Source organism: Paenibacillus segetis (genome assembly GCF_014639155.1).
Classification (GTDB): Bacteria; Bacillota; Bacilli; order Paenibacillales; family Paenibacillaceae; genus Fontibacillus; species Fontibacillus segetis.
Map to the genome: position 1 here is coordinate 3,087,045 of NZ_BMFT01000001.1, position 57,671 is coordinate 3,144,715.

Annotated in this window: 54 protein-coding genes and 1 pseudogene (1 of these 55 only partly in view); 8 read left to right on the top strand and 47 right to left on the bottom strand. The window is 42.5% G+C overall.

Annotated elements, in window-relative coordinates; all coding sequences use genetic code 11:
* The 19 genes and pseudogenes from IEW05_RS25790 to IEW05_RS14725 form a co-directional block, all read right to left on the bottom strand.
* On the bottom strand, nt 1–294 hold a 294-nt coding region (locus tag IEW05_RS25790), incomplete at its 3' end, for a P-loop NTPase family protein (RefSeq protein WP_229753443.1).
* Nucleotides 295–534: 240 nt separating this feature from the next.
* Nucleotides 535–1,023, bottom strand: a complete 489-nt coding sequence (locus IEW05_RS14650; protein ID WP_188539983.1) for a DUF2199 domain-containing protein — start codon at nt 1,021–1,023, stop codon at nt 535–537.
* A 182-nt stretch (nt 1,024–1,205) separates the two neighbouring features.
* The gene (locus tag IEW05_RS14655; RefSeq protein ID WP_188539985.1) at nt 1,206–1,973 is read right to left on the bottom strand and encodes a nucleotidyltransferase domain-containing protein; all 768 of its coding nucleotides are present in this window, start codon (nt 1,971–1,973) and stop codon (nt 1,206–1,208) included.
* A gap of 16 nt (nt 1,974–1,989) precedes the next feature.
* On the bottom strand, nt 1,990–2,121 hold the full coding sequence (locus IEW05_RS25950; protein ID WP_268238736.1) for a hypothetical protein: 132 nt from the start codon (nt 2,119–2,121) through the stop codon (nt 1,990–1,992).
* A gap of 107 nt (nt 2,122–2,228) precedes the next feature.
* A complete protein-coding gene (locus IEW05_RS14660) occupies nt 2,229–2,735 on the bottom strand; it encodes a hypothetical protein (protein ID WP_188539987.1) in 507 nt (168 codons plus the stop codon).
* A 212-nt stretch (nt 2,736–2,947) separates the two neighbouring features.
* Nucleotides 2,948–3,451, bottom strand: coding sequence for a GNAT family N-acetyltransferase (locus tag IEW05_RS14665; RefSeq protein ID WP_188539989.1), 504 nt, complete (start codon nt 3,449–3,451; stop codon nt 2,948–2,950).
* 4 nt (nt 3,452–3,455) lie between these two features.
* Nucleotides 3,456–3,632 carry a hypothetical protein gene (locus IEW05_RS25630; RefSeq protein WP_194434127.1) on the bottom strand — a complete coding sequence of 59 codons (177 nt, stop codon included), beginning with the start codon at nt 3,630–3,632 and terminating at the stop codon, nt 3,456–3,458.
* A gap of 28 nt (nt 3,633–3,660) precedes the next feature.
* A complete protein-coding gene (locus IEW05_RS14670; protein WP_188539991.1) occupies nt 3,661–4,362 on the bottom strand; it encodes a DUF2711 family protein in 702 nt (233 codons plus the stop codon).
* Between the two features lie 907 nt (nt 4,363–5,269).
* Complete coding sequence (locus tag IEW05_RS14675) at nt 5,270–5,776, bottom strand: SRPBCC domain-containing protein (RefSeq protein ID WP_188539993.1); 507 nt, start codon at nt 5,774–5,776, stop codon at nt 5,270–5,272.
* Nucleotides 5,777–6,084: 308 nt separating this feature from the next.
* The gene (locus tag IEW05_RS14680) at nt 6,085–6,906 is read right to left on the bottom strand and encodes a VOC family protein (protein WP_188539995.1); all 822 of its coding nucleotides are present in this window, start codon (nt 6,904–6,906) and stop codon (nt 6,085–6,087) included.
* A 285-nt stretch (nt 6,907–7,191) separates the two neighbouring features.
* A complete protein-coding gene (locus IEW05_RS14685) occupies nt 7,192–7,644 on the bottom strand; it encodes a GNAT family N-acetyltransferase (RefSeq protein WP_188539997.1) in 453 nt (150 codons plus the stop codon).
* Nucleotides 7,645–7,783: 139 nt separating this feature from the next.
* Nucleotides 7,784–8,299 carry a hypothetical protein gene (locus IEW05_RS14690; protein ID WP_229753383.1) on the bottom strand — a complete coding sequence of 172 codons (516 nt, stop codon included), beginning with the start codon at nt 8,297–8,299 and terminating at the stop codon, nt 7,784–7,786.
* A 236-nt stretch (nt 8,300–8,535) separates the two neighbouring features.
* Entirely contained in the window at nt 8,536–9,264 is a 729-nt protein-coding gene (locus IEW05_RS14695) for a hypothetical protein (RefSeq protein ID WP_188539998.1), read from the bottom strand.
* A 151-nt stretch (nt 9,265–9,415) separates the two neighbouring features.
* Nucleotides 9,416–10,546: pseudogene (locus IEW05_RS14700) on the bottom strand (tyrosine-type recombinase/integrase).
* 197 nt (nt 10,547–10,743) lie between these two features.
* Complete coding sequence (locus IEW05_RS14705; protein ID WP_188540000.1) at nt 10,744–11,160, bottom strand: GNAT family N-acetyltransferase; 417 nt, start codon at nt 11,158–11,160, stop codon at nt 10,744–10,746.
* 9 nt (nt 11,161–11,169) lie between these two features.
* Nucleotides 11,170–11,967 (bottom strand): ABC transporter permease, encoded by a 798-nt coding sequence (locus IEW05_RS14710; RefSeq protein ID WP_188540002.1) that lies wholly within the window; start codon nt 11,965–11,967, stop codon nt 11,170–11,172.
* 69 nt (nt 11,968–12,036) lie between these two features.
* On the bottom strand, nt 12,037–12,837 hold the full coding sequence (locus tag IEW05_RS14715; RefSeq protein WP_188540004.1) for an ABC transporter permease: 801 nt from the start codon (nt 12,835–12,837) through the stop codon (nt 12,037–12,039).
* Nucleotides 12,838–12,858: 21 nt separating this feature from the next.
* A complete protein-coding gene (locus IEW05_RS14720) occupies nt 12,859–13,872 on the bottom strand; it encodes an ABC transporter ATP-binding protein (RefSeq protein WP_188540007.1) in 1,014 nt (337 codons plus the stop codon).
* A gap of 191 nt (nt 13,873–14,063) precedes the next feature.
* The gene (locus IEW05_RS14725) at nt 14,064–15,434 is read right to left on the bottom strand and encodes a class I SAM-dependent rRNA methyltransferase (protein WP_188540009.1); all 1,371 of its coding nucleotides are present in this window, start codon (nt 15,432–15,434) and stop codon (nt 14,064–14,066) included.
* A 164-nt stretch (nt 15,435–15,598) separates the two neighbouring features.
* Between IEW05_RS14725 and IEW05_RS14730 the strand changes: the two genes are divergently transcribed.
* A complete protein-coding gene (locus IEW05_RS14730) occupies nt 15,599–16,609 on the top strand; it encodes a Na/Pi cotransporter family protein (RefSeq protein WP_188540011.1) in 1,011 nt (336 codons plus the stop codon).
* A gap of 17 nt (nt 16,610–16,626) precedes the next feature.
* Here the strand turns inward: IEW05_RS14730 and IEW05_RS14735 are convergent, their stop codons facing one another.
* Nucleotides 16,627–17,061 (bottom strand): NUDIX hydrolase, encoded by a 435-nt coding sequence (locus IEW05_RS14735; protein WP_188540013.1) that lies wholly within the window; start codon nt 17,059–17,061, stop codon nt 16,627–16,629.
* Nucleotides 17,062–17,220: 159 nt separating this feature from the next.
* Here IEW05_RS14735 and IEW05_RS25635 point away from each other — a divergent pair, with 159 nt between their 5' ends.
* Nucleotides 17,221–17,394: a hypothetical protein gene (locus IEW05_RS25635; protein ID WP_194434128.1), complete on the top strand. Its 174-nt coding sequence runs from the start codon at nt 17,221–17,223 to the stop codon at nt 17,392–17,394.
* Between the two features lie 326 nt (nt 17,395–17,720).
* On the opposite strand, the gene mtaB is transcribed toward IEW05_RS25635, so the two are convergent.
* The 5 genes from mtaB to IEW05_RS14760 all read right to left on the bottom strand — a co-directional run bounded on the left by mtaB (nt 17,721) and on the right by IEW05_RS14760 (nt 22,065).
* Entirely contained in the window at nt 17,721–19,064 is a 1,344-nt protein-coding gene (mtaB, locus tag IEW05_RS14740; RefSeq protein WP_188540015.1) for a tRNA (N(6)-L-threonylcarbamoyladenosine(37)-C(2))-methylthiotransferase MtaB, read from the bottom strand.
* Nucleotide 19,065: 1 nt separating this feature from the next.
* The gene (locus tag IEW05_RS14745; protein ID WP_188540017.1) at nt 19,066–19,830 is read right to left on the bottom strand and encodes an RsmE family RNA methyltransferase; all 765 of its coding nucleotides are present in this window, start codon (nt 19,828–19,830) and stop codon (nt 19,066–19,068) included.
* Between the two features lie 93 nt (nt 19,831–19,923).
* Nucleotides 19,924–20,607 (bottom strand): site-2 protease family protein, encoded by a 684-nt coding sequence (locus IEW05_RS14750; RefSeq protein WP_188540019.1) that lies wholly within the window; start codon nt 20,605–20,607, stop codon nt 19,924–19,926.
* 6 nt (nt 20,608–20,613) lie between these two features.
* Nucleotides 20,614–21,582 (bottom strand): 50S ribosomal protein L11 methyltransferase, encoded by a 969-nt coding sequence (gene prmA, locus IEW05_RS14755; RefSeq protein WP_188540021.1) that lies wholly within the window; start codon nt 21,580–21,582, stop codon nt 20,614–20,616.
* A 114-nt stretch (nt 21,583–21,696) separates the two neighbouring features.
* Nucleotides 21,697–22,065 (bottom strand): hypothetical protein, encoded by a 369-nt coding sequence (locus IEW05_RS14760; RefSeq protein ID WP_188540023.1) that lies wholly within the window; start codon nt 22,063–22,065, stop codon nt 21,697–21,699.
* A 205-nt stretch (nt 22,066–22,270) separates the two neighbouring features.
* Here IEW05_RS14760 and IEW05_RS14765 point away from each other — a divergent pair, with 205 nt between their 5' ends.
* The gene (locus tag IEW05_RS14765) at nt 22,271–22,705 is read left to right on the top strand and encodes a hypothetical protein (protein ID WP_188540025.1); all 435 of its coding nucleotides are present in this window, start codon (nt 22,271–22,273) and stop codon (nt 22,703–22,705) included.
* A gap of 85 nt (nt 22,706–22,790) precedes the next feature.
* Here IEW05_RS14765 and dnaJ read toward each other — a convergent pair whose 3' ends face one another.
* The 14 genes from dnaJ to IEW05_RS14835 all read right to left on the bottom strand — a co-directional run bounded on the left by dnaJ (nt 22,791) and on the right by IEW05_RS14835 (nt 44,213).
* Nucleotides 22,791–23,918 (bottom strand): molecular chaperone DnaJ, encoded by a 1,128-nt coding sequence (gene dnaJ / locus IEW05_RS14770; protein WP_188540027.1) that lies wholly within the window; start codon nt 23,916–23,918, stop codon nt 22,791–22,793.
* A gap of 133 nt (nt 23,919–24,051) precedes the next feature.
* The gene (dnaK, locus tag IEW05_RS14775; protein ID WP_188540035.1) at nt 24,052–25,899 is read right to left on the bottom strand and encodes a molecular chaperone DnaK; all 1,848 of its coding nucleotides are present in this window, start codon (nt 25,897–25,899) and stop codon (nt 24,052–24,054) included.
* Nucleotides 25,900–25,965: 66 nt separating this feature from the next.
* Nucleotides 25,966–26,553 carry a nucleotide exchange factor GrpE gene (grpE, locus tag IEW05_RS14780; protein WP_188540038.1) on the bottom strand — a complete coding sequence of 196 codons (588 nt, stop codon included), beginning with the start codon at nt 26,551–26,553 and terminating at the stop codon, nt 25,966–25,968.
* A gap of 46 nt (nt 26,554–26,599) precedes the next feature.
* Nucleotides 26,600–27,634, bottom strand: coding sequence for a heat-inducible transcriptional repressor HrcA (hrcA, locus tag IEW05_RS14785; protein WP_188540890.1), 1,035 nt, complete (start codon nt 27,632–27,634; stop codon nt 26,600–26,602).
* 102 nt (nt 27,635–27,736) lie between these two features.
* Nucleotides 27,737–28,204 carry an N-acetyltransferase gene (locus IEW05_RS14790; RefSeq protein WP_188540040.1) on the bottom strand — a complete coding sequence of 156 codons (468 nt, stop codon included), beginning with the start codon at nt 28,202–28,204 and terminating at the stop codon, nt 27,737–27,739.
* 210 nt (nt 28,205–28,414) lie between these two features.
* Nucleotides 28,415–29,599 carry a radical SAM family heme chaperone HemW gene (hemW, locus tag IEW05_RS14795; protein WP_229753445.1) on the bottom strand — a complete coding sequence of 395 codons (1,185 nt, stop codon included), beginning with the start codon at nt 29,597–29,599 and terminating at the stop codon, nt 28,415–28,417.
* Between the two features lie 154 nt (nt 29,600–29,753).
* On the bottom strand, nt 29,754–31,568 hold the full coding sequence (lepA, locus tag IEW05_RS14800; RefSeq protein ID WP_188540044.1) for a translation elongation factor 4: 1,815 nt from the start codon (nt 31,566–31,568) through the stop codon (nt 29,754–29,756).
* Between the two features lie 213 nt (nt 31,569–31,781).
* Nucleotides 31,782–36,590 (bottom strand): glycosyl hydrolase, encoded by a 4,809-nt coding sequence (locus tag IEW05_RS14805; RefSeq protein WP_188540046.1) that lies wholly within the window; start codon nt 36,588–36,590, stop codon nt 31,782–31,784.
* A gap of 143 nt (nt 36,591–36,733) precedes the next feature.
* The gene (locus tag IEW05_RS14810) at nt 36,734–38,818 is read right to left on the bottom strand and encodes a methyl-accepting chemotaxis protein (RefSeq protein ID WP_188540048.1); all 2,085 of its coding nucleotides are present in this window, start codon (nt 38,816–38,818) and stop codon (nt 36,734–36,736) included.
* 78 nt (nt 38,819–38,896) lie between these two features.
* Nucleotides 38,897–39,856 carry an alpha/beta fold hydrolase gene (locus tag IEW05_RS14815; protein ID WP_188540050.1) on the bottom strand — a complete coding sequence of 320 codons (960 nt, stop codon included), beginning with the start codon at nt 39,854–39,856 and terminating at the stop codon, nt 38,897–38,899.
* Nucleotides 39,857–39,962: 106 nt separating this feature from the next.
* Entirely contained in the window at nt 39,963–40,985 is a 1,023-nt protein-coding gene (locus tag IEW05_RS14820) for a glycoside hydrolase family 130 protein (RefSeq protein WP_188540052.1), read from the bottom strand.
* A 36-nt stretch (nt 40,986–41,021) separates the two neighbouring features.
* Nucleotides 41,022–41,855, bottom strand: a complete 834-nt coding sequence (locus tag IEW05_RS14825; protein WP_188540054.1) for a carbohydrate ABC transporter permease — start codon at nt 41,853–41,855, stop codon at nt 41,022–41,024.
* Nucleotide 41,856: 1 nt separating this feature from the next.
* A complete protein-coding gene (locus tag IEW05_RS14830) occupies nt 41,857–42,732 on the bottom strand; it encodes a carbohydrate ABC transporter permease (RefSeq protein ID WP_188540056.1) in 876 nt (291 codons plus the stop codon).
* Between the two features lie 125 nt (nt 42,733–42,857).
* Complete coding sequence (locus tag IEW05_RS14835; protein ID WP_188540058.1) at nt 42,858–44,213, bottom strand: ABC transporter substrate-binding protein; 1,356 nt, start codon at nt 44,211–44,213, stop codon at nt 42,858–42,860.
* 256 nt (nt 44,214–44,469) lie between these two features.
* Here IEW05_RS14835 and IEW05_RS14840 point away from each other — a divergent pair, with 256 nt between their 5' ends.
* The 4 genes from IEW05_RS14840 to IEW05_RS14855 all read left to right on the top strand — a co-directional run bounded on the left by IEW05_RS14840 (nt 44,470) and on the right by IEW05_RS14855 (nt 49,135).
* Nucleotides 44,470–45,501, top strand: coding sequence for a LacI family DNA-binding transcriptional regulator (locus IEW05_RS14840; protein ID WP_188540060.1), 1,032 nt, complete (start codon nt 44,470–44,472; stop codon nt 45,499–45,501).
* A gap of 243 nt (nt 45,502–45,744) precedes the next feature.
* Entirely contained in the window at nt 45,745–46,722 is a 978-nt protein-coding gene (locus IEW05_RS14845) for a glycoside hydrolase family 113 (protein WP_188540062.1), read from the top strand.
* Nucleotides 46,719–47,933 (top strand): AGE family epimerase/isomerase, encoded by a 1,215-nt coding sequence (locus IEW05_RS14850; RefSeq protein ID WP_373285806.1) that lies wholly within the window; start codon nt 46,719–46,721, stop codon nt 47,931–47,933. Before IEW05_RS14845 ends, IEW05_RS14850 begins: the two co-directional genes overlap by 4 nt.
* A gap of 23 nt (nt 47,934–47,956) precedes the next feature.
* Nucleotides 47,957–49,135 (top strand): glycoside hydrolase family 130 protein, encoded by a 1,179-nt coding sequence (locus tag IEW05_RS14855; RefSeq protein WP_188540064.1) that lies wholly within the window; start codon nt 47,957–47,959, stop codon nt 49,133–49,135.
* A gap of 75 nt (nt 49,136–49,210) precedes the next feature.
* Here IEW05_RS14855 and IEW05_RS14860 read toward each other — a convergent pair whose 3' ends face one another.
* The 4 genes from IEW05_RS14860 to gpr form a co-directional block, all read right to left on the bottom strand.
* Nucleotides 49,211–50,272 (bottom strand): LacI family DNA-binding transcriptional regulator, encoded by a 1,062-nt coding sequence (locus tag IEW05_RS14860; RefSeq protein WP_229753384.1) that lies wholly within the window; start codon nt 50,270–50,272, stop codon nt 49,211–49,213.
* 144 nt (nt 50,273–50,416) lie between these two features.
* The gene (locus IEW05_RS14865; RefSeq protein WP_194434129.1) at nt 50,417–50,779 is read right to left on the bottom strand and encodes a hypothetical protein; all 363 of its coding nucleotides are present in this window, start codon (nt 50,777–50,779) and stop codon (nt 50,417–50,419) included.
* A 36-nt stretch (nt 50,780–50,815) separates the two neighbouring features.
* A complete protein-coding gene (locus IEW05_RS14870) occupies nt 50,816–52,150 on the bottom strand; it encodes a stage II sporulation protein P (RefSeq protein WP_188540068.1) in 1,335 nt (444 codons plus the stop codon).
* A gap of 196 nt (nt 52,151–52,346) precedes the next feature.
* The gene (gene gpr, locus IEW05_RS14875) at nt 52,347–53,360 is read right to left on the bottom strand and encodes a GPR endopeptidase (RefSeq protein WP_188540070.1); all 1,014 of its coding nucleotides are present in this window, start codon (nt 53,358–53,360) and stop codon (nt 52,347–52,349) included.
* Nucleotides 53,361–53,530: 170 nt separating this feature from the next.
* Here gpr and rpsT point away from each other — a divergent pair, with 170 nt between their 5' ends.
* The gene (rpsT, locus tag IEW05_RS14880) at nt 53,531–53,803 is read left to right on the top strand and encodes a 30S ribosomal protein S20 (protein WP_188540072.1); all 273 of its coding nucleotides are present in this window, start codon (nt 53,531–53,533) and stop codon (nt 53,801–53,803) included.
* Nucleotides 53,804–53,912: 109 nt separating this feature from the next.
* Here rpsT and holA read toward each other — a convergent pair whose 3' ends face one another.
* The 4 genes from holA to IEW05_RS14900 all read right to left on the bottom strand — a co-directional run.
* Entirely contained in the window at nt 53,913–54,932 is a 1,020-nt protein-coding gene (gene holA / locus IEW05_RS14885; protein ID WP_188540074.1) for a DNA polymerase III subunit delta, read from the bottom strand.
* Between the two features lie 330 nt (nt 54,933–55,262).
* Complete coding sequence (locus tag IEW05_RS14890; protein ID WP_188540076.1) at nt 55,263–56,438, bottom strand: zf-HC2 domain-containing protein; 1,176 nt, start codon at nt 56,436–56,438, stop codon at nt 55,263–55,265.
* Nucleotides 56,435–56,983, bottom strand: coding sequence for an RNA polymerase sigma factor (locus IEW05_RS14895; RefSeq protein ID WP_188540077.1), 549 nt, complete (start codon nt 56,981–56,983; stop codon nt 56,435–56,437). The genes IEW05_RS14890 and IEW05_RS14895 overlap by 4 nt, the downstream gene beginning before the upstream one ends.
* Before the next feature lie 236 nt (nt 56,984–57,219).
* Nucleotides 57,220–57,671, bottom strand: partial view of a DNA internalization-related competence protein ComEC/Rec2 gene (locus tag IEW05_RS14900; protein ID WP_188540079.1) — the final stretch only. 2,167 nt of this gene lie beyond the right edge of the window; 452 of the gene's 2,619 nt are visible here — the last part of the coding sequence; its start codon lies beyond the right edge, outside the window; it ends in the stop codon at nt 57,220–57,222.

Below are 57,671 nucleotides of genomic sequence, written 5' to 3' on the forward strand. Positions count from 1 at the left end.
GGATTCAAAAATATCACATGTTTGCTTAACGAATTCCCAGTCTGCCTGAAGATCAAATCCCCATACGTAAGTAAAAATAAGTCCATACTGGTTGCTGTTTGCGAACGATTCAAAAAGCTCTCTTCTTACGATACTAGATAATCTCCATGTTTCACTACTAAAACCAAAGAAGGGATGAAACAGTTCGATCGACATGTGATTGTGAAACAATTTTAATTCGGTCATTTTCGTTAATTCATGACCAACCGTCATCTTGCCGACGGCCTGAGGGCCAAATAACAATATGAACTTAATAGAAATCACTCCTGTTCTTAAGATCTTGCGCCAATTTCTTATAACGTTGTTGTGTTCCCGAACCCTCACCGCCCTAAGGCGCTTGCGCCGGGTCCGACGGACTTGGGCGGTGAAGGGGTGTCTGCCTGATTCTTCTTCGCGAATTGCCTCGGGCAGACCAAGGAGCGTAAGCTCCGCAGCGGGAACACGATGTTATAAGATGTCGACGGCTTCTTCGACTATACTTTCAAATTCTTCTTATTACTGACTATGATTTATTAAATGAGCAATTTCTTTAACTCTCTCCATTGTAATTCCTTCTCTTTGTTCAACCGCAAGTGGATGATTCGTTTGTTCTAATTTTATTAACGGAACAGCACCAACTTCTTGCGTATGTACCATTGTCTTTAACGATAATGTAGTTAATGGATATATTGAAAGTTCAGTCGATAGCCATCCAAAATAAGGTTTTTCATTTTCCCTTCCATCAACGTGCAATAATTCATTAGATTTCAAAAAGTTTTCTTCACTAAGAGTAACCCAAACACTCCATATAAATTTCTCTTTATTATCAATTATTGGTATTTCAATATGTCCTCTAATAAAAAAATGTTGTTCATCAATTACACAAAAATCTCTAATTAATTCTGTTCTTTTCTCCTCTGGTACAGTATAAAAATAATATGGTGCTTCAATTCCATAACATAAAGGAAGTTCATTTAATTCGTTGTTACAGTGAGGGCATTTCATGTTTTCTGCTCCTTATCATTTTCGCCGATTTCTTATAACGTTTTGTATTCACGAACCCTCACTGGCTTAAGCGGGAAGCGCGGGTCCGACGGACTTAGCCAGTGCAGGGTTGTCGCCAGATTCTACTTCTTCGAAATCCCTCCTGGCGACCGAGGGCGGCATCCCGATGCGTGAATATGGTGTTAGCCGAAGGAAGTTCTGGAAGCAGCCATTGTATTTAAGGCGTTCTCAAAATAGCTATATACTTCATCTGCAATTCCCAGAAACTCTTCAACAAGTACATTACTATCCAAGTAACAAGCATACAGATAATCAACTAAAGCGGAGTCAATCTCGCAATAGTTTAATATGGCATTCTTCATCTTAATAATGTCATCTTGCCATACACCTGTATCTTCTAACACCAAAGAGTATAATGCACGAATTAATCTCTTAGAGTAACCTTTAATATATCTAGTTTTCATTGTGTTATCACTAGCATTAGAAAGTAAACTATGTATACGATCGACTTCCTCCTTGGTCTCTGTATTTAAGTCTGAAATGAACTCTGGAGAAATAATTATCGGTGGTACTTTTTCACCAACGTCATGACCATATATGCAAACACAAATTATCTTAACCCAAAAACCCCACTCATTCGGTTTACTTATTACATCGTCAATCGAGCAAATTATCGTATCAATCTTAGTTACTACTGGATATTCTTCCAAAAGCCTGTCTTTAATATTTGACAATCTTTCGTAATCAATATCTTTGGGATTTACACATACAATAGTAAAGTCTGCATCTGACTTAAAAGGTTTAGCAGTTCCTTTTGGAATCGAGCCACACATATAAATGCTATGAATCTTACCTTTAAATTCGGTAAGTATATTATCTATATACTTATCAACAAAATCCTTATATTCACTTTGTATTACAATTTTATTTATAACTTTTTCTAATATCATATAGACTCCTCCTAAACTAAGAACTTCTTTCGGCTAACGTTGTTGTATTCACGACGTCCCACCGACTTAAGCGACCAACGGGAGCGGCCGCGATGCGGTTAGTCGGTGCGGATGTGTCCGGCTGAATCATCTTCTTCGCTACTGCCAATTGCTTCTCCGAAACCTCTTCTAACTCCGGCCGGACCGAGGGGCGACGGAGTCGACCCGACTCGTGAATATGGTGTTATAGGAAGTCAGTGCCATCCATGAAACATCTCACGATTCAGTTCGTTTCCAATCGTCAGGCACAAGTAACCAAAGTGCTGGCACAACACATTTATTCTCTTCGATGTATTCTGTTGGTGTATACCTAAAAGGTTCTTTAAGTATCTCTCGGATCCTAATAGTAGTAAGTTCATTAATTCTCGCAATTAGTTGCTTGTCGTATGCATCCAAGATAGGTTCTTCAATTTCTTTATCTACATCATACATATCATTCTGTAATTCGCTAAACCAACCATCATAATAATCTGAGGTAGGGCCTCCCATTCCATGCGGACACCCAAGATTCTGATTTGGATCTACATAACACCACCAAGACACATCTGAAATTAGAATACCAATAGAAGAAAGATCAGATACGAATTGATCTAAATTATTAATCATTAGAATACAGTCAATATATCCATATCCTACAGGCTGAACTCTATGTTTTTGTAATAAATGTTCAATCTGATTCTGAAATTCATCCTTATTTGAATTTAGAAGATCATAATACTTCATCGATATCACTACCTCACTAATGATTTTCGCTGATTTCCTATAACGTTGTTGTATTCACGACGCCCATTCCCCTTAGATAGCTCTTATCTTAGGGGAATGGGTGTGTCCGGCTGATCCACTTCCCCGAAGATTCATCTGCCGGACCGAGGGCCGAATGGCCCGATGCGTGAATATGGTGTTAGGCGATGCCGCGTTGAATTGCTTACAACCTGTTAATTCGTGATTTTCAATTCATATTTAATTTGTGTTTTACTTTGCCCTTCTATTGTTTCGTTCTTTTCTTCTGCTGCTTTAAATCCACTCTTCTCATAAAAAGTTCTTCCTATATGATTCTCTTTCGCTACCCAAGCAAACAGTTTCTTTATTGGCTTTAAAACTTGAATATATTCATCAACGAAGGCTTTCCCTATTCCCATCTTGTGGTATTCAGGTCGGACATAGATTCTCAGTAATTCATATTCTTCATCATTCACTCGACTAGTTTGAGCATATCCAACGACTTCATTATTAAATTCAGCAATCAGAAAATTCCGTTTGGGACTTTTAAGATCTCTCTCTACAGATCGACTTAAATTCTCAGTAGAATAGGCTCTACTGAGAAAATTATGAATGAAATCTTTAGTATAAATGCCTTCATAAGTGAAAATCCATGTTTCATGAGCTATTGATTGAATGTGTGGGATATCCTCACCTGAAACAAATCTAATTGTAATCATTTGGTTATCCTTCTTTCGTTAATAGTATTTGCTCTTCAGCAGTTTCGCCTAACGTTGTTGTATTCACGAATCCGAGAACCTTAAGCCCAAAAGGGGCGGCCGCGACGCGGTTAGGTTCGCAGGGTTGTCCGCCTGATACACTTCTCGAAATGCTTCGGGCGGACCAAGGGCCATAAGGCACGTAGCGTGAATACGGTGTTAGGCGAAGTTCAATTCTTCTTTGAAACGCTCCAATATATTTCGGTATCTTCTTGGCAATAAAATCCTTCAAGATTTGCCATACCAATAATCTTTTCAATTGTTTCTTTAGTTGAACAAAGTAAAGAAAAGTGGCTATCCCAATGTGTAGTAATTAGAATTGATTTATCAGGAGTAAACAAATTATGTCTAAAAAGATTATCGTTATAAATTATGTCATCTATGTACTCCAGTCTTCTTTCAGTACAAAATTCATCTCCTACCCATAACCAGTTATATCCAATCGATTGTATTGCTTTTAGAATTCTATCAATTATAATTTGAGGTAACATACCCTCAGTTGGTTCAATTAATTTGAATTTATCACACGTAGCATCTATTAAATTAGCAATATTGTTATTTGATAAATGCTGTTTTAACCCTAAAATTCTAGTCCTCAACCCAATATCTAATTCGTCGAAACTACTGATAGAAGAAAGTTCAAGAAACTCTGACCAACTCACTGGTTCACAGTGTTTTACAATTCTAATTTTGTCTGGATAAGTAGATGGTTTAAACACTGAAATGTCTATAGAAATCGGTTTAATAAAAGGATGAAAAAAAATAAATACTTCATCAAAATATCCACGATAATATTCTTTAATAGAAGCATCATCTATTGCACAGACCGCGTACATTTCAGGTTCAGGTAATACTCGTGCTTCTTCGCTCATTGATTTCTCACATTCTTTCAATTAATTGAATTTCGCCTAACGTTTGTGCATTCACGAAATGACCCAGCTTAGATAGCTCTTATCTTAGGCTGGGTCATTTGTTGTCTGTGCTTCTTCCATGATTATACATCCTGACAACCAAAGGGCGATAGCCCTGAAGCTTGAATGCTATGTTATACGCAGTTACTGACCTCTTCGACATTCTTACAAATTCCTTTAATCCCGCAGGCGCATCATAGAAGTAGCATCGTAAACAGTTTTTTTTGCGCCGCATGCATCTTTGTATATTCACCGGGTTCCTGAACTAATCGTCCAAGTTAATTCATTTCAAAACCAATCCCAGTAATTGCGTATAACGTTGTTGTGTTCACGACGTCCCACCGACTTAAGGCACCGAAGGTGCCGGGCGCGATGCGCTTAGTCGGTGCGGTTGTGTCCGGCCAATGCTTCCCTGAAACCCCTATGCCGGACCGAGGGGGCTTGTCCACCAATGCGTGAATACGTTGTTAGACGAAGTTCTCTCTCCTTGATCTACTTCCAAATCTCTGATCTTGAACCTCGTCATATTCTTGTTTTATTCTTCTAATCTCACAATAATAGTTTTTCCAAAGAAAGTTTATTTGTTCCCTCTCCTTATATTGGAATTATAATCCAAAGCGATCTGTCCCCGCAGTTTAAATATTCGCAAAGAAAAAGTCGCGACTCCGAAGTGAATTCATACCTCCGACTAACTCGCGACTACTTTGTTTATAATTTATTAAATTAGGATCTTGATTACTATCAATAGAAAGTCGCCTCATTCTAAAGTCGGCATCCTTATTCTATCGTTTCTCGTTAGCTCAATGACCTTAGTCATTTAGAATTAATCTATTGGATCAATTTTTACAGAATGAGAATTTTACATATTCTAACTCAGGAAGACAAGATAGTCGGCAAGTTTATCGAAAGTCCCCTCAAGATCTTGTTGGAGCTTTGGAGCCATAACGGTGTATGATTCTTGTTCCTCAGCGGAAGCATTCATAGGGTAACCTTTCAGTTTTAAAACCGTTTTACCTTTGCTATCTTCAAACGTTATGATATTTAAAATTTCAAGAGGCCAGCTCGTGCTAAATGGCGCTCGGATCGTATTGCCTTGCTCATCGGAAAAGGATTGGATATAAGTAACTTTCTCAGGGTCGACAACCTCTTGGTACTCAAATTTTCTCCACATAACCAGATTTCCGTCAGGAGACGTCTGAAAACCTAACAATGCACCACCTGATTGAGCGTCCATTTTAACGACTTCGAGGGTGAACCCCTTTGGTCCCCACCATTTCGCGAAATGCTCAAGCTCTGTCCATGCTTTAAATACGAGTTCGCGAGGGGCATTGAATACACGCGTAATTTCAAACGATTGATTCAGATTATTTCCCATGAAAATCCTCCTCCTTTATTTCACAGTTCAAAGATACTAGTATCTGTTTAATATCTTTGCCTTTAGAACTTATAGATGCACTAACAGAGAATTTCGTCTAACGAAAATGTGTTCACGACGTCCAACTCCCTTAAGCCCGAAGGGCGGCCGCGATGCGGTTAGGGAGTTGGATGTGTCCGGCTGATTCCGCTTCTCTGCTTCTGCCAATTACTTCTCCGAACTCACATCTAACTCCTGCCGGACCGAGGGCCGAATGGTCCAAAGCGTGAACATGGTGTTATCTGATGCACCACGCATCCTCGAATTACTTACATGCTACTGATGTTGAAACGATTTCCATCTAAATCATAGAAATGAAAGCTAACCATTCCTCTTATCAAAAATCCTCCGACCTCTGATGTTTCTATGCCACAATCCAATAAATACTGATGGTACTTAAAAAAATCTTCTCTATTCTTAATCCAACATATTGGCTGTACCTGGCCATCCACTTTTCCTTTATAAGCTTCATCTGACAATTGTTCTACAATCCAGAGTGAATCTTCTTCTTGATGATTCAACCTTAACTTCATTAGTACATAACCATGATTTATTTCATCCCTAACTAATGACATTCCCATATATTGTTTGTACCACTCAATTGAATCTTGAAGATTACTTACTCCTACTCTTACCCAAGAAGGTAATAATCCATCATTCCTGAGTGACAAGTCCTCTTGTAGAGTAATCCTAATGCCCTCAGTTGTAGCCCAAAAATCAAAATATCTAGTTCTTCCAGGCCCGTCGTATATTGGAGATACCCTTATTCCATCTTCCATCAATTTACTATGTTGCTTTTGTAATTCACTTACTCGAAAGCATAAACGAATATTTGATTCAACTGTACCTCTTTCAGCAAAATGATGGGGCAATCGCGAATTAGTTATGTATGAAACTAACCATGTACCCCAATTTGTATTTGTCATTCTTCCTTGCAAACATCTGGGATCAACTTTCCAGCCTTCTTGTCGTTGAATATTCCATGCAAAATATTTCTCAAACCATTTCATAACATTGTCATGGTTATCCCACAGAACATCAATAAACTGACCATCAAAATATAAAGTCGGTACTGAGAATTGGTTTGACATAGTTTTCCTCCTGGATTTACTTTCAAATTGTATTTCTTTCGTGGTGTTTCAGATAACGTTTGGGTATCTACGAATCCTTTCCACCTTAAAGGAGCAAAGCGACTGGCCGCAACGCGGTTAGGTGGTGCAGGGTTGTCTGCTGAATCCGCATCCTAGAAATCCCTCTTGTAGACCAAGGCCGATAGGCCGTAGCGTAGATACGATGTTATCTGATGGAGTCGGCTTCTTCGATTTATCTAGAATATCTATTCGACCTCATGATAAGCATGCAGAGGATTTCTACTTTTATATTTTGTAGCTAAATATTGGGTCACCACAATCCTCTACTTCTCCGGTTTCTTGAAAACCACAACTCTTATAAATTGAGTTCGCTACAATATTATGTGAGACATGAGATACTCTAATTTCTTTGCAATCGTTTCTATTCTTAAGTTTAGTAATGACTTGCTGTATAGTTGATTTCCCATAGCCCTTACCTTGAAATCTCTCATCAATCATAAATCTAAGTATCCAATAATACCCATCAGAATATATTTCATTATCAAACAGGATGAAGCCTACCATTGAATCTTCTGCGTATATTCCATATGGCTTTGAAGTAATTTCTTTGGTTGCATGTATTAGTGAATCTGCATTAGATGCTACTAAACTTAATTGGTCTTCTCGTGGTTTAAGACTAATACATTCTATTTCGTTTTCTTTGCTAATTGGTATTAGAGCTACACTAGTTTGAGACATGTTCTTCCTCCGTTTTTCAATTTACTTACCGATTCTTTCAGCTAACGTTCCCGTATCCACGACGTCCCACCGACTTAAGGCTGCGCAAGCAGCCGGCCGCGATGCGGTTAGTCGGTGCGGATGTGTCCTTCCCTGCCAATCACCTTCGGGCGGACCGAGGGCCGTCAGGCCCGAAGCGTGGATATGATGTTATCTGATGCCGATGTCTTCTTGAGAAACATTCAATATTCTTATTTATTCGTTGAACTTCTTTAATTATTGGTTCTGAAACTGATACAACATCCACGACATGGTTAAGACATGTGATGCCATAATGCTTAAATGGCCCTGGGTAATCCTCCGAAGCAAATGTACTTACTTTGATAAAGTCTAAATATCTTGAATTAATGTATATTCTAAAAATTTTCCCTTCAAATTCTTCATATTCATCCCATGAAGTGAAACTTTCATTACGATTTGAATATCCAACGTAAGTTTCAAAGTCAATTTGTATTAGCGGTAATGATTCATCTATGTTAATTGAATAACTATCTTTAATTTCAGTTTCTCCAATGGTTATCGTTTCAGGAGTTTGACTAGTGACACTTCGACTGAAGAGTAATCTAAGAGAGTTCTCCTTAGGTTCGTAAATCTGTTCAAAGTAAATATCCTTCAAATTAAACAAATCCGAAAAATTCAATTGGTTCACTTCCTATATTATTCTATAACGTGCTTACATCGGTTTCAGATAACGTGCTTGTATTCACGAACCCGAGAGGCTTAAGGCCCGTAAGGGCCGGGTGGCTCTGCCACTTAGCCTATCAGGGTTGTCAGCTGATTCCACTTCCTCGAAATGCCTCTTGCAGACCAAGGGCCGAATGGCCCGCCGCGCGAATACGGTGTTAGGCGGAGTTATTCCACTTCTTCGAAAAATTCCTCATAATCTATCTCAATGAATCCCAGTAAATTACCATTATCAATAATATCAATTTGTAAATCATGCAATTTACTTGACAGTACTCTAAGTAATATATCAATTGTATTAGAGTAGACCTTTAATATTTCATACGTTATTTCATGCTGTTTTCCTTCATGCACTATTTCATTCCTTAAATTAGTAATTTCTATTAAAACCTTTATCAAACTTTCTTCAATAACCAATCCAGTAACATCCTTTATCCTTCTAATAACATTCATAATTCTACCTGAATTACAATAAGACGATGCCCTTGTTGCAATTTCATTAATATATTCTTCCTTAGAATTGTACTTAAGAAAATCACTAAATGAAAATCCAAGACACTCTTGATCTCTTAATGAAAGCATTCGGTTCGGTTCCTTAATGAAAATGCAGCAGAAAAAATCATCAATAGCAGATTCAACAATTGTTGTCATATAAACGATTAATTGATTGTTCATTATATCAATTGCATTAAAGATGTCACTTTTTGTGTTATGATACCAAACATTTTTTCTCTCACCTTGTAGTTCTACAACCTGCCCTTTTTCATTCACAAATTCAAAACTATCAATATGTAATTTTAAGGCATTTTGATCATTTATGTAATCAATTAGTGTTTTGTAATTAAATACCGAAAAGAAATTCATTGAAAAGTACTGTTCATAATTAAATGATTTCATTTTGTATTTTCCTTTCTGGAATAATTTCGCCTAACTTCTAATCTACGAACTCATCTATCAACCCTATTGGGATAGATAAACGAGTTCGTCTTAATCACTTCTGTAGAGTGATAGGCGAAGCTATTTGTCTCCATCATATTATTTTGCACTATTAATCCCTATCACTTTCCATGCCCAGCCGATCCAAAGGACTCTGTATTCGACGGATGTCTTTGACGCTGATGTGGGTGTAGATCTCAGTTGTTTTGGAGCTTGCGTGTCCTAGTAGATCTTGAATGTAGCGTAAATCTGTACCGTTCTCTAACAAGTGAGTGGCAAAGGAATGCCGTAATGTGTGAACTGTGGCTGGCTTAGATATACCCGCTCTACGAACAGCTCTCTCAAAGACTTGTTGGAGAGAACGTTCTGTGAGGTGATGATCCAGGCCTTAGCCTCCAGGGAACAGATATTTCACTATCGGCTGAGTTTCCATATAGTTTTGCAGCATTGAATAGGCTGCGGTGGAGAGGACCGTGAATCGATCTTTGCCTCCTTTACCCTGCCGAATATGAATGGTTTTACGATCAGGGTCAATGTCCTGCTTGGTTAGGCGAACGGCTTCACCGATTCGAAGTCCAGAGGAATAGATCAGAGCAATCAATGTTCGATGTTTTACATGTTGTACAGCACTTAGCAATCTAGCTACCTCATCTGCTGATAGGACTACGGGTAGCTTCTTTTGTCGCTTGGGTCTAATCCATTGCTTCACATCACATCGTCCAAGCACCGTAACATGCCAGAAACGCAAGGCACTCACCGCTTGATTCACATAAGGGGAGGATCGTGACTCCTCATACAAATTCAACAAATACGCGCGAGTATGTTGGAATCCAGCATCTTTTAACGGAATCGGTAGTGTCCTCAAATATCGTTCAGCATGGCCAATATATGCCTGTTGCGTCTTGATGCTATAGCCCTTTAACTTCATACTTTCCTTCAACTTATGCAATGCTGCTTGCTCATCCCCAGATTGAAGTTGCATCAACTCTGGATAACGTTCAATCAATTGAGTGCTTTTCACCTCTACAGGTATATCCTTTAACACATGGCACAACTGTTGAATTACTGATTTCTTCCCTGGTATGGTCCAGCATCTTGCTGAAGCATCCCATTTCCGTCCTGGAACACTTCTAATGACTTCTATCCATTTTTCAATATATGGCGTCTCGACAATTACATCACCATTCTCTTCACAATCCAATGTGACATTTTGATTTGATGAATATACATTCGCTACCATCATTCCAATCCCCTTCCAAAATATAGAATACACTCCTACAATTTGCGTCAAAAAAGACAGACTGCCCTTTGAGCAATCTGTCTTCCGGTGCTTCCGCAAGATCCTACATCCCTTGTTTTTGAATTCTGACGCTTTTGCTACTTCATCATCACTTAGATCTGATACTCATCTCTTCAATCTAACCTCTCAAATTAATATCCTTATCTTTCAAGAATGCACCTAAATCGTTCTCGCCCAGGGTATTTCTCACCCAAACTACAGATTTCAAAGCCTATTTGTCTATAAAAATCTACAGCGTCTTGATCCGTCTCTGCTTCCATTCTCTTGATTTCATTCGCTGCGATATACTCATGGATCATTTCTTTGCCAATTCCTTTACCCCAATAAGCTTCATTAACAGCTATATGTAACAAAATAACCTCTATCTCTTCTTCACTTCGCTGAACTCCAATTAATCCAACCAACTCGTTATTTTCTAGCTTACCAAGCAGATTCTTAGAGCTATCTGTACGATAACGCTCAAGCTCTCTTCGTACTCGTTCCTCATCTGGCCACATGCACGTTGCTAACAAATGCCTAACTTCATCTCGGTTCGGATATGTATTAAGATCTATCATCGTTTCCTTCTAATTCCCCGTACTTTCATAGCTTCGAAGTCCCACACGAAATATGCCATACGCACCAAGAGCACTTGCTATTGCTGCCACGGGAGCTAGTATCCACCAGCCATGCCACTCACTTTTATTAAAAATGTAGGTTGCGGGATAAAAGCTGATGAATGCATAGGGAAGGACAGTCGATATGAAAATACGAATTCCTTGATTGAAGAGCGTGATCGGGTACTTCGCCAGATCGGCTAAGCTATGAACCATGAGTGGGAATGCATTTCCCGCATTTTTGACCCAAAATGCTGCAGAATTCCCTGCTAGATTAATGGATACGCGGATAATAATCGCCGTTATCAAGAGTAAAATGATGACTCCTACTTTAGCTAAAGACCATTGCAAATGTCCATGGGCAAGCGATTGCCACACAATAACACCACCGATAAGTAAATTCCCCAGCCCATTCACACCAATTCCGGTACAGAAAACCTGCAGAATAACGGGAACGGGACGAAGTAAATATCGATCCAACTCGCCTTGATTCACCAGTCTTCCCAGTCTCCAGGTACCTTCAAAGAACAAGGATCCGATGCCCTCGGTAAGGAAAATCATCGCATACATAAACGCCACTTCCCAAAAATGCCAGCCATTAATATCTGGAATTCGATTATAGATCACCCATAAGAATATGAAGCCAAGTACCTGAGTTAACGCCGCTGAGCCCATTAATATGTAAAAGTCCTTGTTATATTCTAAAATGGCCTTGAGTTGCTGTGCATACATTCTTTTATACAAATAAAACATCCGTGAAAGCTTCATCTCTTCTTCCCCCCATCTCACCAGACTCACTAAGCTTAAGTATGACAGCTCTGCAATCTGCCGTTCTCATTACCCGCCATGGATGGTCACTTGACGAACTGCCCACTTCCACATCAGTTTGCCCGCGATCCATAAAGCGCCTCCCCAGAAACACTGAACACCGATCATTGTCACGATCTCCAGAGTATCTACCTGCTCTAAAAAAATCACGGTCGGCGTATGAATGATACTTTGGAATGGGAGCACCATAGCTAATTTCTCTAACCACCCAGGGAAGAATACTAGCGGAACTAATGCACCTGATAGCAAATTCGTAATCGCAATTCGAGCCCATACAATACCTAGTGAGCCTGTTGACCAGAAACACAATAATGCTGCCAAATAAACGATACCGAACTTGACCACCATCGCAGCAAATAAACTTAGTACAAACAGCAGCCAGATCAGTGGGGAATGCGGAAGACTTATGCCTGGAATCATCAACATAAAGACAGCGATGATTGTCGCACTCATACCGCCCTCTAACAGACTTGATCCTAGGGTTTCTGCAAACCGTGCACTTTGAAAATCAATGGGCTTTAACAAATCCGCCGCAACACTTCCATCTAGAATCTTGCCGGATATCGCCGTTTCCGAGTACCAGGATAGGACGGAGTTGGCTAGAAAGGTAATGAGCAAATAGGTCTTCATCTGATCCCATGTATATCCCCCAAGTTCAGTTCTCCCACCATAAATCCCTTGCCACAGGAAATAAATAGCCAATAGATTTACAAAGTTGGAAGCCAAGTTAATGATATAAGAGGTGCGATAAGCTAATACTTTTTGTAGCGATCGGTTAGAAATGCTTCTATATTTTTTGAGACTTGCCATAAATGCCGCATCCTCCTACTCTTACATAGTCTGATTCAAGTCTAGGTTCCCTTCATACACAGCTTTGATGACTTGTTCAATATTGGATTCTTCCATGCGAAAATCCTGTACTTCTCCATGTTTCATCACACGACTAACGACTTCACTTGCCGTAAATTGATAGCGATCAAAGGAGATGGAGAACTCCATTTCACTAAGAATATCAAGCCTTAATCCAGAAACAGCAGAAATTTCAGTAAATAATCGAGGATCTGGAGATGTCATTTGGAAAAAAATCCTTCTTTCTTTGGCAAAATGGCGCTTCACTTCCGCAAGACTACCATCGTATATGATACTTCCGTGATCGATAATGATCAGCCGTTGACATAAGTCCTCTATATCGCCGAGATCATGTGTTGTCAGCATCACTGTTGTTCTTTGCTGTTGATTAATTTCTTTAATAAATTCACGGATCTTTTGCTTAACAGAAATATCTAAACCAATCGTTGGCTCATCCAAATATAGAATCGGTGGATTATGTAATAATGAAGCCGCGAGATCTGCACGCATGCGTTGTCCCAAAGAGAGCTTTCTGGCAGATAAATGAATGAATTCATTCATACCAAGGATCTCAACAAATTGATCCAGATTAGCTTTATAGGTGGCTTCGGGTATTTGATAAATATCTTTGAGCAGCGAAAAAGATTCAACAATCGGGATATCCCACCATAGCTGAGTGCGTTGGCCAAAGACAGCTCCAATTTGCTGCGCGTTCTCCATTCTTTTCTTATGTGGATTTATCCCATTCACAGCAATCGTACCGGATGAAGGGACTAGAATTCCCGTTAACATCTTGATTGTCGTCGATTTTCCTGCCCCGTTTGGTCCTACATAAGCTACGGATTCTCCCGCTTCGATCGTGAGGTCAAGTGGCTTCACAGCGACTTTATCTATGTATTTAGGTGCAACTAAATGTTTGACTGCTCCCTTCAGACCAGGCTCTTTCACTGCCTGCCGGAATGACTTAGATAATTGCCGAACTTCAATAATGCTCATGTAAGTTCCCCCTGATTCCATTCAATTGTGAAGAGAAGTATCGCTTAATATAACACATTCATATTGTCGAATTCTCACGCACTTTGTCGAACAAGCACAAAAAAAGCAACAGACGCAGTAGTTCTCTACCACATCTGTTGCTCTCAATAATCGAATCATCATTACACTGATGTTCTATTCAATTGCTTAGCTTAAAACGTTCTACTACGAACCTCGAAGATCGCGAATTTTAAATAATGACCTTCATCGACGCCAAGGATTTGCGGATGGTCTTTACCAGCTGCGCGCCATTCGATGAGACGTAGTATTTTTCCAGCATCAGCAGCAGCTTCTTGAATGCTTTGCAGGAACAACTCAGGTCGCATATGGTAAGAACAGCTCGCTGTAACCAGATATCCACCCTCGTTCACAAGCTTCATCCCATGCAGGTTGATGTCTTTGTATCCTCTACTAGCACCTTTAACCGCACCTTTGGTTTTGGCAAAAGCCGGAGGATCCAGAATAACAACATCCCATGTACGTCCGCCACCCGCAGTTAACGCCACGGAAGTGTCTACTTTACCACTCTGAGCTGCGCGTGCTTGTCGCTCATTTAAACCTTTGACATTATTGCGGAGATATTCAAAAGCATCGGCGACAACAAATTCCACACGATCTTCAAAACCATTCAGCTCCACATTTTGCTTGGCATTCTCGATGGCATGCTCTGAAATATCTAGGCAAGTCACTTTTTTGGCGCCATATTTGCATGCATGGAGTGTGAAGCTACCTGTATGGGAGAAGCATTCCAGCACGGTTGCCCCATCCCAATAAGGGAAAGTAACTTCTTTACCCTTCTGATTCACTGGAACCAACTTTGTTCCTTCACCCTCTACGGATAACTCTTGCATCGTAATCCCGCTACGTTCGCCCCAACCAGTCATCAACGGCTTAATCGAAGCCCGATTCTCCCGTTGATCGAAGAAATATCCTGTCTTCTGGCCTTGCTCAATATCGACCTTAATTTTAAGGCCGTTCTCGGAAATCGTGACAAAACGTGGAGGATTCCCATAAAGAGGTCCCTTTACTGGCTCCAGCCCTTCCATTTCCCGCACAGATACGTCACTTCGCTCATAGATCCCTACAGGTCCAAGTACCTGAACAAGCGCTTCTACAATAACATCTCGACATTGATCCATAGCCAGTGTTAACAATTGAACGACTAATACATCGCCAAAACGATCCACTGTAAGTCCAGGTAGGAAGTCAGCTTCTCCATATACAAATCGGTAGGATTCCTCTTTCACAAACCGTTCACGATGCTTCAGGCAGTCACGGAATCTAGCTACAAAAAATTCAACATCCATTTGGTTTAGCGGAGCATACGATACCACGCGAACCGTAATTTGCGATGCAGGATTGTAATAACCAGTCGCCAGATATCTCCGTCGATGATCCATCACCTCAACCAAACTGCCGGGAGTTGGTTCTCCCTCCACATGTTCTATTTCATTACGGAATATCCACGGATGTCCCTGTTCTAGCCGTTTTCTGCGGCTACGTTGTAATATAATTGATCCCACGAATCGTTCACTCCTAAAAGTTTTGTTTAGCATAGCAACAATGAATACGGATCGTACAAAACTAACTTCGTAAGCATACGCTTAGTTTTGTTTAGCATTGAAGCCTTTTGATAGGCATACATATATATAACTTGTACATTTTTTCATTAAAGGGGGATACCCTAGTGTTCCGTGAAATTATAGTCCCCGTAACATTTGGACTTGCCCTGTTTCTGTTCGGCATGAAAATCATGGAGACCGCCCTGCAAGCATGGGCCGGACCCAGATTAATCAAGCTACTGCATGCGTCCACGCGGACGCCATGGACTGGACTTCTGTCCAGTACGGGGGTGACTGCGATTCTCCAGAGCAGCACGGCCATGACTGTAATGACCATTGGCCTTGTCAACGCGGGTCTGCTATCTTATGCCCAGAGTCTCGGCATCATCCTTGGTGGTAATATTGGTACTTGCCTTACCACTGAATTAATCGCTCTAGACATTTCAAGGATTGGCATTCCTTTGTTCCTTCTGTCCTTGCTGCTATGGGCAACCGCGGTCATGGGCGAAGAAATGGTGTTTATACAGAATCGCAATCTATTTCGTCTACTAAAACCCATTCAATACGGATCTTTAGCCGCTGGCGGCTTTAGCCTGATTATGATTGCTATTACCTGGATGCAATCGATTGGTCCCGCATTGGAGGCCCGTGGCATTATTGGCTGGCTGTTGGACCATGCGGCAAATAGTCTTCTCTGGGGAGCTGCTGCTGGCGCGATTCTAACCGCAATTATTCACAGCAGTGCTGCGGTCATTGCTATGACAATGGGACTTGTCGGCACCGGTGTACTCCCTATTGAACTTGGGATTGCTATGGTTATCGGTTCCAATGTAGGTACCTGCGTTACTGCGTGGATTGCGTCCATTGGTGGAACTCCGTCCGGCAGGTTTGTCGCCTGGTCACATATCATACTCAATGTACTAGGAGCGATATTGTTCCTACCGCTCATTCCAGTGCTAGAAACCGTCGCTAGCTGGATCTCCTCTGACCCTTCAGCTCAAATCGCCCATACGCAGACCATATTCAATTTGACTTGTTCATTGCTGGCGCTCCCGTTCTGTTATTTACCCGTATGGTCCAGAATGGGAGGCTCGCCAATGGATCCTTCTGGCAACCTCCCACCCACAACACAGTAAATCCTGCGTGACAGTAATTACAGTTCAACACCAAGTAACTTCAAGGCTTTTTCCAAAATAAAGTCATTATTATCATACCCTGATTTCTGCTGTTTCTCCCAAGCTTCTTTCGGTTCATACCAAGCTACTCCACGAATCTCTTCGATTTGCGGACGTAACTCACCGCCTTTGCTCTCAACAAGGTAATAATGAACTTCTTTGTCCACTTCGCCATGAACAGTATGATTATAAGTATAAGCTATAATATCAATGGGTTTATCGATTACGCCAACAACCCCAGTTTCCTCCAATATTTCGCGAAGTGCTGTTTCCTCAATCGTTTCTCCACTTTCTTGCTTCCCTTTGGCAAATGAAATCTTGCCGTAACGATCAGTAATGAGTTGGATTTGCATTTGGCCATCAGCATCGTGGCGATAGACGACGCCTCCTGCAGATATTTCTTTAAAAGACATGAGTGCACTCTCCCTACGTATAATTTTCTCATCTTGGTCTCATCCCACCCAAACCCTCCCTTACTGTAAGGGAGGGCCCCAAGGGTTGCACCCTCTGGACTCCCGCTTAGGTAACTTAGGAGGAAGTAGAGGCGCTCCTGCCCGCTGTCCCCTTTCGGGATGCGCTTTACGTTGGTGGGTGGAACGCTTTTCCCCCTTCGGGTACGTCTTACTTTAGGTGCACCCGGATCACCAGGTAGACCGGGTTGGATAGTTCTGCTGCTTTCGGGCGCTCCTAGGTTGACTACGGGGAATGAGCCGCTTGTCACCCCTTCGGGGTACGCTCTACTTTAAGGTTCCGTATAAAATGGAAATACTCCCGTTAATTTGTTAATATGACTCATCATTTCACTTATAACTGGAATAACTCCTGTTAAATCACCCGATTCACAATCATAATGGTTTGAAGCGCGAAATTAGAAGGAGGTAATCCAGTTAAGTTACTTACTGGTTCCTATGTACGCCATATTAGATGGAGAAATTCCGGTTATTTTCATTCCAGCAACTCTCCTCTTCGAGGATACACTTGCTCCGGAGCAAAGAGCTTCCCGATCCTAAAATCAACAACAAGGATTTCCTCCCCAGGCTGGGGTGAAATCCTTGTTGTTACTGTATAGGCACTATGCTAGGGCTTGTTCGGTGGCATCGTCAAGAATGCGGATTAATTGGCCTTGGCACGTGTTTACTCCAGCCTCGGTCAGTTTAACCCGGCATAGTTTGCCGGTCAAATCTTGCGGGGCATCGAAGCGGATTTGTAGGTAGTTATCGCTGAAGCCGGTTACCCGACCTTCACCGGATAATCCCTTCTCATCGCGCTCAGGAATAACATCGAGCACTTGGCCTACAAAAGTCTCTGCGTAAGCAAGCTGCATACGCTCGGACAGATCAATCAATTGATGAACACGGGCATGCTTGACCTCTTCATCAACCTGATCCTCCATCCGTGCTGCTGGTGTACCTGTACGCTGAGAATAAGGGAATACGTGCATTTCGGAGAAGCCGATCCGCTTAATCGCCTCAAAACCCTCGGCGAACATCTCATCGGTTTCACCTGGGAAGCCTACGATGATATCGGTCGTAATGGCCACCTCTGGCATGAACTGACGAATCTTCGCAATCTTTTGCTCAAATTCCTCTATGGTATATTTACGTCTCATCCGTTTCAGTACTTCATTACTACCCGCTTGAAGTGGGATATGGAAGTGGCGACACATTTTATCGGAGCCTTTGAGCACTTCCAGCATCCGATCATCGATCTGGCTCGCTTCAATAGAGCTGATACGAATACGACCCAAACCTTCTATTTTGTCGAGCTCCCATAAGAGATCAGCTAGATCATAGTTCTCCATATCATCGCCGTAACCACCGGTGTGAATTCCCGTCAGGACAATTTCTTTATATCCTGCAGCGACTAATTGACGCGCTTGATTCACAACGCTTTGTGGATCACGGCTACGAGACAGACCACGGGACCATGGAATAATACAGAAGGTGCAGAAGTTGTTGCATCCTTCTTGGATTTTCAGAAATGCCCGCGTATGATCGGCAAAATCCGGTACATCCAGCTCCTCAAACTCACGGGTTTTCATAATGTTCCGCACAGCATTGATCGGCTGCCGTTGCTCCTGAATTTGCTCCACATACGGCATGATTTTGTCACGATCCTGCGTTCCGATGACGAGATCGACACCTTCAATATCCAATATTTCATTAGGGGACGTCTGGGCGTAACAGCCCGTCACAGCAATAATCGCATTCGGATTACGACGTACCGCACGCCGGATAATCTGACGACTCTTCTTATCACCTGTATTGGTTACCGTACAAGTGTTAATCAGATATACATCAGCTGTCTGTTCGAAATCGACCTGTTCATAACCTTTACTCTTAAACAATTGCCAAATCGCTTCCGTATCATAAAAATTGACCTTACAACCCAAGGTATAAAATGCAACGGATGGCATCTCAAACTCCCCCCATTTCTCCAGATTCATACATGATGCAAGTTAGGGCGGCCATAGCAGCCGTTTCTGTCCGCAATATTCGTCTTCCAAGACCAGTGGACTTAGCACCAACAGCTTCGGCTTCAGTTACCTCATTCTCGGCAAATCCACCCTCTGGACCGACAACAACAAGTAGTTTATACGTGCGCTGAGTCTCTAATTGTTTGACGAAAGGGCTCAGCACTTCCCTTAATTGTTGACCCTGCTCTTTTTCATAGCAAATACACACTAAATCGTACTCAGGCAGAACAGATAACAGCCCTTTCCAAGAGACCGGATTCTCCACGACGGGAATGATGCTTCGATGCGCTTGTTCAGCCGCTTCTTTGGCAATTTTACGCCAACGTGCCGTGCGCTTCTCTTCCTTTTTATGATCGTATTGAACCACGGTCCGCTCCGATTCAAAAGGTAAGAAAGCAGCAGCACCGATTTCCGTACACTTCTGAATAACCGTCTCCATCTTATCGCCCTTCGGTAAGCTTTGCGCTACCGTTACATGAAGCCACGGCTCGCCCGTGGAGTTCAGGTGCTCCGTGATATCTGCGGTTACTTCATCCGTTTCAATGGAGGTAATCTCCACAATAGCTACTCTGGAGACTCCATCACTGACAATAACCTTATCTCCTGGTTTGGAGCGCATCACTTTACTGATATGACGAACATCCTCACCGAGAATTCTCACGGTCTGATCCCCAAATTGTTCTGGCTCTATAAAATAACGTTGCATGTCCATCAATCCTTGTCTCAAATTACCAAATTACATCATACAACTTTTAGATTTCGCTTTCCAGTACTTCTTCCCAGATCATCCATGTCAATTTTAGGCTCCCATGAGCATGAGGAAAAACTTAGCGAAATGCATATACATGGAATGTGCTGCCGTGTATAACGGAGAAATGGTGTATCTTTGCAATCCCGGAATAACTAGAATTAACAAGAAGATAAACATGGAGTATTGCTCAAACTTCTTAAGCGTACCAAACATAGAACGCGGAACGATATCTTCCAGAATCCGATAACCATCGAGTGGGGGAAGTGGAAGCAAGTTAAATAGGAATAAGAAAAAGTTCATTAATGTAAATAAGCCAAAAAATAATCTGATCGCTTCAAGTAGTTTATCATTTGAAATAGCATCTAATATACCAAATTGAATTAAAATGACATAGATCAGTGTACCGAGAACTCCCAGCAACAAGTTACTGAGCGGACCTGCTGCTGAGACGATAACCCCCATAAGTCTGGGTTTACTGAAATTGTCGCGATTTACCGGTACCGGCCTTGCCCAACCAAATCCAGCAATGAGCAGCAGGATAATACCTATCAAGTCAAAGTGTACGGTTGGATTCAAAGTTACCCTACCTAGCAACTTAGCCGTAGGATCTCCGAATTTATTAGCAAAATAAGCATGCGAGAACTCATGCACGGTAAAGGCAATAACCAAGGTGACCAAGTAAAAAGGAAGCTGCTCTATAGGAACCCGCAGCAATTGATTAAGAAAATCCATTACAAACTACCTCTTTCTAGCCACGAAAGCAATCCAGTCTTCATCACGAGCGGTTTCAGTAATTTCGAAACCTGCTGCAAGAAGTCCTTCCTTCACGACCTGTTCTTTATTCTTATAAATACCAGAAGCAATATAGTATCCTCCTGGTTGTAAAGCCTGATATGCGTCGTCAAGGAATAGCAAAATGATTTCCGCCAGAATATTAGCCACTACCACCCGGACAGGTAGCTTAACTCCAAGCTCTGGCACAGTTCCTTTGCCAAGTACAGACAGCAAATCACTTTCCACAACCGTAATACGGTCGTCCATGCTGTTTAATCTTGCATTCTCAGTAGCGCTGGATACAGCAACAGGATCGAGATCAAGTGCCAGCACACGCGAAGCACCTAGTAGGCATGCGCCGATTGCCAGAATACCAGAACCCGTTCCGACATCGATCACTTCATCTCCTTCTTGAATTACGCCCTCGAGTGTACGAAGGCACAGCGATGTAGTCGGATGAGCGCCCGTCCCAAAAGCCATTCCAGGGTCTAGCTCAATGATCCGCTCATCTTCACTCTCAGGTGTGTATTCCTCCCAGGTTGGCTTGATCGTTAGGCGATCAGAAACACGCAAGGGCTTGAAATATTGCTTCCAATTATTCGCCCAATCATCTTCACTAACATCTTTTACCGAGATCGTTGCTGAACCCGGATCGATATCGTATTCTCTCAATTCTTCCGTCCGCTGACTTACTTGTTTAACAACGGAATCAATATCTGTTCCTTCAGGAAAATATCCGTAAATCCATGCTTCTCCCTCCGGAATGTCATTCGGTGGAATTTCATACCACTCTCCAAGCGATGTGTCGCGTGGTTTATTATTATCAACGTGCTCATCAATGGTGACTCCACCCGCACCCGCTTCATGCATAAAGTTGGAGATCATCTCCACTGCTTCCTCCGTCGTATGTATCTTAATTTCAGTCCAAATCATTGTGTCTTTTTCCTCCTTAGCAATCTTGCATAACATTCATTGTACTATAGAATAGAAATGGTGACAAAAAAGCCGCCTAAGCGGCTTTGTTTAATGCTATATACACTTGAATTCTTACATAATCCCTCCAGCTTCTTCGATGATTCGTAATGCCTGATGATGAACCTCCTCATCCATAACAGCAGTCAATAGAACATCATGGCCCGTAGGACCTCCCTGACCACCATCACTCATCCCACTATTCGTCGGATCAGCCGCAGAAAGAATATCTGCACCAGGAAATCCAATACTAGTCTGTTGTGTAAGAGAAGCTAATCCACTTATGCTTGTTGATATCGAGTTCATAAGATCATAGGATTGACTAGGATATCGACTAAACCGATTAATCGATACATCCTGCACTCGTAGCGATTGAAGTCTCCGTGCCACATTTTCGGCTTCCTCCGGACTTTTGAAATACGCTAGAATATTCTTTTCACCCATCAAGATCCCTACTTTCTTTCTTATATAAATGATGGACTCTGCCGCGAACGCAGTTCCTTGAATGATTAGGATGTAATATATCCCTCTACTTTATTCAAAATTACATTCAACTGAATTGTGATATAGAAATTTTGAAACTATTTCCCCTTTGTGCCGTAATATTGAGTTAGACACAAACACTTACTCTAGGAGGATTTAACACAGCATGATAAAAAAGATAATGATGTTTATGATGGCCTTCACCTTAATTCTGGCCTTCGTTTCACCTGATGTAACGGATGCTAAACGAAGAGGTGGTGGATTTTCTAGACCAGGCACTTCACTTACGACCCCAAACAAATCTACAACAAGTGATTTTAAGAAAACAGACACCACTTCAAATAACAAATCAACATCGGGAACATCACAAGGAGCTAATGCAGGTAGAGGATTCTTTAGCGGTGGTAGCCTAATGAAAGGTCTTATGATAGGTGGACTAGCTGGAATGCTCTTTGGTGGTATGTTCAGTGGCATGGGATTCTTCGGTAATCTACTCGGAATGGCCGTTAACCTCTTTGCCATCTTCTTAATTGTCATGGTAATCGCTGCTTTATATCGCCGTTTCAAAAACCAACCAAGAAGACCAAAACGGATTAATTAAAAAACTGATTTCGTATACAGAACAAGCCGACATCATAATGATGTCGGCTTGTTTTTTGGTAATATTTGATTTGGCTTATTTCTGGTCAGTCTCCACGAAACGCACGCTTCACACGATCGAAGAACGATTGTTCATGCTCATGTGTATGCTCTCCGTCCATTGCCGCGATCTGCCGCATCAGATCCTTCTGCTCATCGCTCAGCTTGCTCGGTGTAACGACCACCACTTTGATGTGCTGATCACCTTGACCAATCCCCCGAAGCTTAGGAACACCTTTACCTTTGAGACGGAAATAAGTGCCGGTTTGTGTTCCTGCCGGAATTTTCAGCTTCACTTTTTCTGTTAGCGTTGGAATCTCAATCTCATCTCCAAGCGCAGCTTGAGTGAACGTCAATGGAACTTCACAATAAATATCGTCGCCTTCACGTTGGAAGAAATCATGAGTTTTCACACGGATGATGATATAGAGATCCCCTGCTGGGCCACCTCTTAAGCCGCCTTCACCTTCACCCGTCATGCGAAGTTGTGCTCCATCATCCACGCCCGCAGGAATGCGCACATGTATTTTACGCTGCTTCTTTACCGCACCATTACCATGGCATGTAGGGCACTTTTCTTTGATGATTTGCCCTTTACCACCACAGTTACTACATGCACGGCGGTTCACCATACGGCCAAATGGTGTATTCTGTACGACTTCTTGTTGTCCAGAACCATGACATACGGAACAGGTTTCCGGTTTTGTACCCGGTTTGGCTCCCGAACCAGAGCATGTATCACAACTCTCTGTTCGTGGAATCGTAATATCAGTTTCCTTACCAAATACCGCTTCTTTAAATTCAACAGTCATCGTATATTGAAGATCATTCCCACGTTGCGGACCGTTCGGATCGCGTCTACCGCCACCACCGCCGCCGAAGAACATATCAAAAATATCACCAAAGCCGCCAAAATCTCCACCACCGGAGAATCCACCGCCCATTCCTTGGTTCGGATCGATATGTCCATATTGGTCATACCGCGAGCGTTGACCCGCATCACTTAGTACGTCATAAGCTTCCTTGACTTCCTTAAATTTTGCTTCTGCATCAGCCGCTTTATTCACATCCGGGTGATATTGACGAGCCAGCTTGCGATAAGCTTTCTTAATCTCCTCATCAGAAGCATTTTTACCGAGGCCCAACACCTCGTAATAATCGCGTTTCTCAGCCATCCTTCCACCCCCACTATATCTTCTTGTACCTAACAGATTACTATATTCCCTTAACCCGGCAAAAGGAAAGTCAAAGTGCGGTGTGCCCCGCACTTTGACCTTCCCGGTTCACCAAAGTTTATTTAACTTAGGATTAATCTTGTTTCTTATCTTCGTCAACAACTTCGTATTCAGCATCTACTACGTTGTCCTTGTTAGGACCTGCTGCATTCCCTTGCTCGCCGCCTTCAGGCTGACCAGCAGCTTGTTGAGCTTGCTCATATAGCTTCACGGAAAGCTGTTGTACGATTTCAGTCAACTTCTCTGAAGCTGCATTGATTTCTTCGATGTTCTCGCCTTCCAATGCTTTCTTCAGTTCTTCCTTAGCAGCATTTGCTTTCTCTGTTTCGGAAGCATCCACTTTATCCCCAAGATCTTTAATCGTCTTATCAACGCTATAGATCAATTGGTCACCATTGTTCTTCGCTTCAACAAGCTCTTTACGTTTCTTGTCTTCATCAGCGTGAAGTTCCGCATCCTTCATCATGCGTTCAACTTCTTCATCGCTCAAACCGCTGGAGGAAGTGATGGTAATCTTTTGGCTCTTACCCGTACCTTTATCTGTTGCAGCAACGTTAACGATACCGTTGGCATCGATATCGAAGGAAACTTCAATTTGTGGTACACCGCGTGGCGCGAGTGGAATGTCACCCAACATGAAGCGTCCAAGTGTCTTGTTACCAGCAGCCATTTCGCGCTCACCTTGAAGCACGTGGATTTCTACACTTGGCTGATTGTCAGCATAAGTGGAGAACACTTGCGATTTACTTGTTGGGATCGTTGTGTTGCGCTCGATCATTTTCGTAAATACTCCACCTGCTGTTTCGATACCAAGTGAAAGCGGAGTAACGTCAAGAAGGACAACGTCTTTTACATCACCAGTTAGTACACCGGCTTGAACAGCTGCACCAAGTGCAACAACTTCGTCAGGGTTTACACCTTTATGAGGCTCTTTACCTGTCAATTTCTTAATCGCTTCTTGTACGGCTGGAATCCGAGTAGATCCACCAACAAGCACGATTTTATCAATTTCAGCAGGTGTCAAACCAGAATCGCTCAATGCACGACGAGTAGGTCCAAGTGTACGCTCTACAAGATCAGCAGTCAATTCATCGAACTTCGCACGAGTCAAGTTAATTTCCAAGTGCTGTGGTACGCCGTCAGCAACGGTGATAAATGGAAGAGAAATCGTCGTAGTTAGTACGCCAGACAATTCTTTCTTCGCTTTTTCAGCTGCATCTTTCAGACGTTGTACTGCAGCTTTGTCTTTGCTTAGATCGATACCTTGATCTTTTTTGAATTCAGCTACCAAATAATCCATAACCACTTGGTCAAAGTCATCTCCACCAAGCTTGTTATCTCCACTTGTCGCCTTAACTTCAAAGAAGCCATCGCCTAGTTCAAGAATAGATACGTCAAACGTACCGCCACCAAGGTCATATACAAGGATCGTTTGATCTTCGGATTTTTCAAGACCATAAGCTAGTGCTGCAGCAGTAGGTTCATTGACGATACGCAATACTTCGAGGCCAGCAATTTTACCAGCATCTTTAGTCGCTTGACGTTGGCTATCATTGAAATATGCTGGAACAGTGATTACCGCTTGAGAAACGGTTTGTCCTAGATATGCTTCTGCATCAGCTTTCAACTTTTGCAGGATAATTGCCGAGATTTCTTGTGGAGTATAGTCTTTACCATCAACATTTTCTTTATGGTTTGTACCCATATGTCTTTTGATAGAACTAATGGTGCGATCCGGGTTCGTGATAGCTTGACGTTTTGCAGTCTCACCAACAACACGTTCGCCGTCTTTCTTAAAACCTACGATGGAAGGAGTTGTACGAGCGCCTTCCGGATTCGGGATAACGACAGCCTCGCCGCCTTCCATAACTGCAACGCAAGAGTTCGTTGTTCCAAGGTCAATACCGATTACTTTACTCATGTGGAATATATCCTCCTTAAATGTGTTGTTATTCTATGTTTTAGTTATTCTTGATGGAATTCCGCACTATTGGCTAACTTTAACCATAGCCGGACGAAGAACTTTATCTTTCAATAGGTAACCCTTCTGGATTTCCTCCACCACAATACCTTCTTCATACTCATCGGATTCTACTTGCATGATCGCCTGATGATATTCTGGATTAAATGCTTCTCCCACCGAATTCATCGGTGTCAAGCCTTCTGCGCTCATGACGTCCATAAATTGGCGGAAAATCATTTCTACCCCTTTGGCATAAGCAGAGCCGTTTGTACTCTCATCACCTGTGGTAAGAGCACGCTCAAAATTATCAATGACTGGAATAAGCTGAGTTATCAATACGGAAGATGCATATTTTGCAAGTTCTTCTTTTTCCTTCACAGTACGACGACGGAAGTTATCATAATCAGCCTGAACGCGGAGCAGACGTTGTTGGTGCTCCTCAGCTTCTAGTCGAAGCTTCTCAATCTCACCGGTTACATCCTCAACATTTGCTGCTTCTGCTTCATTCTGTAGCTCTTCTTCAGTATGTTCTTGTTGCAAGTTATCACTCAAGTTGTTTTCTTCCTCTACATTAGAATTCACTTCGTCTTGAATTGGTTGTTGTTTATTCAAGATGTTCACCTCCTTAACATGACATAATCTAGGCAATTCATCTCAGTCAATGTAGTCGCGACAAGAGCCTTGTTAAATCCTTGGATAAAATATCCAGCATCATCATTACCCTTGCGTACTCCATCCTTGTCGGTCCCAAGATTCCTATCGTTCCCACCGCTTGACCATCAATATTGTAAGTAGCCGTAATAAGGCTGCAGCTAGCAAAGGCCTCATGATCATTCTCCGTACCAATCCGTACCTGAATACCCGATCCGGTTGAAGCCGAAGTCATCATCTTAAGCAGTTTTGGAGTTTCCTCAAGCAAATCCAAAATACTTTTCACTTTGTCAACATCTCTAAACTCAGGTTGCGTTAACATGTTTGTTGTCCCGCTGAGAAACAGTCGTTGACTTTCTGTTCCATCACTGTCGAGCGCATCGTCTAGCATATTCATCAAATCTTCGAAATGATCAATATGTCTTTGCATTTCTTGCCCAATTTCGTTGTATAATGCAGATTTCAACTTATATATTGGTACCCCGGTTAGCTTGCGGTTAAGCAGATTAACGACCTTCTCCATTTCCGAAACCGAAACACCGGCTGGAATGGAGACCGTTTTGTTCTCCACCTGGCCCGTATTCGTCACGACGATCGCCACAGCCGTATTCTCATTCAAAGGTAGCAATTCGAAGTGGCGTAACGATGTATGAAAAACTTCCGGACCCAGCAAGATGGAAGTGTAATTGGTCATTTGGGACAATATCGTACCTGCGTGCTGAACTACCTCTTCAATCGCATTCAACTTCTCGGCAAAAGACGTCTTTAAGATAACGAGTTCCTCGGAAGACAACAGATTGAATGGAGACATGTGATCCACATAGTATCGGTATCCTTTGTGGGAAGGTATGCGGCCTGCAGAAGTGTGAGGTTGTTCCAGAAACCCCAGTTCCGCGAGGTCTGCCATTTCATTACGAATCGTTGCCGGACTATATCCGACGTCCCCACGTTTGGAAATACTTCGAGATCCCACTGGTTCCGCTGAACGAATATAATCATCTACAATAGCTGTTAAAATAATTCTTTGGCGTTCTGTCAACATCATGATCCCTCCTTAAGGCCTTAAGCCGATCATTTAGCACTCATGTCTGGTGAGTGCTAATCACTAATACAAAAATACCAAACCGACCTGACGATTGTCAAGTCAGTCCAGTATCTTAAGAACAGCTATTTCATCACAACACTGTTGTTTCGCACAATTTACGCAATCCGTCCAAACTTTTTCTGGGAAAATATCCTTCTCAACGACTGTAAACCCATTTTTCAGAAAAAAGGAAACTTCATAGGTTAAGGCCATCACTTTGGGAATCTTCTGATTTCTTGCTTCCTCAATTAACTGATCGACAAGCATCGAACCCAGTCCACGTCCCTTGTGACCTTCCGAGATACCAAGCGAACGGATTTCTACCAGTTCTTCTCCCAGTCTACACAGCGACCCACAACCGACAACAACATCGTCAACTTCAGCGACGACAAAATCAGCAATCTGCCGTTCTAACACTTGACGTGAACGCGGCAACATAATCCCGCGACTGGCGTAGTCAGCAATCATTATATATAGAGGCTCCACGTCCTCAAGTCGTGCTTTTCTGGTTACAATTACGGCAGGCATCCCATCCACTCCCCGGATACGTATATAATAATACGAATAAATATACATCAGGGTGTATAAAATTTCAAGGGATTATATTAAAAATTTTTAGTAAAGGCTCAAATTAAAAATAGGCGGTTGACTTCGGAAAATCCCATTTAACAGCGATGGTAATACCCTCCAAAACGCAACGCTCCATATTTCATCAACCGCTTATTTTGGTCTCGAGCCTTAATCCACCGTCAGTATTCCAATAAACTCAGCGAACACTTCATTCCCAAATAAAATCCCTTTTTCACTAAGGCGATATCCGCCACCGTCCGAATGACGTTCCAGTAATCCGGCATCTAGCATTTTGCTAAGAGGTTTCTCAAATATCTCTTCTATAGACTTGTTAAATTGAGTTGTAAAATCAGCACTGCGGATCCCTTCTAGAACGCGCAGGCCCACCATAACAAAATCCTCCATCGCTTCCTCTTCTGACACCTCAAATTGCTGAAGGCGAGGCAATCCTGCCTTGGATGCTTCTACATAAGGATTCACACCTTTAATATTCACATGACGTTGCCGTCCTACATATCCATGTGCTCCAGCCCCAAGTCCATAGTAATCTGCGTTACGCCAGTAGGTTATATTATGACGGCTTTGCATGCCTGGTTTAGCAAAATTACTAATCTCATACTGCTTACGCCCTGCTGCACTCATCCGCTCCATAAGTAGCAAATACATTTGCAGCTCATCCTCTTCCGCAGGGAGCGGCAATTGGTTCTTGTTATACAACGTATGGAATAGTGTATTTTCTTCCACTTTTAAACTGTAGATTGAGTAATGTGGCAAGTCTAGCTCCAAAGCTTTGGTAATACTTTGATCCAGCATCTCAACCGTTTGGTTCGGCAGCCCAAACATGAGGTCAATCGACAGGTTATTCAAACCAACCTTCTGTGCATTTTCTAAACTGCGATATACATCGTCGGTATTATGAATTCGTCCGATTCCCGATAATAGCTCATTTTGGAATGCCTGTACCCCAAAGCTGACACGGTTAACACCACCATCTTTCATCACCGCTAACTTCTCAAGATCCGTTGTACCCGGGTTGGCCTCCATTGTAAATTCAATATCCGATGACCAATGACCAAAATGCTTCCGCACAGAACTAAGGAAATATTCCATTTCCTGCGGATTAAGCACCGTCGGCGTTCCTCCTCCGACAAAGATACTTTTAATCTGCCCCGGAGGGGTATGTTGTGTCGTTAGTTCCATCTCTCGGTCTAGTGCTCGTAAATAATCCATAACTGGCTGATCCTTCAGCACGTAGGAATTGAAATCACAGTAGAAGCATTTATTTGTGCAAAACGGAATGTGTATATATACAGCCTCAGGAGCAGAGTTCTCCTTAAGACGTTGAGCTGGCATTTCCTGTCCTTCTTTCTTTAACGTTTGGTCCATGGTAATGCCTCCTTCTTCTATATTATTAAAAGTTCAAAAAGTTAGATTTTCAGTTTAAACAACCTCTACTATGGAAAAAGGAAAGCCCGTAGGCTTTCCCTCTATGCTCTATTGATTCTTATTAATCATCAATCTTAAGTACTGCCATGAACGCTTCTTGAGGGACCTCCACGTTACCAACTTGCTTCATCCGCTTCTTACCCTCTTTCTGCTTCTCAAGCAGCTTACGCTTACGGGAAATATCACCGCCGTAACATTTAGCAAGAACGTTCTTACGCATCGCCTTAACCGTCTCACGCGCAACAACCTTTGTACCGACAGAAGCCTGAATAGGTACCTCGAACATTTGACGAGGAATCAACTGCCGTAGTTTCTCACAAATGATCCGTCCGCGATTGTAGGCCCGATCACGGTGCACGATAAAGGAAAGGGCATCGACTTGCTCACCATTAAGCAAGATATCCATTTTGACAAGATTGGATTTACGATAGCCGGATACTTCGTAATCAAACGAAGCGTAACCTTTCGTACCAGATTTCAATTGATCGAAGAAATCATATACAATCTCCGATAACGGAACTTGATAAATAATCGTTACCCGGGTTGTATCGAGATATTCCATGTTGACGAACTCGCCACGTTTCGATTGGCAAAGCTCCATAACTGTACCTACATAATCATTCGGTACGATAATTGAAGCTTTCACGTAAGGTTCCTCAACGTATTCGATTCTGCCAACTTCCGGATAATTGGAAGGATTGTCGATCGAGATCGTCTCTCCGTTCGTCAACATGACATGGTATATAACGCTTGGTGCGGTTGTGATAAGCGGAATATTAAATTCACGCTCAATCCGTTCCTGAATTACATCCATGTGCAGCAATCCGAGGAAGCCGCAACGGAAACCAAAGCCAAGTGCACTCGAAGTTTCCGGTTCAAAGCTGAGCGAAGCATCATTTAATTGAAGCTTCTCAAGCGCTTCGCGAAGATCGTTATAATCCGATGTTTCAATAGGATACAATCCGCAATAGACCATCGGGTTTATTTTACGATAACCAGGTAGCGGTTCTGCAGTTGGATGCTTCGCATCTGTTACCGTATCCCCGACTCGCGTGTCTCCTACAGTCTTCATACCGGCAACAAAGAATCCTACATCGCCAACGTTTAGTTCATCCACTGTCGTCATGCGCGGCATAAATGCCCCAACCTCGATGACTTCGAATGTTTTGCCCGTGGCCATCATTTTGATCTTCGAGCCCGCTTTAATCTGACCGTCAACGACCCGAACGTAAACGACAACGCCTTTATAAGGGTCATAGTGCGAGTCAAAGATCAATGCTTTGAGTGGCTGATCTGGATCACCTGTTGGTTCAGGTACCTTTTGAACCACTTGTTCCAGAATTTCCTTAATCCCGATTCCCGCCTTAGCGGAGGCATGTACAGCTTCACTTGCATCAAGCCCGATGACATCTTCGATTTCCTGCTTCACCCGGTCGGGATCTGCACTTGGGAGATCGATTTTGTTAATCACAGGTAGAATTTCTAGATCATTATCTAGTGCCAAATACACATTAGCCAATGTCTGGGCCTCAATACCCTGAGCTGCATCGACAACCAACAAAGCCCCTTCACAAGCCGCAAGGCTTCGGGATACTTCATACGTGAAATCGACGTGTCCAGGCGTATCGATCAGATTCAGCAAATACTCTTCCCCGTCATCCGCACGGTAAGATAAACGCACTGCTTGCAGTTTGATCGTGATTCCGCGCTCGCGTTCCAAGTCCATATTGTCTAGAACTTGCTCCTGCATTTCACGGGAAGACAATGCTCCCGTATACTCCAGAATCCGGTCAGCTAACGTCGATTTGCCATGGTCTATATGTGCAATAATACTGAAATTACGAATCTTCTGTTGTCTTCTTCTGATATCCGTCATCCTTACCCCCACCACAAATCCTTGAAGTACAATCAATTTATTATATCAGTTGATGGGATGGGCGGCAATGATGGCAAATAATAGGTCTCAAAATTTGGCTCAAAACCAAAATCGGTGCATACAAAATGAAACCAGTATATAAAGTTTTGTTTTGTTTAAAAAAGAACCTCCAGAGATATTCATCCCCGGAGGTTCTCCTATACCATGATAGCGTTACTTAGAGGCCCACACTTCATCAATATACCCCGTCGCGGTTCCTTCAGTTCCGTTAGGAGTAACAAACTGAATACCTATCTTTTTGACAACTTTTAGATCTTCTGCCGAAATTTTTGATAGGTCAAATTCAAAAAGCGTAAATCCTTCTTCATCCGAAATAGCTGCGTCAGTAGCATGCCAAGTCCAAGCATCCGTCACTTGAACAAACAGCTTAGCCTGAACATTAGGCACAGCTGATTCAATCTTTACCTTTGCACTAAGTTTAGTGAAGGCACTAAGATCAAGATTAGACTCTTTGGCAGCAGCAATCCAAGGATCTGTATCAGTAGATAGCCAGGAGAAGTCTACTTTTAACACATTGGACGATACCCCGCCTTCTGTATATACAGCTTGTGTTGCTGCGGATCCCGAAGTTGCTGCCCATCCTTCTACATCAGTCTCAAATCCGTACTTAACGATTGGGGTAACAGCAGCTAAAGTAATATCCTTTAAATATAACTCCGCAGTCCCCCCATCATTAGAAATATCTTCGATTTTGATTCCAATGGCTTTAATATCTTTAAGCGCATCCGCTGGGATTGCTCCTAAGGAAATGGCCATTGTTGCATATCCATTCGAGTTAACCTCTAACAAAGTGCCACTATCGTGCCAATCCCAAGCAGAACCTGTCTTGATGAATAAACGAGCCTTTGCCGTACCCTTAGACAATTTGACTTGTGCGCTGATACTATCTAATCCTGTTAAATCCAAGCTCGATGGATACACAACTAATTCAAATTCTTCATTAGATTTGCCTTCGTTGTTCTTCCCTGTATTCGTTAGATCAAATAAAGTACTTAACGCCTGTTCGGAATCTGCATAAATTGGAGCTTGTGCTTTGGCTGTATTATTCTCGAGCTTCCAGCCTACAATATCTTCCTCTGACTTGAATTCATACAACACACCGGGTGCATGACCTGTACCCTGTCCCCCGCCGTTGTCTGGAACTTCTGGAAGGGAGCTATCATACACTGCGCGAATGTCATCAAAATACAACGTGCCTGTATGTGAACTATTATCCATCGAATTCACATAAAGATTAAAATTCTGCACTTTTTTCAGATTGACCTTATTGACTGGTCCACCTGAGCTCCAACTTGCCACTACAAAATCATCAAATGGAATAAGCAACTCACCTGAACTGGACGGTTCCAATACAGGATAAGCTTCATATGCTACTCCGTTCATGTTCATTTGAATGACCAATTTCTGCGGTTTGCCTTGCTCTGCATAAGAATTCACACCGTCTGTAGCAACCCATAAATGGAGAGCATTATATTCTGACCAGTTAACGGAACCTAGGCTTTTCCCTACTCCCGTATACCCGGCAGTACTCAGAGCGTATTGCAATTGCATACCATAATCCCCGGTACCCTTATGATCCGAGCTTAACGAAACGCTAACATCGTCTCCACCGGCTTTTGGATACTTCGCGGCTACTGCATCATTGCTTCCATTATAGGATTCGAAATCATCAACAAGTGAAACATCAACCACAGGAGCTGTATAAGTGCTATACAAGCTAATGTCATCGGCGTAAATGGATAAGCCGTCTTGTGAAACTAATCCACTACCCACGAACGAAATCGCTAACCCCGTAGCTTCTGCCGATTTCTCTGGATTATCCAGTTCGATGTCAACATTATATTTATAATATGGAATTCCCGAAATTTCGACTTGCTCAAGCTCAGACAACGATTTATACGTCGTGTTCATTCCGTATTTACCGGTCTCACTCCAATCGGGAGGAAGCTGAACCACGGCACGAATTCCCGCATTTTGTCCATCATTCTGAGCTGACTCTGGAATCAATGCATTGAATTTAACACGCTTAACCTCTGATAAGTTAACTCCCGTCAACGATTCTGCCGTAAGTTCTAGCTTTAATTCTTGCCATGTATCACTTGCTACCAAGCCGTCCGAGACCCCAATCTCCAGCTTGCCATTGCCATCGATAATGGAATGACCTAGTCCCATATGAATCGTGTCCGGATAGGTTCCATTATTCTGAATCTGATTTATCGTATCTGGAGTATCAAAAGTGAGTTGTTTGATCAATAGTTCCCCAACTTTGACAAACACCGAAATATTTTGTTCTAGGTTAGAGCTACCTGTACCATAAGCCCGTACTGTAATATCTGCCGATTTCCCATTCAAACCAGCCTCCGGCGTCCAAGGTGCTGAATAATATCCGTCGCTATCTAATGTCATTTCGATCTCTATTGCAGTTGAGCCACTAATGGTATACGTAACCTTAGTCGGTACAACATTCAGCACTTTAGCTCGAATGATTGTATTTGAATCTGTAACCGTACCAATATTAGTCGGTGAGACGATATGCATAAATGGTTGTTTTTTAGACACCGTAACCTGACGATGGTATACATTCTGTGCTTTAACTTCACTTACAAACGCTGTATAAGGATCTTTATAGAAGTTAATGAAATCGGGAAGTAATTCATGATCACCTAACGTCGCTGCATTGTGATACGGCACATATAAATTATTACCTTCGCCGAAATTCGCCCAAGTCAGCATATAGGCAATTTTTCGGGCATCAGAATCACTTTGAATCGCTTTTAAAATCTTCGTGAACCATTCTTTTTCATTGTTCCCCGTTGTTTTCATACCCGCTGCGCTGTAGCCGTATTCGGATAAGGTTGCGATTTTCCCTTTACGATCAGCCAGCTTGGAGATCATCTTCAAATCCTTCACAAGACCATTCAAGAACCCTTCACTACCCGCATTATCCTTGTTATCATATTGATCCATTCCAAGGATATCCACATAGTAATCACCTGGGTACGTCGTTAAGTATTCATTCTCGTTTCCATTAAACGGTCCATTTGGAGAATACACATACAAAAAGTTGCGAACTCCCTTGGTATCTCGTAAATACTCAACGGTATATCGGTATAACTCGATATATTCGCTTTTAGTTGTTGTTGAAGCACCCCACCAGAACCAACCCCCATTTTGTTCATGGAATGGGCGGAATAATACAGGGATCAGCTTCCCATTATCATCCTTCAATTGGTTTGCAAAGCTCGCAATGCGGTCCAAATACTGTTTGAACTCACTGTTCTTATCCCCACCCGGCAAAATACGTGTAACAACTGACTGAGTGGCACCTTCAGTATTTGATGTATCTTTAAAATCGCCACCAGTAACAGGGTTGTATGGATGTGTACTTAAAGTAACAATTCCCCCAAGATCATAGGCTTCTTTCATCGCTGCTGATAGACCTTTGCGACTAGCTTCATAATCACCAGATACACCTGGTGGATTCTCATATCCATCCAGACTGAGCGTATCCCAACCGAACACTGCTGGATAGTCTCCAACGGAATTTTTCACATCTGAAATGACTTTTCCTTGATTATCCTTACCAGCAAAAGATACGGTCGTGTCATGTTGGTGACCAAACAAAACATTTTTACCACGGATTTCATTTAGATAGCTAAATAATGACTTAGTCTCAGCTGTGGCTTGTGAATCAACTAGATGGATGCTAGCGTTCACTGAACCGCCACCTGAATTATCAGATCCCCCACCTGATCCACTGCTACTATTGCTACCAGTTACCACGGACCCATTACCGGATGAGATGACTGGTTGAACCTTACCTTTATTTATTGACACTGTTGTATTAGCGGGTATTAATTGTCCATTTATCTTCACCCCGTCCACTAATACAGTTAAGCTAGTGATACTTCCCTCTCCGTCAATCGTTGTCCCACTTGCCCCACTTCCGATGACTAGGCTGGTAATCGTCGCACCATTAGCGATCAGTATTGAAGCTGGAGCATTCATCTGGATACTACCGATGGATGTACCACTTTCCAGCTCAAGTATAGAATTACTGTTCACTACGATCTGATCTATCTTAGTTGTTCCTGAGACCAATACACGAACTTTACCGTCCGGACGATTAACGATAACTCTCGACAAGTTAGCTTTTTGGAGTTTGATAGAATGCTCTCCACCACCGGAAATAAACGTTGTTCCTTGTACCGTTACGTTATCTAACGTTATGTCCCCGTCTCCAATACCTGCTGCCAGATATAAATTCCCGGATATTACGGTATCTTTTAAAATTATATCCTCTTGATTGATAATGGTATGATTATTGATCTGGCCACCTGTAACTGTTCCCGCCGATGAGAAGAAACCTGGAACTAGCTGATCCAGTACTTTCATCAGCTCCGCTCTTGTAATCGTTTGATTCGGTCGGAATGTCCCATCAGGATAACCTCTTACCACATCACCAAGCGCATCTACTGCAGTAAGTGCATAAGAATCAATGGATGAGGCATCCAAGAACGATTTCGCTCTATTTTGATTGTCCGATTCTAATGATAAAGCCTTTGCGATGATAGTTACGGCATCTTGTCTTGTTAAGGAACTAGAAGCTTTAGCCAAATTCCCAGGGTACCCTTCATAATACCCAGCCTGTTTGGCAATAGAAAAAGCATCATAATACCAAGATCCAATTGATATATCTGAGAAGTTCTGTTCTGATTTCGTCTCATAACGAAATAGCTTGTTTATGATCGTAACCAATTCAGCTCGATTTACTTGATCATTAGGATGGAATGAACCATCAGGGTAACCCTGTACGATTCCTTGACTTACCCATCGATCCATACTGCCCTGAGCCCAATGCTTCGTAAAAGACGCTGCAGATACACCGTTACCGGGGATTACTATCATACTCAATAGCGTGATGACTAGAAACAAACTCATTCCTTTTTTAGCAAATCTCATGTTCTGGCCTCCTTATTTTTCAGTATGAAGACATATTTATATAAACCCCCTTATTATTTAACAAATAAAGGAAATGTCACATGCCCTTATTTGTTACGGGAGATTGAATTAGTCTAGTCATCCTCACACTGCAAGCGCTATCATTAGCGCGCAAACATTGCCAATCTTTCTTTCAACCGAACAGATGCATTCTCTAATTTTGCAGACAGTTCAACCAGTACTTCACTTACGTTCTCTTGTTCACCACTAAGCGAAGCAACCTCCTCTGATGAGGCTGATGATTGTTCTGCTACTACGCTAACATTACCCATCGTTTTTACTAATACGATCTGTGATTGTTGTAGACTATCAATTGAAGTAGTGACAGATTCCAGGCGATGTATGAAGCTATCCATTTGCTCCTGTACCGAAATAAAAATCTCGTTCGTACCTTTTACTGCTTTCATTTGGACTCCATACAGAGGGATTACTTCTGACAACACGTTCACTGTATCGTTCATCTCACTCATGATGCGATCCGTAATTTGCCGTACCATGTCGATGGATTGTCTGGACTGTTCAGCCAATCCCCGAATCTCGTCAGCGACAACCTTGAATCCTTTACCGGCAACTCCAGCTCTAGCCGCCTCAATCGTGGCATTGAGCGATAATATATTTGTTTGCTTCGTTATGTTTTGTAGGACCTCAAGTATCTGTAGAACAGAAGATGCCGTCTCATTAAGACTGCTTACCTTTCCTAACAAGATCTCAGTTGATTGTTCGGTCGATTGAGTGGTCTCAAGCAATGCTTCAAGCTGAGTAATTCCGCGTACACTAGATTCCCCTACTGCAAGTGCAGCGTTATTCATAGCTCTGTTAGCCTCAATCACCCGCCCCATTTCATCAGAGAATTGTTCCGTGAACCCGTTCCCCCGCTCGGCTTCAAGGGCTAGATTTGTAGCACCAATCGCAATTTCTTCAGTAGCTACAGCAATCTCCTTAGCAGATATAGCTGTCTTACGCGATGCATCACTAAGTTCACCGGCTGTGTCCAACACCTCAATGGCCGTTAAATGGGTCTGTTCTACCAATGAGGTAATCTGTTCCATCATATCGTTGAAGGAAGAAGATAATTGACCAATCTCATCCTTCCCACGTTGCTTCATTCTAACGTTCAGGTTACCTTTAGCAGCCCGCTGCATTAGACCTTGCATCGTTCTTAGTGGATCTGCAATCGTCTTCGCCATCCAAATTCCGATAAATAGAGCGATAAGTGCAACAATTCCGGCTGTTATGTATGTAGTAGAAATTATTTTGTTGACGTCCTTCACCAGATAAGCAACAGGTAAGGTACTTACTAGTTTCCAATGGGTTAGACCAATGGTACTGTACACGGTCAGTACCGGTCTTCCGTTTACATCTTTCCCCTTCAAACTTCCCTGTTCTTTCTGCGACTCATTCCCAGCAAAAACCGCTTCAGAGCTAAATGACCCCGTATCATCTGAAGAAGCAATCATTTGTTTGTCGGATGTAACCAATTGGAGGAGCGACTGTCCTCCCAAATCCGCCTTTTTTAGTTCATCGGTCATGATCGATGTTCTCATGTCGACGACTACGACGTAAGAGCTATTCCCTCTGGAATTCGCTAATGTCTTCGCTAGACGAAAAATGGAAGGAGGCTGATCTTCGCTTCTACTCTCTCCGGCCAGCCATAAGGATTGCTTCGTTTCCATTAATGTCTTGTACCATTCATGATCTTTGACTCCATCAAGAAACTCCTCATCAGCTGTCCCGTACACGACATTGGCCATTATATCGTTCTTGGGAATGATATACGCGGCCAGAACACCAGGATTAGCAAATACCCAATTACCTAACGCTGCCGATATTTTTTGCTTGAGAACGATTTGTTGCCGACTATCTGTACTTTCTAATGAAGCTTGCCTGACCATATCCTGGAGCTCGCTGGTAAAAAGGGATTGCTGAAGCGAATCCTCATATCGTTGCAAAATAAGCTCCAGCTTCTCTGCCGTCAGGCTCACGGCCTGCTGATTAGCCAATTGCGCATTATTCTGGATGGTATTCTTAGACATGTTGTACGATACAAGTCCCAGACTCAGTACAAAGACCATGGTCGCGAAAAAAAAGATGACAAACAAACGAGCGCCTACCGATTTCGAAGGATTAAAGCCCATATTTCCGAGCCAAGATTTCTTTACATTCGTCGTCGCTTGAAGTGAATTCTTCATCTCTATCACTTGCCTCCTTGTAAAAGCCTTGTACGGATGCTTATCGATCTAGTGAATCTAGGAAACCACCAGATTCTCCTACAGCTTCAAAAACTCTTGTAATGTCCGATCACTCAAACGAGGTAAATACTCATGACCGTACTCGTGATACACAAGAAGTTCCTTCTCGGAGATGATCTTGTTATACGCCGCAAATTGAGTTGATGGTGGGCAAATCGTGTCTGATAACCCCGTTACAAATAGTACTTTTGCCTGTATACGTTCCGCTAAATTTTGAATATCGATGTACCCAAGCTTATTGAACAATTCGTCCTCACGGTGATGGTGTGGATCGAAGAAGCGGAAATAATAAGCCAGCTCTTCGTATGCAGATGTCGTAATGTCTAGTTCCCAGGCTCTGCGATAATCAGTTAGGAACGGGTATACCGGAATCGCCAGCTTAACCCGTGGTTCGAGTGCTGCACAAGCGATCGTCAATCCTCCACCTTGAGAGAGCCCATGTACCCCAATCCGCTGTGGATCAATATGCTCCATCGACATCAAAATTCGAACGGTTTGCACTGTGTCCAAGTATACGTTTCGGAAATACAATTTATCTGGATTAGGATCATCTACACCGCGGATGATATGACCGCGGATTGTCGTTCCCTGAACGGTCAGATTATCTTCTGAAAGTCCACCTTGGCCACGGCAATCCATAGCAAGTACAGTAATGCCGTGTGCCGCAAAATTCACTTTGTCCATCCAATCCCCACTATCACAGGCATATCCGTGGAAATAAGCCATCCCCGCCCCTTTCTCTTTGATTACTTTAGGTTTGACATATTTAGCGTGAATTCTTGCTCCCCCAACACCCGTAAAGTACAAATGGTAACACTCAGCAAGATCACTTATGAAATCCGCTGGCACTAACTCGTAATCTAGTGATTGTTCATCTAGCTCTTTTAAAGCCCGCTCCCAATAGGAATGGTGGTCCCCCGGTTTTGGACTGTTACCGTTATATTGACTCAATTCTACTAAAGGCATGTCGTTAGCCATGTCGCCTCGTCCTCCTGAATGTACGAAAACGGATTAATCGCAAGATATAATCCGTTTTCGTTTGAATATGCTATGAATGCAAATAAGCTACATGTGTACGTAAAAATTAAATAATACCTATTTCAGCATCGTCGCCGACTTCTTCATGCGTCGCAATCACATAATCTACGATTTCTTGCACCGTTGTATACGCTACACCGACATAAGTGTCTGCCGCTCCGTAGTAAATTGCAATTCTACCACTCTCTGCATCAAAAAGTGTTGAGCATGGGAATACCACGTTATTTACAAACCCTCTCTCTTCATACCATTCCTCTGGTGTCAACACATAAGTGCTAGAACGGTATTTAACCTTCGAAGGTTCTTCTAGATCGAGAATCACAGCCCCCATACTGTACACGAGTCCATTACATGTCCCGGTCACTCCATGGTAAAACATCAACCAACCCTCCGATGTTTCTATCGGAGCCGGCCCCCCACCAATTTTTACGGATTGCCACCAGCCTTGACCACCTTTTGTCATCACATGACGGTGTTTACCCCAATATTTAAAGTCCGGACTTTCACTCAGGAACACATCGCCAAATGGCGTATGTCCGCTGTCACTCGGACGGGATAGCATAACGAAATTATCATTAATTTTTCTAGGAAACAGCACCCCGTTACGGTTAAATGGTAAAAAAGGATTATCTAGACGAACAAATGTTTGGAAATCATCTGTTTTTGCAACACCAATTGCAGCACCATAGAAATCGGTACACCAGATAATATAGTAAGAATTCTCTACTTTAACTAATCGAGGGTCATATGCATAGTTGGGTTGGAACGGTTGCCCTTTTTCATTAACAAATTCAATACGTTCCTCTTCAATGTTCCAATTCAGGGCGTCATCGCTCCAGCCCATATGTAAATGAGGACGTCCATTGATCGTTTCTGCACGGAACACACCCACAAAACGATCTTCAAACGCAGCAACTGCACTGTTGAATATACGCGCGATCCCTTTTGCTGGATTTCTCTTGATCACCGGATTGTCACTATGTCTCCATACCGGTCCCACAGCGCTTTCAGGTTTGTTTTGCCAAGGCATATTTGGTAGGTTTTCTCCGATAATTTTCACTTCTGTCATGATGTAAAACTCCTTCCGCAAATTGAATAATTATTTTTATTTTTCTGAACCCTGTGCAAATCCGTTGTATATATATTTTTGTAATGATAAGAACGCGATAAGTATTGGAACAATCGTAATCATAATAGCCGCGCAAATTACTTCCCACTGCGACCCGTACGGACCTTTAAATTTATACAAAGCCGTCGATATTACTTGTAAATTCTCACTTGGCATGTAAAGAAATGGTGTGTAGAAATCGTTGTAGACATTAACACCTTTAATGATAATGACGGTTACAACCGCTGGGGCAAGTAACGGCAAAATAATTCTTCCATAAATCGTGAAATAAGAAGCGCCGTCTAGCATCGCTGATTCATCGAGAGATTCGGATATCGTGTCTAAAAACTGCAAGAAAATATACACAGCAATGATATCAGTCCCAAGATAAAGAAGAATCGGAGCAAAACGAGTATCTACCAAATGAAATGCATTAATGATCCGAAATGTAGCAACTTGCGTCGTCACACTCGGAATGAGAGTAGCAAGCAAGAATGCACCCATTAACAATTTACTCCCGCGAAATTTGAAACGGTTCAGTACATAAGCAATCATTGAACCAATTAACGATGCCCCAATGATCGATACGATCACTATAAACACGGTATTCCCGAATCCAAGCAACATCTTTCCTTCTACAAAAGCCTTCGTATAGTTAGCGAAATTAGCCCAATTTTCGGGAGGAGTAAGAGGACCTGTCGACCCATATTCTTTGTTCGTCTTTAGTGAAGCAAACAAAACGACAACAATTGGTACTAGCGACACAAATGCTCCTAAGAGCAACGTCAAATATTTAAACACGTTCGCTGTGGCATACTTCAGTCTAAACATCTTACTTCTCCTCCTTGATCAGCGCCTTCTGAAGTACCGTCACAAGAACGACGATGATCAGAAGCACCACAGCCATAGCGGAAGCCAGACCTAATTTGTTATATTTAAAGGCCGTAGTCACAGTTTGAATAACGAACGTGTTACTGCCATTGGAGCCGTTAGTCATAATATAAGGAATATCAAATGCACTAATCGCACCACTAATTGCTAAAATCAGGTTCAACTGTAGTATTTTTTGAATACTAGGAATAATGATATGCACAAATTGATGCCAACGATTTGCTCCATCAATATCCGCAGCTTCATATATATCTTTGCCGATCGAGGAAATCGCGCCTAAGAAAATAATGAAGTTAAACCCCATATATCTCCAAACAGAAGCACCCGATAATGAAATGTTAATAATCTTTGGGTTCAGGAGCCAACCTTGTGTGAAGTCTCCAAGACCAATAAATTGCAGTATCGTATCTAACGTGCCATCTCCTCTGAAGAAAAAGAGGAATATAAAGCCGATAGCCACTCCATTAAGAAGGAAAGGGAAAAATAGCACTCCTTTAAAAAAGTTCTTGAACCAAGTTTTAAAACTTAGAATCGTAGCAAAATATAAAGCAAGGCCCATCTGCACAAAGGTTGCTCCGAAATAGTACAATGCAACTTTAAACACGGTAAAATACTTCGAATCCGTAAATATCGTTTTGTAGTTCTCAAAGCCGACATTATCATAAGCCTTGCTATATCCGTTCCAGTTCGTGAAGCTGTACTTAAACATGTTGAATACCGGTAAATAAGCAAATGTAATTAGCAGGGCTACCGGAATAATTGAAAAAGCAATAATGATTATTCTTCGTTGTGCCTTATAACTTAAATTTTTAAACACCACTCACACCTCCAAGGGGCTTGCTCTACTCTGGCTTCTTTTTCATTAGTTGAAAGATAAGGGAAACGTACTTGACGTACGTTCCCCACCTCCATTCCATTACATTCCTATGGTTAAATCCCCTACTATTTCACTACTTTTGCACGAGATTTTACCCATGCGTCATTCAAGTCTTTCATGATATCATCATAGGAGTCTTTCAAGTTACCGATACCAGCTTCGATAATACGTTTCTTGAATTCAGGCTGCCATAGACCGATTTCAGCATCTTTATCGATCTTATCAACAAAGCCTTCTTGCCCAGCTTGAGCCGGTGTTTGCAATTCAAATTTCACATCTGTACCTTCAAATTGTTTCAATGTAGCAGGAAGTTCAGCGCCAACAACTGGGCTCATTCCACCAGCTTGCTCTGTTGGGTAACCTGATTCGTTAATGAACCAGTCGATCCACGCTCTAGCTGCTTCTTTATTTTTACTGTGTAAGCTAATCCCTAGGGTATAATCGTCCGCCAACGGCATGATGACTTCTTTAGCATTTGTAGGGAAAGGCATATAGGCGATATCATCAGGATTCGCAGCCAGACCCTGTACTTGACCAATAGCCCAAGATCCGAGTACCATAGCACCAATCTTTCCGTTAGCCATATCTACTTTAGAAGCATCCCAGTTCGTTGTCGTCGGGTCGGGTTCGATCAAACCTTGTTTTGCAGCGTCGTACATAATTTTGTAAAGATCGTAGTGAGGTTTACCTTGAACAAAGTTGTCGTCGGTATTCACTTGTTCAACATTCACATAATCAACACTTCCTGCAGCCGTGGTAAGTACAGCCTCCCATTGCGTCAATGGCCAACCATCTGCATAGTTCGTATATAAAGGAATTGCTTCACCTTTGTCTTTAACCGCTTTCAACGCAGACAAGAACTCATCCGGTGTTCTTGGAGCTGTCGAAACACCCGCATCAGCAAATACTTTCTTATTGTAAAGAATACCCGAGAAGTTCACGGCTGTTGGAATACCATAAGCTTTTCCATCAACTGCTCTCTCTTCTAGACCGATATATTGCTTGCTCATTTCTGCTAGATCACCTAGTGGTTCGAAGAATTGCGCTGTATCCGCAAGTGGAATACTAGTTGGAACCAGGAGAACATCACCATAATCATTGGAGTTCATACGAACTGTAATTTGTCCCTCATAGTCGGACAAAGCTTGGAAGTTTACTTTTACATTAGGATATATCTTATTAAATTCAGCAGCATACTCTTTAAACACTGTGTCTACGATATCAGTTCTTTGTGTAAGAACGGTAATTTCTCCAGAGATTTCAGGTGGAGCACTTTCCTCAGGTTTAGCTGTCTCTGTCGCGTTACCCGAGTTCGTTGGCTTTGCAGCACCTTCGTTGTTGTTCTTCGAACCACAACCCGCTAACATTGTCAATACGAGCATAAGTGCCATAAATCCAAAAAATACTTTGTTTTTCTTCATCTTTTTTACCCCTTTCGTTTACGAAATTAAGTTATCGATAAACTACTTCTTAATTCTATTATGGATGCGCTTTCTAGTCAATAATAAATTATTAAATAAAGTAATTTATTAAGTTATAATTAAGTTATAATTAAGCAATGATAAACATATATCTATAGTTCTCTTCCTATTTAGTTAATAAAAATGTATACTTGTGTTGAGAATTCAGTAGCTAATTCCTTAGGGATCAAGCTACACAGGACGGTGATTGGAGTTCATGAGAAACAATGTAACAATGCAGGACATCGCTAACAAACTGGGAGTAAGCAGTGTAACCGTATCAAAAGCTCTAAGCGATAAAGAAGGCGTCAGCGATAACCTAAAAACGAAGATCAAGAAATTAGCCATAGAAATGGGCTATCGTTATAACTCTGCAGCCAAATCCATCAAAGACGGACTTTCATATAATATTGGAGTGATGATTCCTCAACGTTTTACCGGAGCTAATGAATCCTTCTACTTGAAGGTTTATCAACAGATAGCGCTTCATTTAGACCACTATGGTTATTATGGGATTTTGAACATCTTAAGTAATGAAGATGAACAGCAATTAAACTTCCCGAGGATTTATAGTGAGAACAAAGTAGATGGGATTATTATCTTGGGACAAGTTAGTAAGAAATATATAGAAACAGTGCAGAGTATGGATTTACCGAAACTGTTCTTAGACTTTTATGATGAGCATGCCGCAATCGACTCAATCGTTACAGACAATTTTTATGGCGCATATGAAATTACGAACTATTTAATTCGTAGCGGCCACCGTGAGATTGCTTACGTTGGAAATATCTATTCTACTAGCAGTATTCAAGACCGCTTCCTAGGTTATTACAAATCTCTGCTAGAGCATGGATTGACGCTTGATAATAAACTGCTTCTTAACGACCGGGACGAGCAGGGTAAATTTATTGACATTGAATTGCCTCAGGACATGCCTACTGCGTTTGTATGCAACTGTGATCAAGTCGCCTTTGAGCTGTGTGATCGATTGAATTCAATGGGCTTTAAAGTCCCTGAAGATTGTTCTGTCGTTGGATTTGATAATGATATTTATGCAACTCTATCTACTCCGCAGCTTACTACAGTTGAGGTTGATATTGATCAAATGGCACGTACAGCCGTAAAATCTATCATGGATAAAGTAACTAATCCGAATCGCCAAATTGGACGGATTCTTGTCCAAGGTAAGATTATTTATCGGGATTCCGTTCGAAAATTAGTCGATGAACCTTCGCCTTCTAACAATTAAACTAACCTTTAACTTATAAAAACCGCCAAATGGCGGTTTTTTTGTGCTCTAGATTACTTTATTTTAGTCACAGTTCCGTAAAGTCTTCTGTAAAACGAAAATAATATTTCCGTTATATATTGTTATGTTTCATATTTGAAATTATAATAACAATAATAACAAAACTAACAATTATCATTTTGTTATTATTTTCATTTGATTCTTAATCATCATGATAATACCTAACAAAGGAAGGTTGATGACATGAAACTGCAAGGATACATCGCAGGCATGACATGGGGTTTCATGGGAATACGAGGCACATGGGCTAACCCTACGGCTACATATTCTATGGAACAAATGGTAGACAAGACACAAGTCAACTGGACCGCCATCGCCTTTTCAGCTACGCAGGAGACTGCTCATTCCACTGAAATCGCTTTCTGGGAAGAGCCTACCGTAAGCGATGAAGAGGTTAAATGGGCCATTAGTAAAGCGAAATCACTTGGTTTAAAGATTTGCCTCAAACCAATCGTCAATTGCTCCGATGGGACTTGGCGGGCTCACATTAATTTCTTCGACAAGGATGTACCTTGTGAACCGAAATGGTCTGAGTGGTTCCATTCCTATAATCGCTATATTGTTCATTATGCTAGGATCGCCGAAGAAATGGGTTGCGAGATGCTCTGTATTGGCTGTGAAATGGTGCAAACCGACCGACGTGAACAGGAATGGCGCAATCTCATTTCTGAGGTACGAGCTGTCTATTCCGGACTCATCACTTATAACTGTGATAAGTATCAAGAAGACAATGTAACCTGGTGGGATGCTGTAGACATGATTTCATCAAGCGGATATTATCCTGTCCAAAATTGGGAGGCACAGTTGAACCGGATTGAAGCTGTCGTTCAGAAATATAACAAGCCGTTCTTCTTCATGGAAGCAGGTTGCCCAAGTCGAACTGGCTCGAGTGACATCCCCAATGACTGGACTCTTGCAGGTAATCCTAACGAAGCAGAACAAGCGCAATTTTACCGCACAATGTTTAGCGCCTGTGAAACTAGGCCATGGGTTCAAGGATTTATGCTTTGGGATTGGCCTGTTGTTCTTTACCCGCGGGAAACAGCCCCCACTAATGATGATTATTGTGTATTTGGTAAAGAAGCTGAAACCGTTGTTGCGACATACTATGCTGCAAAGATCCGGGATTATGAATGCCTTGTAAGGAGTGAATCAGATTGATAGCCTACGCAGATTGGATAGAACAGCTTGAAGGGGAACTCAAAGACAATATTTTGTCTTTTTGGCTTGAACATACGCCAGACAATGAATACGGTGGGTTTATTAGTTATATAGACCAAGAGATGAACGTGAATAACCAAGCCGATAAAGGTCTAGTTCTGACTGCTAGAATATTATGGACTTTCGCTGCAGCTTACCGTAAGTATCCTCATAATAACCGCTACTTGGAGATGGCCGATCGGGCTTATGCCTACTTACAGAACACATTCGTAGATCACGAGCATGGCGGATATTACTGGATGATCGACTATCTAGGTCGCCCCGTCCAGGATAAGAAACAGGTATACGGCCAGTCTTTTGTAATTTATGCGTTGAGTGAATATTATCTGGTAACTGGCCGTGAAGAAGTACGAGATCAAGCCGCAAGTTTGTTCGAACTACTAGAGAAGTACAGTTACGATCCGATCAACCGAGGTTATGTTGAAGCCTTGACTCGGGAGTGGCAACAGACCGATGATCTAACACTAAGTGATAAAGATTTGAATGAGAAGAAATCGATGAATACCCATCTTCATGTTCTAGAAGGTTATACGAATTTGTACCGGATATGGCCTTCCTCCGCTCTTAAGCAGAAGCTGACAGAGTTAATAGAAGTAACACTGAATCATATTATCGATCCTAACAGCTCCCACTTTCACCTATTCTTCGATGAAGAATGGCAAATTAAGAGCCATCATATTTCATATGGTCACGATATCGAAGGCAGCTGGCTTCTGGTGGAAGCCGCGGAAGTCCTCGGAGATTCCGAGCTAATACGCCGAGTGCAGCGTATCGCCATTCTAATGGCAGAAGCTGTTCTAACTGAAGGTGTAGATGAGGATGGCGCAATTTGGAATGAAGCAGACAAGCAAGGACTAACAGATAGCAATAAAGATTGGTGGCCGCAAGCCGAGGCCATGGTTGGCTTCTATAATAGCTATCAATTAACTGGTGACACCAGGTTTGAAGAAGCTTCACTTCGGTCTTGGAATTTCATACGAAATTATATGGTTGATCAAGTTCATGGGGAGTGGTATTGGTCCGTCAATCAAGCTAGAATTCCCCAAGCTCACGAACCCAAAGTCAGCGTATGGAAGTGCCCTTATCATAACGGTAGAGCTTGTCTGGAAATGCTCCATCGGTTAACTGGCAGCAATCATCATTCATCATAAAAAAATCATATGGAGGCATACAAATGACAACGATCTTTGAGGAACGCAAAGCAATATTAACGGCCCGCTACGAGGAACTTATCTCCCGCCGCAATGAAAAAATCCCTTATGGAAACGGGATCTATGACCGTTATAAGTACCCACTCCTGACCGCTGAGCATGCACCGCTAATTTGGAAATATGATTTCAATGAAGAGAGCAATCCTTACTTTTCCGAAAGACTAGGCATCAACTGTGTATTTAATCCTGGAGCCATTGAATTAGACGGTAAATTTTATCTGGTTGCTCGCGTTGAGGGAACAGACCGTAAATCATTTTTCGCCATAGCGGAAAGTGACAACGGGGTGGATGGATTCCGTTTCTGGGATCATCCAGTTGTTTTGCCTGAAACGGAGGACCCTGATATTAACGTCTACGATATGCGATTGGTTCGTCACGAAGATGGTTTTATTTATGGCCTCTTCTGCACAGAACGTAAAGATCCAGATGCGCCTAAAGGCGATTTATCCAGTGCTACGGCTAAATGCGGAATTGCCCGTACTAAAGACTTGAAGACATGGGAGCGTCTGGCCGATCTCCAAACAAAATCTCCACAGCAGCGTAATGTAGTACTTCATCCAGAATTTATCGAAGGCAAATACGCTTTCTATACTCGACCTCAAGATGGATTCATTGATGCTGGATCCGGTGGAGGTATCGCTTGGGGTCTCTCAGACTCCATTGAGAAGGCCGTTATCGACGAGGAGATTATTGTAGATGAACGGCAATATCACACCATCAAGGAAGTGAAAAACGGTCAAGGTCCAGCCCCAATTCGCACCTCGGAAGGATGGCTGCATATCGCACATGGCGTTAGAAATACCGCTGCCGGACTACGTTACGTGCTGTATGCATTCCTCACGGACCTAAATGATCCACGCCATATCATTTACTCTCCAGGAGGCCACTTAATCGCACCGGAAGGCGAGGAACGAATTGGCGATGTATCCAACGTTGTATTCTGCAATGGCGTAATCGCTCGAGATAATGGCGATGTGTACATCTACTACGCTTCATCTGACACCCGGATTCATGTTGCGACAACTACCGTTGATCGTTTGCTTGATTATGTTAAGAACACACCGAAGGATCCACTTCGTTCCTACGCCTGTGTACAGCAACGCATTGAATTAATCAACCGTAACCTAGCACTTCATAATTAATCTTATCTATATACCAGAAAGAGGCTGTGAGCATTAGCTCACAGCCTCTTCTTTTATCTGATCCAAGTACCGAACTCATTGATTCGGCCCGGCTGTAGAGTCACGGTGGACTACATCCACCGCAATCAATATTTTCTCATAAGCAGTTCCCGGATTAGCTAACCGATCCAGCAACTTTCTAACTGCTCGCTGCCCCAATTGCTCCTTCGGAACGTTCACTGTCGTAATAGAAGGCTGACTACGTAGCGTATCATCAATGTTGTCAAATCCGGTTACGGATATATCCTCTGGAACTCGGAGCCCAATAGAATGCAGTGCTGCTGTTACAGTCACTGCAATAGAGTCATTAGCACAGACCAATGCGGTCGGTAGACTATTCGCATCTATTCTTGTCTTGGCCCATTCGATAAAATGCTCTTGAAACTGTCCCGTTTCGATCCCTTCGAGCATGAGCATGTCATCATGATCAGCCTGCGGTTGTATATTATTATCTTCAAGCGTACTGCGGAACCCAATCCACCGATCGCGAAAACTCCGTGAAAAAGCAGAATTACCTAGAAAGTGAAGCTTCCTATGCCCTAGACCAATAAGATGATGTACAACTTTAGTTATTCCGTCAGGGTTGTTAGCAAATATCGTATCAGAAGGAATCAAGTAATCTTCATGATCAACGAGTACCATCGGGAAGCCAGTTCGGTGTGCCTCTAATAGAAGCGAAGTTGCAATTTGCCCTACACCTACCATCCCTCGTATTCCTTCTGGATTTATCGCATGTAAGAAATGATCTCCTTGCGGTTCAGAGATGATAATCATCCCCAGCCCCTGTAACTCTAATTCCCGTGAAATGCCTTCTAATACTTTACCCCAATATAAAGATTCCTTATTCTGAAAACGGATATTAGGCATGAGAACAAGCACTGAACCTTTGCTAGGCACAGTTGGTAAAGGAATGTTTGCAGGTATAGCATTTTTAACATAGCCGTTCTTTTGGGTAAAATACCCCAGCTGAGAAGCAGCCTGAATGACTCGTTCCTTCGTCGTTTCATTCACGCCCCCTTTGCCCGATAAAGCTTTGGAAACGACAAATTTAGAGACGCCTAAATGATCAGCGATTTGCTGCATCGTAATTTTTTTCAACAGAATATCCCTCCGGGAAAGACACTAACAGTTTATATAACAATATAACAACATTATAACAAACTTAGCCCTTTGTATAAACAACACCAGAAAGATACCTGCAAGCAGCTCTATTTCCTATGGTTTCTTATGATCTTCTTCAATTTATTCTGTAGAAGAGTCTAATAATGATGCCACCCAATGAATCCCCTTCTTAGATAAATGTTGCAACAATTCTGCCGTCTTATCGGCAAACTGATCCACAGAAGGTTGAGAAGGAGGTGGAAGTAACAGATCGGCCGGGGTCTGATTACTTGCTACCGGAGCAACAGTTGGGACAGGCTTCGGTTGTGCAGTACTTTTAGGAGCGCTATTGTCAACGGAAGGGGCCACCCCTTGGCTAGTAACTGTTGTAGCCCCATTGTTCAGATTAGGACCATAAGTAGACTGCGTACCAGATTCCGCCATCTGCATCCCAACTGCAACACCTACTACAAGTAGGATGCCATACATTAGACCATTTCTCATCTTTCTGGCCATGGAAAATCACACTCTCTTCCATCTTCAGGATTTCTTATCCGTTGTGCTCTTCTTATCTGTTGTGCTTTTCTTATCCGATGTAGCAACCTTCTTGCTATCCTTATCCTTACTATCCTTGGATACCGTACTCGCTTTCTCTGCTTTCTGGCTCTCAAAGTACAGATCAGCAAGAATATCGGCTAGTACCTTCGTCGTCCGTTCCAGTTCTTCTTTCGTATTATCTACGCCACCAATTTCGATCAGTACGCTCTGCGGAGATAAGGATTGATTGTATTCCCCATTCCCCTGCGCAGATGTTTTGCCCCAAATCCCCCGTGAAATGCCCGCATAGGACTTCTCCAGACGCTCATGAATCGAACTCGCAAAGGCTTCATTCTTCTGCCAATTCTCATTACCATGCCCAATAATGAAGTACACCTGAGCATAAGACTCACCATTAATAGTTGTAGTCGTTTTATCATGACGTTGTGAATCTCTGTGAATATCGATAAAATATTGCAGCTCACCATTTTGCGCCATGGCCTGTTTAATTGTTTCGCGTGAATATTTATAGGAATAGTTATAGTTGTAATCACTTACCTTAGCCGCATAATTCTCAAAAGAATGTAATGTAGCGACCCCTTTACGTTCGAGTTCCTCAGCAAGTATATCTCCAACTAAACCCACGTTTTTCTTACTGTTAGGTGACCCTGGATTATCAACATTTTTACCTAACAATGGATTATATGATTCCTGTGGATGAGAATGATAGATCATCACGATATTCTTATTCCCCGGCTTGACCGTAGATTCGTCCGGTTCCTTCGTCTCTCCCCCCTGAGTTCCAGATGGATCAGGTTGCCCTGAGCTCTCATCAGGCTCTGGAACTGTGATATCCCCTGGTTCCTGATGATCTGGGGCAGTTCCTTCTGCACCAGCACCTGGCCGATAATCCTCTGGAGCCTGTACATTATCATTTCCCGATCCTGTACGAAGCAGAATGGGACTGTCTGCACCTAAGCCCGGAACTTCCCTTGCAACGAGACTTTTCGGATCAGACGGATTAATATCCGTCAGCAACTGAAATACAAACTCAGTCATTTGCTTTCCTGAAAAAGAGGGAGTTTGTTTCTCCGCCGTATTTTGTGGCAATTCCATTCCCAGCATACCGATAAAGAAATGACTCGACAGGGATGATGCTAATCCTTTCATCGATGTAACTGGCGATGTATTGAAGTGTTTCTCTGCCATTCCACCCACACCCAATAAAATAAAAAACACCAAGGATAACACCGTTAATAACAGAAATGTCTGCCCCATGGCGAGCACATGCATCAGACTTCGCTTCATCTTTCCAATATTCCAGGCCTTGAACTTCATATTCGTACGTCCTCCTCCAGACAAAGATGAATTTTCTGAACATCCTCTATAATTCAAATCTATGAACCTATTTCACGAGATAGAACCCTTATTCTCACAAAAAAAAGAAGTTCGCTAGATTGCGAACTTCATAGAGTTGTTTTCTTATTAGGTGGAGGAGTGAGTTCACAACGGGCCGGGCTTAACCCGGATCCCATTAATGCGTATATGCATTCACATTCTCGGCATCTACTGCACGATGTAGCGCACGGTTAAGTCCGCTGGCGATAATATTAGCGATATCTTCAATAAATTCGTCAATCTCTTTGGGTGTAACGATCAGATCATGTCCAAGTGGTTCGAGCACCTCTTTTACAAGACCTAGTCGCTCCCCTTCATTTAACTCGGTTAGAAGCCCCATGATCTGCTTACTTTGCCCTTGATCTCCTCCACTTTCCTGATTAAAGTGAGATTTCATGAGGTCAAACACATTGTTTACAATCGTGGAAGCATAACATACCGTGGGCACTCCAATGGCGATACATGGAACACCTAAAATCTCCTTCGTCAGTCCCCGTCGTTTATTTCCTATGCCCGAACCCGGATGAATACCAATATCAGCAACTTGGATCGTTGTATTCACCCTTTCCAAAGATCTGGAAGCCAAGGCATCGATGGCAATAATAAGGTCTGGCTTAGTTCGTTCAACAATTCCTTGCACAATATCGCTTGACTCGATTCCCGTTAGTCCAAGCACACCTGGTGCGATCGCACTAACCTCACGATACCCTGGAGAGACCTGATCCGGTGCTAACTCGAAGTAATGACGAGTCACCATCACGTTCTCCACCACAAGTGGACCTAGAGAATCTGGTGTCACATTCCAGTTACCCAAACCAACGATTAGCACTTTAGCTCCTGGTTGTATACCGATCTTGTTCAAAAAACCAGAGAACTCTTTCGCAAAGACATCCGAAACATGATCTTGAAGCTCGGAGTCCTGATTCCGCAGACCTGGAACTTCAAAAGTAATATAATGACCTTTGATTCTGCCAATCTTCTCCGAAGCAGCGTCATTTTGCACATCAAGCCGGGTGATCTTAACACCATCCAATTCATCTATATCTTCGAACAATCCCGGAACAGGTCCGCCATTTGCTCCCTCCGCGATTTCTTTTGATTCCACCGCCAAGTCCGTACGTACTGAATATTCTCGCAAGTCCAAATTCATGTCTAATTGCCTCCTTTTCCTCACTTGACTATATTGTGTGGGAGAGACAAAACTATTATGCAAAGTTTATCATTTATGATGAATTTATTGCTTTTTACCCCACCACATGATAAAATATTTTAAGTTGTGAATCATCTGGGTTGATATATGCTTTACAGGAGGTGAATGCAATGCCTAACATTAAATCCGCAATCAAACGTGTAAAAACGAACGACAAGCGCCGCGCTCTTAACATTTCGCAAAAATCCGCTCTACGTACAGTGGTAAAAACTGCTGATACTGCTCTAGCGAACAACGAAGTGGAAGTAGCTAAAGCCGCTTTTGCTGCTGCTACTAAGAAATTGGACAAAGCCGTTTCTAAAGGTTTGATCCATAAGAATGCAGCTTCCCGCAAGAAATCCCGCTTGGCTAAAAAATTGAACGCCCTTACGTCCCAAGCGTAAGAGTCGCTATTTATAAACTTAAGCCCGAAGAGACCTGAACATTTCGTTCAGGTCTTTTTGGTGCCATAATATGCGATTCAGATAACTTTCGACTCAACAGGGGTAGATACTATGCGCCCAGCTTTAGCAAAAATAACTCTAGCCCCAGCACCTTATCTATTCGTCCACTTTTCATCTGATAATCGAGATTTGCTAGTTCAGATAATACCATTCGCAACTTAGCTGGTTCAAACTTCCGAGCTTGCTCACCAGCAATCTTAACCGCGTAGGGATGAAGCCCAAGTTGTGAGGCGATTTGCTGTTGAGAATAACTCTGCCGGGCCAGATCCTTCACTTGTAACATAATCCGGAACTGTCGAGCAATTAACGCGGCAATTTTGATGGGCTCCTCACGCTGTTTCAGCAAATCATAGAAAATACCTAGCGCTTGCTCCATCTTCAAACCTGCGATACACTCTACCATCACAAACACGTTCTGTTCGGTGCTACGCGCCACAAGCTGATTAATCGAGTCTACATCGATGACACCGCCTTTGCCCGCATACAGGCATAGCTTGTCCATCTCAGTAGCTAATGCGGCCATCTGCACGCCACTCGCGGCAATTAAGGCTTCCGCTGCATCACGTCCAATCGTACATCCTTGCTTCTCTACTTGGCGGACGACCCACTGGGTAAGTTCTCCTCCACCTAAGGGCATAAAGGAGAGCACTGTTGCCGTTGTCTTCATCGTCTTAACTATTTTCTTACGCTCATCGAGCTTCTCACCATTGATAATAAAAACTATTACGCTATGTGGGGCTGGATTCTCGATATATGATAGCAGGGACTCGACTCTATGTTGAATCTTCCCGTTCTCCTTACCCGCTGTGAACAGCGAAGAATCACGAACAAGGATCAATTTTCGTTCTACAAGAAAAGGCAACGTCTCTGCTTCTTCTACTACAACCTCGATAGGCGTTTCCGACAAATCAAATGTCGCAATCGCAAAGTCACGTTGATCTCTGTCTACAATCGTCTCTTGAAGTGTACCTACAAATTCCTGAATCTGATATTTTTCCGTACCATAACATAAATAAAGCGGGGATACACGCCCCTGTTTAATCTCTTTGACCGCAGACTTTACATCCATCTGGTATCCCTCCACTTTGTATCTCTAATTGCCACTTACCGCTTATAATCTTGCATTATACCTACAGTTTCATTACCTCTCACTATAATACTTTGATTCCCCAAATTAGTCGAATACACACGGAGTAGCTGCTCCAAAACGCAACAGAGGGACCGTTCGCCACATAGCGAAGGATCCCTCTGTCCCAGAACATCTATATAAACGCGGGCTTAAAAAGCTCTAGAAACTTTCCGCCAGCGGTCATACGACGATCAGGGGCAATCCTATATTCTATATTCTCTATACTATATAACCTATTCCATATCTCATCAATTGGTGCAAACTTTATTTTTATGGGGAAATAGCTTGTATATTAGATTCTTTCAAAGGATCTACCGTATACGAAGAGGTTACCCCGTTCTGTTCTGTCTGATAGTTGAACGTTGCACTGTCCCCAGACCACTCACCGGTCACCCAATTGCCATTGATCGTCTGATCCACGACAAGCAACCGTTCTACCTCAGAAGTTATTTTATAGAAATATAAATGTCCGTCCTGTAGTTCAACCGTATAGGAACCGTTCGGGGAATTCCATTGACTAAGCGCTGCGTTCGCTGCAAATCCACTATCAGCAATTCCCATACGAGAAACCATTCCATTGGCATCATCGCCACCAGAAGTTTCCATTAAGCCATATGGATCTAACGCATCCTCTGCTGCAGGACTTCCTTTTAATGCCGAAGGATCACTTTGCTTAGAGCTTCCTGGTTTCGTCGTGTTTGAATTAGCACCGGTCGTAGGGGCAGTTGATGTTGACGGACTGCTGTTGTCTCTGCTATTAGGAGATGTCATTTTATCACCTGTAGCCGGTGATTCTGTTGACGCAGGAGCTTGGTTTGTTGTCCCATCTGCAGCATTATTGCTATCAGCTAAGCTCTTATCACTACCCGGAGCAGTTGCTGTATCCTGGGAGAAATTTTTGTCCATATTCGCTACATCTGCAGCTTCACCATTGCTTGCCGAATTCTGCTTAGCAGAATCAGATTTGTCCACTTTGGCATTAGATGAATTATCTAGCGATTCCGATGTTATTTCTGCATTCGGAATGGTTTGCGGCTCATATTGGTATATAAACAGCCCCAATATCGCGGCTGCGGCCACTGTACCCAGTGCTCCTACCCTGTAGAATCGGCCTCTTCGAGAGGTTTCTTTGCGCTGAACCCGATGGTTCGTATCGGATTCTAACGCTACGGAAGCCACAGGGGATATAAATTCCGCCGTGGTTCCCTCTTCCTGACGTGTCCGATCAATAGCTTCCAGCTTAGGTAGTATTGCATCAACAAGACTAAAGCTTGGAACTACTAAGGGAAGCTCTTCTAACTGGGTGGAGAGCTCATTCAGAAGCTCAAACTTCTCGGCGCAATCCTCACAATGTCGAAGATGTTCGAACAGAAGATCACTTTCTTCTTCGTTCAAATCATGGTCCACATATCGATGCATCCACTCTACCACCTCCAGGCACTTCATCCTGATACACCACCTTTCTGATAATCTTGGAGTAATTGTTGAAGCTGTTGTCTGGCCCTAAACAAATAGGATTTCACTGTGTTCAGTGGCAAATTCAAACAGTCAGCAATTTCGTTATAAGAGAAGTCTTGTAAATATCTTAGAACAATAACCGTACGATGCTGTTCTGGAAGCTGCTCAATCGCTTCACGAATATCTTGTGCAATATAGCCGGACATTACTTCACGTTCAACGCTCTCTTTGCCTTCAAAAACAAGTTCATGCTCATCAATAGATACCGTCGGTTTGTTTCTCCGAAACTTATCGATACAAATGTTCCTGACGATTCTTTGCACCCAAGTTTTGAACTGTGCTTTTTCTTCATAGGAGTTAATCTTGGTATAAATTCGAATAAGTGCTTCTTGAGCAGCATCATGAGCGTCCTGTTCATTGTTCAAAATGTAGTAAGCCGTCCGATACACATCGTTTTCAATCTCTCGCAATAGGGTGATTAGAGCGTCGCGATCGCCCGTTTGAGCGGCTCTGATGAGTCCCTGCTCCACCACAAAGGCTCCCCCTTCCTTGCAACCTTACTGACGATATTGTCCGACAATATGTTGCATTCTTGTTACTTTTTTTGAAATATTTTTTACGAAACATTTTACATTCACTTTTAGGAGGAAAAATATGATATCTCAACTCATCTAGAATACCAAAAAAAACAGAGTGCGTCATCCAGTGCCCTATTTGTCTAGTATCCGTAGCCATTTTATATGAAGATAAAGAGGCAATGCAAATATCACTACCGGAACATGTGGCGGACACGTAATTCTCCAGCTTTCACTTCCATCTGGATCTCACCATTCTGATCGGTTCGTAGAATATCAGTGCCCTGTCCCAGCAATCGCTCTACTACAGCAGGATAAGGATGACCATAGCTATTGGAGGCACCGACAGAAATAACCGCCATCACCGGATTCCAGTAGGTAAGCCAAGCCTGGGAGGACGATGTTTTACTTCCGTGGTGAGCTACTTTCAGCACATCGATATTATGATCCTGAGGAGGAGAAGGCGTTTGGTTATCGATCTCAATAACTTTTAGCTCTGCCGCTTCATCCATATCACCAGTGAAAAGAAAGGAAGAGCCATCCATTTGTAACCGAAACACCACAGATTCATGATTCTGCTCCTGTATGTAAGGAATTTCACCAGTACGATTCTCCGTTGGCTTGGGGGATAAAAATTCGAGGGTTG

Coding starts and splice junctions, on each gene's coding strand:
- IEW05_RS14650 (WP_188539983.1), bottom strand. CDS start 1,023: ATGAAATGCCCTCACTGTAACAACGAATTAAATGAACTTCCTTTATGT.
- IEW05_RS14655 (WP_188539985.1), bottom strand. CDS start 1,973: ATGATATTAGAAAAAGTTATAAATAAAATTGTAATACAAAGTGAATAT.
- IEW05_RS14660 (WP_188539987.1), bottom strand. CDS start 2,735: ATGAAGTATTATGATCTTCTAAATTCAAATAAGGATGAATTTCAGAAT.
- IEW05_RS14665 (WP_188539989.1), bottom strand. CDS start 3,451: ATGATTACAATTAGATTTGTTTCAGGTGAGGATATCCCACACATTCAA.
- IEW05_RS14670 (WP_188539991.1), bottom strand. CDS start 4,362: ATGAGCGAAGAAGCACGAGTATTACCTGAACCTGAAATGTACGCGGTC.
- IEW05_RS14675 (WP_188539993.1), bottom strand. CDS start 5,776: ATGGGAAATAATCTGAATCAATCGTTTGAAATTACGCGTGTATTCAAT.
- IEW05_RS14680 (WP_188539995.1), bottom strand. CDS start 6,906: ATGTCAAACCAATTCTCAGTACCGACTTTATATTTTGATGGTCAGTTT.
- IEW05_RS14685 (WP_188539997.1), bottom strand. CDS start 7,644: ATGTCTCAAACTAGTGTAGCTCTAATACCAATTAGCAAAGAAAACGAA.
- IEW05_RS14695 (WP_188539998.1), bottom strand. CDS start 9,264: ATGAAATCATTTAATTATGAACAGTACTTTTCAATGAATTTCTTTTCG.
- IEW05_RS14705 (WP_188540000.1), bottom strand. CDS start 11,160: ATGATAGATCTTAATACATATCCGAACCGAGATGAAGTTAGGCATTTG.
- IEW05_RS14710 (WP_188540002.1), bottom strand. CDS start 11,967: ATGAAGCTTTCACGGATGTTTTATTTGTATAAAAGAATGTATGCACAG.
- IEW05_RS14715 (WP_188540004.1), bottom strand. CDS start 12,837: ATGGCAAGTCTCAAAAAATATAGAAGCATTTCTAACCGATCGCTACAA.
- IEW05_RS14720 (WP_188540007.1), bottom strand. CDS start 13,872: ATGAGCATTATTGAAGTTCGGCAATTATCTAAGTCATTCCGGCAGGCA.
- IEW05_RS14735 (WP_188540013.1), bottom strand. CDS start 17,061: ATGTCTTTTAAAGAAATATCTGCAGGAGGCGTCGTCTATCGCCACGAT.
- IEW05_RS25635 (WP_194434128.1), top strand. CDS start 17,221: ATGCGCTTTACGTTGGTGGGTGGAACGCTTTTCCCCCTTCGGGTACGT.
- mtaB (WP_188540015.1), bottom strand. CDS start 19,064: ATGCCATCCGTTGCATTTTATACCTTGGGTTGTAAGGTCAATTTTTAT.
- IEW05_RS14745 (WP_188540017.1), bottom strand. CDS start 19,830: ATGCAACGTTATTTTATAGAGCCAGAACAATTTGGGGATCAGACCGTG.
- IEW05_RS14750 (WP_188540019.1), bottom strand. CDS start 20,607: ATGGATTTTCTTAATCAATTGCTGCGGGTTCCTATAGAGCAGCTTCCT.
- prmA (WP_188540021.1), bottom strand. CDS start 21,582: ATGATTTGGACTGAAATTAAGATACATACGACGGAGGAAGCAGTGGAG.
- IEW05_RS14760 (WP_188540023.1), bottom strand. CDS start 22,065: ATGGGTGAAAAGAATATTCTAGCGTATTTCAAAAGTCCGGAGGAAGCC.
- IEW05_RS14765 (WP_188540025.1), top strand. CDS start 22,271: ATGATAAAAAAGATAATGATGTTTATGATGGCCTTCACCTTAATTCTG.
- dnaJ (WP_188540027.1), bottom strand. CDS start 23,918: ATGGCTGAGAAACGCGATTATTACGAGGTGTTGGGCCTCGGTAAAAAT.
- dnaK (WP_188540035.1), bottom strand. CDS start 25,899: ATGAGTAAAGTAATCGGTATTGACCTTGGAACAACGAACTCTTGCGTT.
- hrcA (WP_188540890.1), bottom strand. CDS start 27,634: ATGTTGACAGAACGCCAAAGAATTATTTTAACAGCTATTGTAGATGAT.
- IEW05_RS14790 (WP_188540040.1), bottom strand. CDS start 28,204: ATGCCTGCCGTAATTGTAACCAGAAAAGCACGACTTGAGGACGTGGAG.
- hemW (WP_229753445.1), bottom strand. CDS start 29,599: ATGCCAGCTCAACGTCTTAAGGAGAACTCTGCTCCTGAGGCTGTATAT.
- lepA (WP_188540044.1), bottom strand. CDS start 31,568: ATGACGGATATCAGAAGAAGACAACAGAAGATTCGTAATTTCAGTATT.
- IEW05_RS14805 (WP_188540046.1), bottom strand. CDS start 36,590: ATGAGATTTGCTAAAAAAGGAATGAGTTTGTTTCTAGTCATCACGCTA.
- IEW05_RS14810 (WP_188540048.1), bottom strand. CDS start 38,818: ATGAAGAATTCACTTCAAGCGACGACGAATGTAAAGAAATCTTGGCTC.
- IEW05_RS14815 (WP_188540050.1), bottom strand. CDS start 39,856: ATGGCTAACGACATGCCTTTAGTAGAATTGAGTCAATATAACGGTAAC.
- IEW05_RS14820 (WP_188540052.1), bottom strand. CDS start 40,985: ATGACAGAAGTGAAAATTATCGGAGAAAACCTACCAAATATGCCTTGG.
- IEW05_RS14825 (WP_188540054.1), bottom strand. CDS start 41,855: ATGTTTAGACTGAAGTATGCCACAGCGAACGTGTTTAAATATTTGACG.
- IEW05_RS14835 (WP_188540058.1), bottom strand. CDS start 44,213: ATGAAGAAAAACAAAGTATTTTTTGGATTTATGGCACTTATGCTCGTA.
- IEW05_RS14840 (WP_188540060.1), top strand. CDS start 44,470: ATGAGAAACAATGTAACAATGCAGGACATCGCTAACAAACTGGGAGTA.
- IEW05_RS14845 (WP_188540062.1), top strand. CDS start 45,745: ATGAAACTGCAAGGATACATCGCAGGCATGACATGGGGTTTCATGGGA.
- IEW05_RS14855 (WP_188540064.1), top strand. CDS start 47,957: ATGACAACGATCTTTGAGGAACGCAAAGCAATATTAACGGCCCGCTAC.
- IEW05_RS14865 (WP_194434129.1), bottom strand. CDS start 50,779: ATGAGAAATGGTCTAATGTATGGCATCCTACTTGTAGTAGGTGTTGCA.
- IEW05_RS14870 (WP_188540068.1), bottom strand. CDS start 52,150: ATGAAGTTCAAGGCCTGGAATATTGGAAAGATGAAGCGAAGTCTGATG.
- gpr (WP_188540070.1), bottom strand. CDS start 53,360: ATGAATTTGGACTTGCGAGAATATTCAGTACGTACGGACTTGGCGGTG.
- rpsT (WP_188540072.1), top strand. CDS start 53,531: ATGCCTAACATTAAATCCGCAATCAAACGTGTAAAAACGAACGACAAG.
- holA (WP_188540074.1), bottom strand. CDS start 54,932: ATGGATGTAAAGTCTGCGGTCAAAGAGATTAAACAGGGGCGTGTATCC.
- IEW05_RS14890 (WP_188540076.1), bottom strand. CDS start 56,438: ATGAAGTGCCTGGAGGTGGTAGAGTGGATGCATCGATATGTGGACCAT.